Below are 57671 nucleotides of genomic sequence, written 5' to 3' on the forward strand. Positions count from 1 at the left end.
ATGATTTCATTCCCCTTCTTCCCGTGCTGCTTTAGTACCTCATCACGTAGCTGAGGTATAGTAGTCCACCAAGCCTAGTATAATTTTTCTAAAATTCCATCCGATATTTTAAAACTATGCTCCGCCGCGGGAAATTTTTTTTCTGTTACTTCTTTTTTATAGTCGGCTACTGCTTGCGCTATTGCTGCATGCAAAACAGCATATTGTTTTACAAATTTGGGAGTAAACCCAGGATACAAACCAAGCAGATCATTGATAACCAATACCTGACCATCACAGTGCACCCCTGCGCCGATGCCAATGGTTGGTATATTGAGCTGCTGCGTTACTTTTTGTGCCAGTAAGGCTGGTACGCACTCTAGGACAACAGCAAAAGCCCCGTTTTCTTCTAAAATCTTGGCGTCATTAAGCAATTTTTGCGCCCCTATTTCCTCTTTTCCCTGTACTTTAAAGCCGCCCAGACTATGAACTGACTGAGGCGTTAGACCCAAATGCCCCACTACAGGAATTCCAGCAGTGACTATTTTTTTTACTGCCTCAGCAATTTCGCTGCCGCCTTCTAGTTTAACAGCTTGGGCCCCTGTTTCTTTCATAATCCTTCCTGCGTTAGCTACTGCCTGCTCTGCGGACACCTGATAAGACATAAAGGGCATATCTACAACTACCATTGCTTTTTTTGCCCCCCGGCATACTGCTTTCCCATGATGAATCATATCCTCCATCGTGACAGGCAAAGTCGAATCATATCCTAATATCACATTTCCTAAAGAATCACCTACTAATAGCATGTCGATCTGGGCATCATCAAGAAACTTTGCCGTAGAAAAATCATAAGCTGTTAGCATGGTAATGGCTTTTCCCTCTATTTTTCGCTGCTGAATCACTGTCGTTGTAATCTTTTCATTGGTACTCATGATGATTTCCCCCTGTTATCAATTCTTAATATTTCTTCTATGCTTGCAGCTTGTTCCTGGTTAACTGTACCTTTCTCTAAGGCAATCCCCAGAGTATACATCCCAAGTTCACTATATAAGCTCTTATCTACTTCGTTTTCAAATGCCTCCAAGTGTGTCTTTACCGTAATATCATCTCCACGACTAATTGGACCCGTCAGACCCTGAACCACTCCCATTTCCTTTATATTCTGCAGGGTTCCTTCCAGCAGCGGCACTAAAGCAGTTAACGCTTCATCCGAAGATAAGCCAAATTTTCCATACAGCCGACTTGCCCAGTGCATCAAGGAAACCGTGTAGTTCGATACAATGCAGGCAGCCCCATGGTAAAGGGACTTATCTGTATCTAAAATCTGAAAACTGGTTCCTCCTAAATCATTCACAATTTTTTCGGCTTGCTGTATTACCTCTGCCTGTCCGCTTAAGGCAAAATATATGCCCGCTAACCTTTCACTAGTATGTTCTTTATTGGCAAAGGATTGCAGCGGATGCATACAGCCAATCCATGCTCCTTGCTTTTTTGCCGGCAAGAGTACTTCCGCGGTAAGACATCCTGAAGTGTGAAGCACCATTTGCCCTCTTTTGAAACCATTCTCTCTGGCTACTTGTGCTGTCACTTCTCCAATGCAACGATCAGGTGTTGTAATGAATAGGATCTCAGCATCTTGTATAAAATCGGCCGCTCTTACTCTCGTACCTACTCCCAATTCCCTAGCCAGCTGACTTGCTGATTCTAGACTATTACTAGCAATTCCAGATAAATGATACCCTCTATCAGATAATCCTCGTGCCAGCACACTCCCCACTTTCCCGGCTCCAACAATACCTATTTTCGGCTTTTGTTTTTTCATATTTCCTCCTTTACCTAATAGCCGTGAAGAGGCAAAGGATGAGCATCCTTTGAGATCCTAAAAGAAACTTTCCAAGACTGCTTGGCAGCCAAAGGAAAAGAAAATATAAAAAAGCCTTCCGGAGCTTGTCCGAAAGGCATACTTTTCCTATGCAACCTCCCGTCTCAGTCCATTAAAAGATCTAAGCGGCTATAATTCGATATGAAACTGTGGAATACTATAGCAACAAGTTCTTTTTACAGTATGGTTCATAACTGATACCACCCAAAGAACGCTTCGCCATTTTTACTACAAAACGATAATATCATAAACCATAATAAAAACACAAGGATTTTATGTATCTATGATTATGCTTTATTGACAAGTATACATAACTGAAAATCTTGGAATAAGATATACAAAAGATCAAAGCTACTATAAAATAGATTCAAGGAGGTGTTCTTATGAATGAGATAACAGGAGAACAAAAACTCTTAGCTATTTTAGCCCATATATCCTATTTCCTAGGGGGATTGGGCTTTATTATTGCACCATTAGTCATCTTCTTATTAAAAAAAGACGACGCTTTCGTCTATCATCATGCAAAACAGGCTCTCGTTGCCCATTTGAGTATACTGACTGCGTCCTTCATTGTCAGTTCTTTATGTATATTAATAATTGGTGTTTTTCTGCTTCCTATCGTAGGTATTTTGTGGCTGATTCTGCTCGCAACATCGATTATTGCAGCAAGTAAAGCCTTTTATGGTGAAACCTATCAATACCCTTTTATCCAAAAACTGATTCATAAACTTTAGTAACGAACATTATGCCTTTTATATTACACTAGGAGGAACTATATGCGTTATAAAATCTATCAATATCTTTCTGTTGGCATTGGCTGCCTGGTAAGTGCTGTCGCGATCAATAGTTTTCTCGTACCTCACCACTTGTTAAGCGGCGGTGTAAGCGGGTTAGCCATTATCTTTTATTATCTTGCTGGCTGGCCTATTGGTCTTCAAATCTTTGTAATGAATCTCCCTCTCTTCTATGCTGCATATCGGCTTATTGGAAAAGAATATTTTTTAAAGACCATTTATGGAGCAGTACTTTTTTCCTTTTTCGTAGATGCAACGGGCTACTTGTCAAATTTTATGGTCGTGGATGATCCGATTCTCTCTGCCATTACTGGCGGAATTGTAACAGGTATTGGCTCAGGTCTTATCTTTAAGGCCAATGGCAGCGGCGGCGGGCTTGATGTCGTTTCAAGCATCCTCAAAAAGTACTATTCTATTAATGTAGGTATTGCTTCTTTTTCGGTTAACTGTGTGATTATGGTGATTGCTGCCATTCTTTTCGGCATTAAACTTGCCATACTAACTCTTATCTCCATGTTCATTGCAGCTAATATTACGGATAATGTGGTGGAAGGATTTAACCGTAAGAAAACCTTGTACATCATCTCTTATAAAACCGATGAGATTATTAAAGCCATTTTAAAAGAGGTAGGGCGAGGTGCAACAATCCTTCATGGAGAAGGCGCCTTTACCCGCCAAGAAAAACAAATAATTTTTGTAGTCGTAAGCCTGACCCAAATTGGTCAGATTAAAATTCTCATCCAAGATGTAGATCCCAACGCCTTTATGATCGTTCAAGATGCTGTAGAAGTTCTAGGGAGAGGCTTCACACTGCCTGGAATGAAACAGCTATAAGAAAAATAATTTGAAATGAACCGCAGAGGCGCAGAGACACAGAGAAAAATAATTAATAGCGTTAGAAAATACCCCTCAGCGCACTCTGCGTCTCTGCGGTTTAATCGTTCTTTCCCTGCTCGTTTCACAAAAACATATAAAACAATCGAACCACAAAGCTATGTCAAAAGGCTACTCTGTACTGACAGAGTAGCCTTTTTGTATTCTTTTATTTGATAATTAAAGCCCTACTTACCTCTCGCATAATACAGGGTAAAGCTTCTTGTAAATCATCAATGTAAGAAGGGACATGGCAATTCCTTTTATCATATTAAAAGGTGCAATCCCCAGGGCAATGAAGGATTTTAAATCAACAATCCGGGGATTTGCGATTGTTCCTAAATTAATAATCTGCTCTAAGGGAAAATGCAGCACAGCTTGATATAATGGCAGCAGAATAAAATAATTCAGCAAAGACGCCGAAAACATCATAGAGAAGGTTCCAATAAAGAGAGAAAGCACAGCTCCTTTAAAACTCTTATAGCGCCGATATAAATAGCTCGCTGGCAGAATAAAAGCCACTCCCACCAAGAAATTAGCAATCTCCCCAATTCCCATTGTCTGGGTATTTGCAGCATGTAATACGTTTTTAATTAATTCAATAATAACCCCTGCCATAGGTCCAAGCACAAAGCCTCCAATAATCGCAGGCAATTCACTGGCATCTAATTTTAAGAAACTAGGCATCATCGGCAATGGCACTTCAAAAAACATCAAGATTACAGCAATTGCTGATAAAATTCCAATTTTAGTAATATATCGCGTATTGGCAGAAATCATGTCCAATCCCCCTATAAAAGTAATCGTTAAATCAAACTTATACAACATACAAAGCAGATCGAACCACAAAGACGCAAAGGACACAAAGGGTTTTATTTATATTTTTGTGCACTCCTTTGTGTGTCGCATCAGCGACATTGTGCCTTTGTGGTTCATTTCTTCCACCTATTAAACTATATTTTCTCTACTTATCAAAAAAAATCCCCGAAATGCCTTCGGGGATTTAATCACTCACTACATGCAAACACATCGTTAATGTCGGCTTACTAAGCCTCATACACGGATGCATCTCCAGAAAGTCAAACTATCTGTTATACATACAATGTGCTGCTTTCTCTTCTTACATCCAGACTATACTGTCGGCTTTGGAATCAAACCAAATCTGCCTTGCGGCTCGTGGGCTTGCAGAATCTGCTTACCACCGGTCGGGAATTTAACCCTGCCCTGAAGATATTTCAATTTATTTAATTTTAGCCCCAGAGATAATCATTATCACCGAGTGATGATGATGGATTCATTGTAGCAAATTTGCTGCCTCTTTGCAAGTTAAAAAGTAATACGAAAAACGTGACTCATCTTTTCTTACTCTTTCTTACACCATTATTTAATAAAATCCCACAACAGCATCATATTTAAGACAGAAACAATAAGACCAATGCCCCATAACACAATTTGCTGTAAGCCTGTATTTGCATATTTCCCCATGACCTTCGTGGATGATGTCAAGTAAATCTGCAAGAATATCGTCCAAGGCAATTGAATGCTAAGAAACATTTGGGAATATACCAGCCCCTGAAAAGGGCTTTCGATAAAAAAGATGGCAGCAACCGCCAGACCGTAGGTAATCGCTACTCCCATCCAGGAATGACGGTCTTTAATATCATAGGGTTCTCTAAATATACCTGCAAAGATACTACCACCAGCCATACCTGCAGTAACGGTGGAAGAAATACCTGCAAATAAAAGAGCGATAGCAAAAACAACAGCTGCAGCATTCCCCAGTAAAGGACGCAGCATAATTTCTGCTTGCTCTAATTCATCAACAGATATTTGATTACTGAAAAACACGGCAGCAGCAACCAATATCATCGCACTATTAATGGCCCAGCCAATACACATAGAAAATAGGGTATCTGCAAACTCATACTTTAACTGCCGCTTAATCACAACATCATCTTCCAAATTCCATTGTCTGCTTTGGATGACTTCAGAATGCAAAAATAAATTGTGGGGCATGACCACTGCCCCAAGCACACTCATTACCACCAACATAGCTCCATCCGGAATAACAGGTGTTACCCATCCAACAGCAGCTTCAGACCACTCAATATTGACTAGACTTAGTTCAAATAAGAACGCTATGCCAATGATTGAAACAAAACCCATAATCCATTTTTCTAGTCTTTTATAGGAATTAGCCCATAACATCCAGCTGCAGCCTATGCCGGTTAATAAGGCTCCAATTTTCAGAGGAATATGAAATAGCATTTGTAAGGCAATAGCAGCACCTAATATTTCAGCCATACCAGTGGCCACTGCCGCCGTTATTGCCGAAAACAATACCGTTCTTGATACTAAAGGTCGCAGATATTCAGTAGCTGCTTCCGATAAGCATCGCCCCGTAACAATTCCTAAATGAGCTACATTATGCTGCAAAACGATTAACATAATGGTAGATAAGGTTACCATCCAAAGCAATTTATAACCATACTCTGCCCCTGCGGCTAAATTGGCGGCCCAATTCCCAGGATCAATAAATCCGACGGTTACCAGTATCCCTGGTCCAATATATCGTAATATCTCCCTGGCTCTTAGATTCAGCCCATGCTCCTCCTGAAAAAAGCCTTTTATCCCTTTGAGCATAAACAGATTCTCCTTTATATCGTAATATAGCTTACATATTATCTCTTTTAGATTATTATTAGTATCTATTCTTTATTCGTCAGTTTATCCCTTTTAAAAACATATTAAATTATTATTATAAAATATAAATTTTTAATTAATATAAAATTCATAGTAAATAAAAATTCGACGTAATCTCCAAAGGAATAATATACGTAGCTGTCGAACATATTTTATATTGACAAGACCTTAAGAAAAAGATAAAATTTGTTCTATAAAGAAGTACCTATATTTCATAAAACGGATACAGAACTGGCGGATCGTGGAATAACCACAAGGGACTGTATCTTGAATTAGCCGACCGCCTGGGCATAACTTACTTAGTTGTGCCCAGGCGGTCTTTTCAATTTTTAAAGTTAATAAATTTTGAAAATTATTAAGTATATGATTTATATCATAGGCAAAACATGTTAATACGGTTATAATTAAGTTAATTGATAACAATTATCAATTCAGGGAGGAATCACAATATGAAACAAGCATGGAAGGATTTTAAACCAGGTATATGGCAAAACTCGATTAATGTACGAGATTTTATTCAACATAACTATACCCCTTATGAAGGCAATAGTGATTTTTTAGCTCCCGTAACGCCTCGCACTAAGAAATTATGGGACAAATGCAGCTCATTATTATCACAAGAACGGGAAAAACAAGGTGTATTAGACGTTGATCCTGATATTGTTTCGACTATCACTTCTCACAAGCCTGGGTATATTGAAAGAGATCTGGAAATCATTGTCGGTTTGCAAACAGATGCACCTCTTAAGCGAAGTGTTATTGCCAACGGCGGCGTTCGAATGGCTGAGCAGGCATGCGAAGCCTATGGTTATAAGCTGAATCCTGCTATCAGTGATATTTATCGTAACCATGTTACCACACATAATACTGCTGTATTTAATATGTATACAGATGAAATGAAAAAAGCCCGTAAATTAGGAATTATTACAGGTTTACCTGATGGTTATGGGCGCGGACGCATTATTGGTGATTATCGCCGCATAGCACTCTATGGAGTTAGCCATCTATTAGAAGCTAAAAAAAATGACTTGCAAGGTCTCACCAATCAGCCAATGGACGAAAAAACACTGCGCTTACGGGAAGAAGTCTCGGCTCAAATTGCAGCTCTTAAGGATATAATACTTATGGGAAAATCTTATGGTTTTGACATTAGCCGCCCGGCTGAAAATGCCCAAGAAGCCGTCCAATGGTTATATCTTGGTTATCTTGCCTCTATTAAGGAGCAAAATGGTGCTGCTATGTCCATTGGCCGCGTATCCACTTTCCTTGATATTTATCTTTCCAGAGATTTATCAAATGGTACGCTGTCAGAAAGCGATGCTCAAGAACTTATTGATCAAATGGTCATTAAGTTACGTTTAGCCCGCCATTTGCGTACAACGGATTATAATGAGTTATTTGCTGGCGATCCATTATGGGTAACCGAAGCGATTGGAGGTACAGGACTGGATGGGCGCACCTTAGTAACTCGTACTTCTTATCGAATCTTACACACTTTATATAATTTGGGTCCTGCTCCTGAACCGAATTTGACTATTTTATGGTCAGTAGATCTGCCAGCCGATTTTAAAAAATTCTGCGCAAAAGTCTCATTAGACACCAGCGCTATCCAATATGAAAATGACGATATCATGAGACCTGTATATGGTGATGATTATGCGATTGCCTGCTGCGTATCAGCAATGCGGGTTGGTGAACAAATGCAGCTTTTTGGTGCTAGAGCCAATTTAGCAAAAGCCTTATTATTAGCAATTAATGGTGGACGGGATGAAAATAGCGGAGAACAGCTGGCACCTGTTATGCCAATTCCTGCGGGAGAGTATTTAGACTATGATATTGTTAGGAGCAACTTATCAAAAGTTCTTAGCTGGCTGACTGGCTTGTATGTAAATACGATGAATCTGATTCACTTTAGTCATGATAAATACGCGTATGAAAGAGCACAAATGGCACTGCACGATACCGATGTAAAACGCATCATGGCCTTTGGAGTAGCTGGATTATCAGTAGCAACTGATTCCTTAAGTGCTATCCTCTATGGGAAAGTGAAGCCACTGCGTGATGAAACAGGCCTTGCTAAAGACTTTATTATTGACGGAGATTTTCCCTTCTACGGTAATGATGATGATCAGGTTGACACTTTGGCAACAGAATTAAGTAAGGAATTCAGTCAAAAATTAAAAGAACACGCTGCTTATCGAGATGCAGAACATACACTATCCATACTTACGATTACCTCTAATGTAATGTATGGCAAAAAAACAGGGGCAACTCCTGACGGACGTAAAGCAGGTCATGCATTTGCTCCGGGTGCCAACCCAATGCATGGTCGAGACAAAAAAGGAGCACTCGCAGCTATGCAGTCCATCTGCAAACTATCTTATGATGATTGTCGTGATGGGATCTCTTACACCTTCTCCATTCTTCCTGCGACCTTAGGAAAAACAGCAGACACCAGAATACAAAATTTGGCCGGTATATTAGACGGTTACGCAGCCAGCCAAGGGCATCACATTAATGTAAACGCATTGGATCGCAGCATATTGGAAGATGCGCGAATTCATCCTGAAAAATATCCTCAGCTTACCATTCGCGTATCAGGCTATGCCGTTAACTTCATCAAACTCACTCCCGCTCAACAGGCAGAAGTAATTGACCGCACATTCTATGAGTCATTGTAATATAAATTCCAATAAATTATTGGAAAGTCTCAAATACGATTAAAAAGGTAATTTGAACCACAAAGACACTAAGGACACAAAGATTTTTCACAAAGGGTCTATAAAAAATAGTCTTTTGTAGTCCCCTTTGTGTGCCGCAGTAGCGGCCTTGTGTCTTTGTGGTTCAATTATTCTTTAACGCTAGGAGATGTTCATTATGCAAGGATATTATCATTCTATAGAACACTTTGGGACTGTCGATGGACAAGGCATTCGTTATGTATTATTTTTATCAGGCTGTAAATTGCGCTGCCGCTTCTGCCACAATCCTGACACTTGGCAGCAAGGCTGTCAATCCATTACCACAGAACAAATTTTAAAAGACCTATTACATTATCGCCACTTTTACGATGCCTCTAAGGGAGGAATTACAGCAAGCGGTGGTGAACCATTGCTTCAGTCTCAATTTGTTGCCGAACTATTTCTCGCCTGTCAAAGCCATAATATTCATACTACCATTGATACTGCTGGATATTATGATCAAAAAAATCTCACTGCTGTTTTGCCCTATACCAATGCAGCATTATTTAGCATAAAAGCTGTAGACCCCCAAAAACACCGCTGGTTAGCAGGGTTTGATAATCAGCAGATTCTTGAAAATTTAAACTATGTGGCCCAGTCAATTCCTGTAACGTTACGCTATGTAATCATCCCCGGGCTCACCAATTCATTAGAAGATTTGCAGGCACTTGCTGGTCTTGTTCATACTCTGCCAGCTTTAGTTCCAGTAGAACTACTGCCCTATCACTCTTTAGGACGGCATAAATGGAAAACACTAAATATGAAATACACCTTAGATGATGTCCCTGATGCTACCACTCAAGATGTAGCAATTGCCACCAATATCCTAAAATCGGAAGGCATTACCATAGTGTAAGAAAACGCTGACGCGTCCTAAAATAGAATCAAACCGCAGAGTTGCAGAGAACACAGAGAAAAGATAGATAGAATTTTTTTTCTGCGCGCTCTGTGCCTCTGCGGTTCGTCATTCTTTTATATTTTCCAACTACGAAACGTACGCCGTTTAAAGATAAACGCTTTCCAGCAACTTAGTATATAAAAATCTTAATCAGCGTCAAAACTGCTATTGTACCTCCAGTCCATATGATCCATTTAGAAACATTCCATTTCCCTGCTGTTGCTTCTACTTCATCATCGATAATCGCCGCCACTTCTTTTATTTTTTCCTCAGCATCTTTTATGAGTTGTTCTACGTCCTTACTACTTCTCTCAAAATCATTTCTCATATATTTCACCTTGGCACCCCCTTTTTAGTAACGATTCTTGAAAACGAATTACTTACCATACTATATGCATTATGTATAGTAGATGTTCTTATGTAAATTTCAAAAAAATACTAACACTTCCTCATAAAAAAATAAAACATTTTGAACCGCGAAGATACGAAGAATCGAAAGACTATGAAGGATATGAAATAACATACTATCTCTTCGTGTCTTTTGTATTTCTTCGCGACCTTCGCGGTTCAAAATGTTTTTCGATATTATCTCTATTTAATTTTGTTTTCTATTTTAGTTTTCCCACTTTACGAATAATCTCAACTACAGTCTCAGCTGACTTTATTAAAGATTCTACTGGCAGAAATTCATATTTACCATGAAAATTATGTCCGCCAGTAAATAAATTTGGGCAAGGTAATCCCATAAAAGATAAGCGGGCTCCGTCTGTACCACCCCGAATTGGCTTTATACTTGGCTTTACGTCGACTGTTTCCATAGCCTCACATGCTAAATCAATAATATATTTAACAGGCTCAACTTTCTCTCTCATATTATAATAAGAATCCTTAATCTCGATCGTCCCAGTCCCTGCACCATATTTAACATTTAAAAATGCTGTCATTGATTCCAGCAGCATTTTACGGTTTTCAAATTTTTGACGGTCATGATCTCTTATTAATATATGTAAGGAAGCCGACTCTACAGCACCGCTAAGTTTATGGGCATGAAAAAAGCCTTCATAACCATCTGTATATTCCGGAATCTGACCTGCTGGCAGCATCTGCTGATATTCAGCGGCTATGGATATTGCATTAACCATTTTTCCTTTAGCAGTCCCAGGATGAACACTTCTTCCTTGAATGAAGACCGTTGCATTGGCTGCGTTGAAATTCTCATACTCAATCGCTCCAAGCTCCCCACCATCAACGGTATAAGCAAATTCTGCCCCAAAAGCTGCTACATCAAATAAATCAGCTCCCCGACCAATCTCTTCATCAGGTGTAAAACCAATGCGAACCTTGCCATGAGGTATTTCCGGATGACACAATAAGTACTCTACAGCGCTGACAATAGCGCACACCCCAGCCTTATCATCAGCTCCTAATAGCGTTAACCCGTCCGTAACCAATAACTCTTGCCCAATATAGTTCGTAAGTTCAGGAAAATCTTTTGGAGAAAGCAGGATCGACTTCTCGGAATGAAGTACAATATCTCCGCCATCATAATTTTGTACCAAACGGGGTTTGACTGGACCGCCAGCCATATCGGGACTGGTATCTACATGGGCAATGAAGCCAACCACTGGAGCCTCTTGACAGCCATTGGCTAATAAAGTAGCCGTTACATAGCCATTTTGATCCACTTGCACATCAACTAACCCTAATTGCCTTAACTCTTCTGCCACATATTGAGCTAACTCCATCTGCCCTCTTGTACTGGGGCACTGGCTTTGCTCCCCATCCGATTGGGTATTAAAACCAGCATACTCGATAAATCGTTGTACTAACTTCTCTTTATTTGACTCCATTTCATACGCCATCCCTTCTGTATTATATTTTTTTTCGATAAATTAAAAAACCGATAAAACGAATTGACGCAAAGGACACAAAGGGTTTTTATTTATTTATTCAGTGACAAACTATTAATCCATAAGTTTTTAATGCATTATATATCCAAAATTTCTTACAAGCAATTTTCTGCCTCGCCAGCTAAAAGCCCGATCTCCATATCTTCTGCTAAACTCTTTATTTGATAGATTCGTCAATTCTTCATAGCTTAGCTGCTGCACAATATTCTCCTGGAATTCTCTTATGTTAGATAAGGCAATTTGAGAATTATGCGGACACACATCCTGACAGCTATCACAGCCAAAGACCAAATTCGTCTTTTTTATAATCTTGATTTCGTCTGCTGTTAATTCCCCTTTTTTTTGTGTCAGATACGATTTGCATCTTCTTGGATCAATGGCAAAGTTACCAAGAATAATCTCTCCCGGACATGCTTTACTGCATTTACCGCATTGCAGACAAGTACGTTGTAATGGTTTATCAACTGTAAAAGGATAATTGGTAAGAATATAGCCGATTGCTACATAAGAGCCATATTTTTCAGTAATAATATGGCTGTTTATCCCATAAAACCCGAGTCCTGCTAAATACGCCAGATAGCGATCAACTAACGGTCCATTATCAACAAAAGTTTTATATTCAAATTCCGGCAGCTGTTTCGTTAAGAAATTTCCTATTGCCTCTAATTTGTCTCTTATAACCGTATGGTAATCCAGCCCACAGGTATATTTTGCGATATTCGCTTCCGGCCGCTCTCCAACATAATAAGGAAATATGCATACAATAATCGATTGTACATTTTCCATTGTTGCCTTAGGATCAATTCTCTTTTTTAGATCTTTTTCCTCAAATTCCGTATACTGCCCTTTATCAATACGTTCTTTTAAAATTCTTTCTAATTCCCAATAAGGTCCAATGCCTGCTATTCCCATACATTCAATATGAATTGAATTACAAAAATTCCTTAACGTCTCTTTCATCTGCATCTCCAATTTGCTGAACACAATCTCGTCTTCTCTATTATAATACCAAAAGAAGGACTTTCCTATTTGCTTTTTATTTAAATTCAATTGCATTAAAAATGGATCTCCAGTAAAAAACTGTAAGATCCGTTTTTATAATAAGAAAAATCTTTCACATCTTTTTCAAAATAAAGCCTTTTGAAACGCGAAGACGCGAAGACTATAAAGAATAGTATCCCTTCGCGTCCTTTATAATTCTTCGTTATCTTCGCGTTTCATTATTTTTTTATATACTAGGAAAATCATTATGCCTGATCAGCGAATCGGTAGGCGTCTTTGCCAGATGCTTTGGCTTGATACATGGCATTATCGGCCTTCTTGACTAAGCTGTCTACATCCTCTCCATCCGCAGGGTAGAAACTGATTCCAATGCTGCTGGAAATGGTCACCGTACAGCCTAATAACTCAAAGATCTGATTTAATTGCTTTTTTATTTTTTCAGCTACAATTTCAACGTCCGCTCTCTTTTCTACTTCGGGCAAAATTAAAGTAAACTCATCACCGCCCATCCGGGCAACAATGTCGCTTTCCCTTACACATTCTTTTAAACGATCAGCAACTGCTTTCAGCAGCAAGTCTCCCTTGTCATGCCCTAAGTTATCATTTACATGTTTAAAACCATCAAGATCAACATACATCACAGCCATCATATGATGATAGCGCTTCGCCGAGGCAAGGCATTGATTGATCTTCTCATAAAATAATATACGATTGGGCAAACCAGTCAGACCATCGTGATAGGCATGAAAGCGAATTTTTTCCTCATATTTCATACGTTCTGATAAATCTCTAAAGATTCCGCAATACATCGTTACATTTCCCAATTCATTCTTAACAGCATCAATTACTACCCATTCGGAATAATGCTCATCATTTTTCCGTTTATTAATAATCTCGCCTCTCCACAGTCCATCTGTATGTAACGAATTCCAGATATCCTGATAGAATTCCTCCTGATGCCTGCCTGATTTTAATATCCCAGGCGTCTTTCCTACGATCTCATCCATGGAGTATCCCGTATGCTTTGCAAAAGCAGGATTCACATATTGAATAATCCCTTTTATATCAGTCACCAAAATACCATCACTGGCATGTTCAAACACTTGTAAAGCCAGCTGCAAACGATTGCGCATTTGCTGCAATTCCGTTACGTCCTTTAACGTAATCATTAAATATTGTTCACTGTCACGTTGGGCAACTTTAAAGGAGCTGCCAACATAGAGCATTTGTCCATCTTTACACCAATATTGACGCAAACCGATTTCTAGCAGCCCGTGATTTACAATTTTATGAATATTAGCATTTACCTCTTCCACCTCAGCGCCAATGATATCATATATAGAGAAATTACCTAAATCTTCAACATCATACTTTAGCAATTTTAAAAAAGCATGAGTAGCATCCACAACGATCTTTGTATCCACATGGATAACATATGTGATTTCAGAACTCTCTTTATCTAACGAACAACAATAATACTTCTTCCCAGGAAAGTGCTGTATATCGCGGCTACTTCTACATAAAAATGCTTTGTGAAAATTAAATGTTTTCAACATATGCCTCCTGTATTCTTTTCTAGGATCAGCACTTTGCATAATCTTGTATATAATTTCGCCCAATTATGAGCAACACCTTCTGCTCTTTTCACTGTATATCAACTTTTTTTGTCAGCTAAGAGCGTAATGGAACTGGCAGAATATAAAAGAATACAGCAATAAAATGAGATATGCTCCCCGCTAAAACAAACAAGTGCCAGATGGCATGATTATAAGGTATCTTTTTCCACAGATAAAAAATACTTCCTAATGTGTAAAATAAACCTCCTACCAGCAGCCAAGTCATTCCTAAGGCAGGAACTGTTGCAATCAAAGGTTTGATCGCAAAGACAATAAACCAACCCATACCAAGGTAGCACAAGGTAGAGACAATATTAAACCGTCCGGCAAAAAATATTTTCAAAACAATTCCAATCATAGCAAGCCCCCATACAACACCAAAAACAGTCCATCCCAATACACCATGAAGAGGTACCAAGGTAAATGGTGTGTAAGTCCCTGCAATAAGCAAGTAAATAGCAGAATGATCCAGAATCTTAAAGATTCTCTTTATTCTTTCATTCGTAAAGCTATGATAAAGGGTCGAAGCCAAATACAACAACACCAATGTCGTTCCATAAATACTGAAACTAACAATATGCCAAATATCTCCGTGTAAATAAGCTAATACCGTTAACAATACTAATCCTGCAACCGATAATAAAGTACCAATACCGTGAGTAACCGCATTCATAACTTCTTCCATTTCAACCTCCTAAAATCTATATTTCAATCTATTACTTAATAATAAATATTATTTAATCCTTACTAATAAATTATATCATATTTAGGAAGATCATACATATAAGAATAGTTCTCAATTTAAAAATAATCTTCTTTTTTTTCGCAGGAGTGCATTGAATCTTGTCGTATTAATACTATAAAATACTATGACAAAGAGGTGTTTTATATGAAGCCGGCTCTTTTAGTAATTGATGTGCAAAAAGCATTCTTCAAAAACCCTGAGACCACTCAATCCCTCAATCAGGCAATTGCCCAAATTAACATGGGAATTGAATTATTTAGGGAAAAGAGATTACCGATTATTTGTATTCAGCACATGGTGAAAGAAATTGATCTGCTGCCAGGTACAGAAAGGTTTGATCTGCCAGAATCCCTTGGGATTCTCCCTGCAGATCCTCACATCCACAAGACCTATGGCAACGCTTTCAATAAAACCTCCTTAGAGGCATTATTGCGTGAACTGCAGGTTGATACTCTCATTCTTACAGGATATTGCGCGGAATATTGTGTCCTATCTACTTATCGAGGCGCCCTTGATCTTGATTTTACCCCAGTCCTGCTGCGTGGTGCTATCGCCAGCCGCAATCCTGTTAATATTCCTTTTGTTGAAAATGTGAATGATATTATTTCATATGGCATTTTAAAAAAGCTTTTATCGTAGCGTAAAATAAGAAAAATACCCCAGAAAACGCTTCAATTAAACTTATAGAAAATAGACTGCCCAATTTTGCGGCAGTCTATTTCACTTTATTACCAAAATCAATTTCATAGCTTCTTTAAAGACGAGGACGAACACGATGGGTTGGCATGGCCTCAAGGGGATCATCCGGCCAATAATGTTTCGGATAACGTCCCATAAGATCTTTCTTCACTTGAAAGTAGGTATTCTCCCAAAAGCTAGCGATGTCTTTTGTTACCTGTACCAAACGATGAGCCGGAGATAAGAGGTGAAGAGTTATCGCTACTTTCCCCTTTCCAATGTTCGGCGTCTCTTTTAAGCCGAACATTTCCTGCAGCCTTACTGCCAGTACGGGTACAGAAACATCACTATAGTCAATGGGTATACGCTGCCCACTAGGAACAAGAATATGAGTTGGTGCCCATTCATTTAATTTTTGCCCTTGCTCCCAGCTAAGCATTCCTCCAAGAATGGCTGCCAAGTTTAGTCGCTGCAGGTGATCACAGTTAGTCATGCCATATAAATAGGGACCTAACCACTCTGCTAATGTCGCCAGCAAGGAATCATCAGACACATTTGGCCAATCATGATCAATTTCATGCATAAACATAAGCCGCTGACGAAATTGACACGCATTTCTTGTCCAGGGCAGAAGATGCAGTCCTTCCTCTTTAATTCCTTGAAGGAGAGCAAAAAGAAGTTCTTCTTTATTGCAATTTGCCAAAGGCATACTTTCTAAAAGCAGTGCATCTAATTGTTCGACTCTTCGTTCCCGTACAGCTTTTGCTTCATGGTCCCAGGCAATGCGATCCTGCACACTGATCTGTTCTTGAAAATGCTCTTTTATCAGATTGAGTTGAACTGGTGCTGCTAAAAAAATACGTTTTTCTCCTTGCTGGTCTCCCCCTAACTCAGCGGCTACCAGGTAAGGTTCCGCCGCCAGCAATTGGGGTTCCTTAAACACTGCACCATGACCATTACGCAGCAAAAAACGTCCATCTCCCCGTCCTTGACCAACCCGCTCCGGATAAGCGAAGGCCAGCAGCAGACCACAGGCTTCCAGGTTATCATTTCCCCCTTGGGAGACGGCAAAAATCTGCTTCCAATAACGAATTTCGGCTTGGATGGAATGATAGCTGCCCTTACGTACCATTTCAATACGTAATCGCAAATCAGCATCAGACAAGCCTTGAAAAAGCTCTCGATGACTCAGCACAGCTGCCATTTCACAAGCGATTTTTCCATATCCTAACCTTATGCCTTGAAAGATCATATGAGCAATACGAGGATGAAGACCAATTTTTATCAGCTGCTGACCATGCGGAGTAATACGTCCGTCACAAGATAAAGCTCCCAGCTGAAAAAGCAATTGTCTAGCTTGGAGGAAGGCAGGCTCAGGCGGCAGATCAAGCCACTGTAATTCACCTGGATCTTGTATCCCCCAAGCAGCTAATTCTAATACCAAGGAGGTCAAATCAGCCTCCATAATTTCCGGAGTGCTTTTGTCCATATGAGCCAATTCTTCCTCGTAGGTCCATAAGCGATAACAAATTCCTTCCTGAGTGCGTCCTGCCCGACCACGACGTTGCTCAGAAACATCCCGTGACACCTTAACCGTCTCTAAATGCATCATACCAGTACGAGGTGAAAAACGGGGCATCCGCATAAGACCGCTATCAATCACAATGCGCATTCCTTCTATGGTAATACTCGTCTGGGCAATGGAAGTTGCTAATACGATTTTTCGCTTTCCAAATGCCTGGGGTAAAATCGCAAGATCCTGCTCTTCTTGCGATAAGCCTCCGTAAAGTTTAGTAATTACGGCATTCTTTTGCATGCCAATTTTTAAAAGCTGGGACTCAACACGATGTATTTCGCCAGCCCCAGGTAAAAACACTAATATATCTCCCTGCTCTGCTATAACAGCCTCCTGGATCTTCCGGACAACAGCCAGCTCAATACGCTCTGCAATTGGACGCTGTATATAATGAGTGGTAACAGGAAAAGATACACCTTCACTGATGATGACAGGTGCATCTCCCAGCAAGGATGCAATCGGTGCTGTGTCTAAGGTCGCAGACATAATTAGGATTTTTAAATCCTCACGCAGTACAGACTGGGACTGCAAACAAAGGGCCAGTCCTAAATCAGCATGAATACTGCGCTCATGAAATTCATCAAAGATTACCAGCCCAACATCTTCCAGTCCAGGATCATTCTGCAGCAGCCTCGTCAAAATTCCTTCGGTAATCACTTCAATACGAGTTTTAGAACTGACGCAGCTATCGAGGTGAATCCGATAGCCTACCGTCTCTCCTACTTTTTCTCCCAAAAGAACTGCCATATGGCGAGCTGCAGCCCTGGCGGCTAAACGTCGCGGTTCCAGTATGAGAATTTTTTTCCCTGTAAGCCAACTTTCCCCTAGGAGGGCCAAGGGAAGACGTGTGGTTTTACCAGCCCCTGGCGGCGCTACTAAAACGGTATTCACAGCATTACCTATTGTCTGTCTTACTGTAGACAGAATCTCATCAATCGGCAGTTTCTTCATTTCGGCAGAAACTTTCGAATTGCTTCTGGTACTTTATTTTTAATGTACTCTTCTATTTTTAATTGATTTCGATTATAAAGAATGCCAATATAAATAATTCCAATACCAGCAAAACTCAAAACAAAAGGAAAAAGTATGGAATGATTAAATACCCGATAAGCCAAATGACCAATATAACCATTTACCCCAATCGCACCGCACACCAAGAATATTTTGCGCTGGAGGAGGACTCCTGCAATTAATAAAATGACATTAATGAGACAGTACAGTATTTTGGACCACTCCTGATTGCTGTCAAGAAGCGTAAGGCCCAGCCAGAAAACACTGGTCCCAAACAAGTATCCCCAAAAAGCATAATCTTCTTTATAGTTATGTTTGCGGCAATAATAGTCCGTAAGAAATGCGAGAATCATCATCACTAAACCAAATAATAACGACATCCAGCGTACATTTGTCCACTCACTGCCTGTCCCAAAGAAAAAAGGTGTTACATCAATGGACAATAAATATAGGGAAAAAAATAAGGGAGCTGTTAAAAAAGGAAATTTAAAAAATCGCAGGGCTAGGGATGCACTTGCAATTGTCCCCAATTCAATCCAAATCCAGCCGCCGCGCATCCACTCATAATGATCCAGATAATGACCCGGATAGGATTGCGGCCACCATCCTAGAGTCCGCTCTAAGCCAAAAATTGCTAAAGGGGTCATACATACTGCCAGTACAATCAGTAATCCTCCTGCAACCTTCAGGCTTTCTTTTTCCCATAAGCGCCTTCCAACGAAAACAAAACAACATGCATATAATACAGCAATACTAAACATTCCCATACCGCCAAGAACTTCCCAAGCTGTATCCATAAACCATCCCATAGCGGAAATAACAATCAGCGCTCCTGCATAATAGGCTAAATGTGAAATCTGAAAACCGTTTCTGCGCTCTTCCTTTCCACTCCATAAATGCCACAAACGTTCCCCTTGCTCCTGGGTAATAATATTTTGGGAAACTGCCTCTTCGATTTCTTTATTCGTAATATTCACTTCAATCCACCTCCTGGAACGTTCTTGTAGTCTCTTTCGAAAACAACTATCTATAGCCACAAACAGGTAAAGGATGAGCATAACTATAAGCGTAGGTTAAGTAACACGGCGAAGCGTTAGCTATGCTCATCCTTTACCGTCCTAATGAGACCTCCATTCCCTTATACAAATTTCTTGGCACCTGCAATAATACTCTTCAAAAATACTGATTTAATCGGTTCAATCGCTAAGAATGCCTTCACAGGTGAAGATTTTTCTATCATAGCAGCAATTCTTCCTAAGGCTCGATGACTCAGACGTGAAGGATCATCAAAAATAAAATTGGATAACTTTCCTCTTTCAATAGCCATCGAAATCATTCGGTCAAAGGTATTTTCAGGTACAAGTACGCGTTTTTCCCGCGGCTTCATGCGAATACTGTCAAATTTACATGCCGCTGCACATACACCGCACCCTAAACACAATTCCTCATCACAAAAAACGCGCCTGCCAGTGCTATTATTTTGGTTTTGTTCCTCTGGTACAATCGCCCCTAATGGACAGGCTTTCCTGCATGCATTACAGCCACGGCATTTTTCCCCATCAATCTGTGCCAGCCAATTAGAGGTTACTACCGCATAACCCATGGTAAAATGTTTCATCGAATGCAGCATACCACAGCAGCAGCCGCAGCAATTGCAGATAAATCCTACATGATTCTGCACATTATCGGCAATTTGCGCCAGCCCGGCTTCCTTACATTGCTCTAGAACAGCCATCGCTTCCTTGCTGCTGATCTCTTCGGCCATGCCTTTTTTGATTAACATCTGGGCACTGCCATGAAAGGTCATACAAGTCTTTTGAGGAGCATTACAACTTTTTCCTAAATGACTTGCTTTATGGCGGCAAGCACATAAAGATAATCCAATGGTTTTTGCCGAATGAATCACAGAACTTGCCTTCTCCCAGTCTAATATTTCCGTATAATCACCAGAAGTCAGCGCCTCTTCCCGCACTAAGGACCGCCCTAATTGAGTTGTCTCAGAAAATATACTATGAGCAAAACGGTCATCCTGAAACATATATTGTTCAAAGAGATGGGCTAATTCTTTCAATGGCATTTCATCTCGGGTGCGCATAAAAACAAATTCAAAAAAACCAATAACAACAGGTGCTAATACTACATAACATTCTTCCTTATGCTCTACATCAAATACTAACCCCTTTTCCGCCATGACCGATATCTTATCGTGCAATTTTTCTACAGGCATATTCAATTTGCGTGCTAAGTTTTTTAATGGTGTGGGGCGCAATGGGATCTGCCTGGCTATATCGGCTTCCTCCACCGAAAATAACAGTTTTAAAATTTCAATAAAAACCGGTGAATAAGGTGCCCCTGTTATATTATAATCTAAGCGCTGCTGAAGTAATCGATATTCCTTTTCACTATTAACAATATGTCCCATTTTACCCCCTGCACAAACTATGATTTTGAAATAACAGAAAATAAAGGTGCGATGATTAAATATAACATATATATGAACATTAGTGAATTTTCCAGTCTATCCTTACTATAGCGAAAAGACAATTGCTTTAAAAGAAGCAAAATAGAAAACGCTACGCTACCTTTTTAAAAATAAAAACCTTTTGAACCACAAAGACGCAAAGGACACAAAGGGGTTTTATTTATTTTTTTGTGCACTCCTTTGTGTGCCGCGTTAGCGGCATTGTGCCTTTGTGGTTCATAATATCTCACCTTTTCCACACTTAAAAACTTATACTTTCTATGCTTATAAGAAGAAACCTATCCATCACTTCATTTTAAAGCGATGGATAGGTCTGCCCACGGGCATGTATTCCAACAACATTTGCAGTTTTCCCATAGGATCATCATCTACAATTAGTACTTTAATTTTCTTCCTTATTTTCACCTTTATTACAATAAGGAATCCATACTTTAAATTCTACGCCACCATCTGGTAAGTTGTAATGAGAAATTAGGCCATTATTCACCTTAACTTTTTCTGACACTAAAGCTAGACCATAACCTCGATGGGCTCCTTTGCCAGAAATGCCCCGCGCGTAAATACGCTCACCCAAACTCTCATCGATCCAAGGTCCCGAATTTTGGACCATAATCCCAACTCCCGCCTCTTCTTCCCGGATACGCAGTATGATGGTTTTACTCTTAGCCGCTGTAACAGCTTCTGTTGCATTTTCAATGAGATTGCCCAAAATAATAACCATATCCCCACTGGTTAATTGGCCGGGCAAGCTTTGCATTGCGGTATCAGATGTAACAATAAACTCAATGCCAAGTTCTCTGGCACGACTCATCTTCCCCACCAGCAAACCGAAGGTAACGGCATCTTTTATCTTGTACCGCAATTTTTCAAACTCGCCTTGATTCGTATCATAACTTTCAATAATTAAATCAACGGCTTGCTCGTAAGATCCTAATTGAATGAGTCCCGCAACGGCATGAAGTTTATTTTTAAATTCATGGGTTTGGGCGCGCAGAAGATCTACAAAACGATGTACACCTGTCATTTCTTCTGCCAAACGGGAAATTTCTGTACGGTCCCGAAAGGCAATGACTGCCCCTACAACATGGTCATCTACAATGGTGGGAACAACATTCGCAAGAATAATGACATCATTCACACGCTGCTCATAATCATACAATGGCTTACCACTGTCAATAACAAGATCCAGGCGCAACTGGGCAATAAAGTTTGCTATCGGCTGACCAAATATTTCTTCTGGTCTTTTTCCAATAATGGCCGCAGCTTCATTATTAACAACACGGACTGTTCCATTTACATCAACGGCCAAGACCCCTTCCCGCAAGGCATCAAGAGTAGCCTCATTTTCTCTAAACATCGTAGCAATTTCATAAGGTTCCAAGCCATAAATGGCTTTCTTTATATTTTTTGCGACCAGTGCTGAGCCAATAATACTCAGTGCCAAAGCGATTAGCAAGGCATATAAAACATTTTTGCCCCCTTCTAAAACCTGGTTATAAATATCATTTATATAAAAGCCGACGGATACAAAACCGATTTGCTGCCCTCCTACTGCAAAGATAGGCACATTCGCCCGTAGAGAAGGTGCTAAGCTGCCCTTGGCAATGTACATATATTCCTGCCCCTTTAATACCGGTTCGCGATATAAACTGGTCAGAGGTGTGCCTACGTTCTGCGAAGTTGGATGGGACAAACGGATTTGATTCATATTTGAAATTACAATAAATGCCGCCCCTGTTGATTTGCGCCATTCCTCTGCAATGGGCTGCAATACATCTGATGGATGATGATTGTGAAGTATGTTTTCTCGAACCTGGGGCATTTCGGCGATGGATCTTCCTATGTCTAATGCTCGACTGCCAATATCGTCTTGAATTTCCTGATAAATATGATGAATGACAAAGGCTCCAGCCAAGGTTAAAGCCAGGCACACAATCCCTACTGTTAATAGCATAATCTTATATTGTAGAGATATTCTCTTTTTTTTCATATACAAAAAAACCACCCCATGACTGCATAACATTCCACATGAATCACCTTGTTCCTGCCTGCATAAGGATGATACCTAATAAAAACACAGATGAAGGTAAGACTCCATCTGCATCTGATTCACTTCATCAGTTTATCTCTTTTTTTCTTCCGGTTTTGCCAGCATTAAATTGACATGACAATATCCATTGGGTGTTTTCTGTAAATAATCCTGGTGATATGCTTCTGCCAAGCAAAAATTCTTTACAGGCTCTACTTCTACCACTATAGGTTCTGAATAAGATAACTGCTGCTCCTTAATAAATTCCAGGATGCATTCTTTTTCCATCTCATCGGAATAATACACTCCACTGCGGTACTGGGTCCCCTGATCCGGTCCTTGACGGTTAAGAGTTACTGGATCAATAATTCTAAAGAAATGCTCTAGTAATTTCCTTAAAGGCAGCACCTCTTCATGATACGTAACCTCACAAACTTCTGTATGTCCTGTTGTTCCCGAGCACACTTGCTGATACGTAGGATTTTCTATCCGTCCTTGTCCGTATCCTACTTTGGTACCCACCACTCCCTTAAGTTGTTGAAAGTAGGCTTCTACACCCCAGAAGCACCCTCCTGCCAGCCAAATTTTTTTCATAGTCAATCTCCTCTCCAGTTTTTATTCGAAGGACTGCCAGCTCTCTTGACTATTTTTCTCTGCTAAGTACTTCTCCATTTTACGATGAGGTCCGGCAAAAGATAGTTTCTCCCAATCTTTACGATTTACCCACTTTAGTTCCCTATCATTCGGCACGATTCGATCCGGTGCAACGATACAATAATAGAAGGAAATATCCCATTGGCGATGACTAAAAATATGTGTGCATTGGAGCAGCAATCTTTCTAATTCTATTACCTGACCTGTCTTTTCTTGAATGCCCTGGCGAAAGCTATCCATAGCTTCCCCATCTTCCCCAATTTCTACCGTTGGAAATTCCCACATTCCCGCCAGTAAACCTTTATTGGACCGCTGATGCAACAGAAAGAATTCGCCTTGACGAATCACTCCTGCCATAAGACGCACTGCTTTAGGCGGTGCTTTTTTCTTTTTTACAGGAAGCTGTCCTTCCTTGCCTTTTCTTTGTGCGCAGCAGCAGTCAACTAGCGGACATAGGGCACACCGGGGTGTTTTCGGAATGCAAATGGATGATCCTAAATCCATTAAAGCCTGATTAAAGTCACCTGGATGTTCTTCGGACATCTCATCCGCAACCAGCTGTTTTATAGTCTTCTTAGCAGCGGGAGAAGAAATATCTTCCTCTACACAAAATAATCGGCTAAAAACCCGCAGAACATTCCCATCAATAGCTGGCTCCTTTTTATTATAGGCAATGCTTAAAATAGCCCCGGCTGTATAATCACCAACACCGGCAAGACCTATCATTTCTTCTTTCGTTTGCGGTACTTGTCCCCCATAGGATTGGCTGACCTCTCGTACCCCCTGCAGCAGGTTTCTGGCCCGGGAATAATACCCCAGCCCTTGCCAGTGACGAACCACTTCCTCTTCCTCGGCCTCTGCTAAACTTTCTAAATCGGGAAATCTTTCCATCCATCTATCAAAGTAGGGTTTAACAGCCTCTACCCGAGTTTGCTGCAGCATAATCTCTGAAACCCATATCTTATAGGGATCTTTATCCCTGCGCCATGGTAAATCCCGTTTAGAATTTTCATACCATGTCAATAATAACTGTGCGATTTTCATTTCTTCTCCTTATTGTTATGTTACTATTTTAAGCTCTTTTCTTTATTTAAAACATTTTAACTCTCGCTGTAAATATTTTTTCCATAAGAAGAAAAAATTATATAGAACAAGGATATTGAAGGTAAGTATCTAATTATAGTATAGAATCATTTTTAAGAAGGAGGCGCATCGCTTGAAGATTTTATTTTGGGATATTGATGGCACCTTATTGAAAACAGCTAAAGCTGGCTTATATGCTTTTGAAGAAGCAGTTTCCGAATCCCTGCACACAAAAATTGATTTTACCACTATCAAAACAGCTGGCATGACTGACTATTACATCTCCCATCAAATACTCCTTCTCGCCACAGGACGGGAACCTTCTGTCCATGAAATCTGCAATCTAGTCAGCCTTTACGAAAAAGTATTACCAAGCCACTTAGCAGCCCGCAAGGGTCACCTTACTCCCTCAGTAAAAGATATCCTGCTCTATCTACAGCAACAATCAGACTACACTTGCCTAATCCTTACAGGCAACACCGAATTTGGTGCCAAAGCAAAACTGCGCCAATATGGGCTGGATGGCTTCTTTGATTTCTCTTCCAGTGCCTTTTGTGACAATTGCTACAATCGCAGAGAGATATCCAAACAAGCACTCACAAAGCTGCAGCAAAACTACCCGCAAGTGCCATTGGATCAAGTGTATGTTATTGGCGATACACCCAACGATATTGACTGTGGTAAGGCCATTGGTGCGCAAACTATTGCAGTAGCTACAGGCCGATACTCATTAGAAGAACTACAGGATCACTCTCCATGGTGGGCTGTATCTACCCTGCCTCCGCCTGTAGAATTTGCAGAGCATTTGGGAAGAGAAGGATCATTTTAATACTTCTTTTCCCAAAACATGTGAATACTATCTGAATGATAGGTTTTATCACGCTGGACTTTAATCACTTCTTCTTCACCAGGTATTTTAATCGTAATGCCTTTACTAGGTTGAAGACTTACGCCAGGACTTAGAATGATTTCCTTCTTTTTATTCTTAATGGAGTAGGTATGCTCTTTCAAATCTACAGAATCCTCTCGTGAGGTTACTGTCGGCATGGAAGATAGGGTTAGTTTATCATCTTTCAACTGGTTAGTGGGAACTACAACAGGCTGCTCCTCTTTCACCTTTATAACAGTACCATCACCCTCCCTATTTAGAGTTACAGTTTCAGCGGGAGGGATCTTTTCCGTACCATTCACTGACCTGCTTTCCTTTTCTATATCATGTCTTTGAAAATAAAAGAATACTCCGATTAAAAGTATTAATGTTAGAAGGAAGCATATTATTTTTGGATTTTTCTTCACAAGGCAATCTCCTTTCTACCCTTATGTAGCATTAAACAATACGGTATTACAACATTATATCCTTACTACTAGTGTAAATCACATGACATTGCAAAGCAACTCACTTCAAATCGTCTTGGCATTTATTTTTTAGGAGGTTTTATCATGAATCATGTAATCGAATTGTTAAAAAAACATGTATCGGTTCGAAAGTTCACCACGCAGTCCGTTGATGATCAATTACTAATAGAAATCATCAAGGCAGGCCAGCAAGCTTCCACCTCCAATCACATCCAAGCCTATACCATTATCAGGGTAAAAGACAAAAATAAGAGAAGATCCATCGCTAAATTAGCAGGCAATCAGTCCTGTGTTGAAGAAAGCCCTATTTTCTTAGTATTTTGTGCTGACCTAAACCGATTAGGCAAGGCCTGTAGAATGAACAATAAAAGATTTGAAAGCGGTTATACGGAAAACTTCATTTTAGCGACTGTAGATACGAGCCTAGCAGCACAAAATGTCATGGTTGCCGCAGAATCAGTGGGGCTTGGCGGTGTATATATCGGTGCATTGCGAAACAATCCTGAGGATGTTTGTGAGTCATTAAACCTCCCCCATAACGTATACCCTGTATTTGGCATGTGTCTGGGCTATCCGGAAATTCGAAATAAAGTAAAACCCCGTCTCCCTTTATCCTTAGTTTTTAAAGAGGATAGTTATCATACTGAGGGAGATGAAGAAGTCTTAAAAGAATATGATCATAGCATTAGAGATTATTACATCGCAAGAACCAATGGGGAAAGAAGCAATACCTGGACAGAAGGTATGTCGACTTTCCTAAAAGACAAGCAGCGCCCTCATATGAAAAACTTCTTGGAAACTAAGGGTTTTGAAATGAAATAATGCTCTATATACTAACAAAGAACCACATAGAGCATAGAAAAGCTGGCACATCTTTAAAAGATCCGATTCCTGATGCTAATTTCATTTACATGGTCAGACCACCAAGCCACCTTGAATCGTGATATAATAAAAGATTACCATATTCATTGTTGCTCATCGTGTTGCATGATATATATCAATAGGCTGCCTCACTACATAAACAATCGTAGTGAGGCAGCCTGCATTATAAGTCTTATTAAAATTTTCCCTTACTTCGGTGATCATTCCAAAATTATGTCTTTTAACTTACGTTTTGGTACATGATGTTCCAAATTTGTATCTCGCCAGTATTTTATATCATCCCCATCTTCAATTTCATCGAGAATAACAGTTTCTTTTGGCTTGCCCAGAGCAATAACCAACAGAATTTCATATTGATCGGAAATCTGCAATGTAGCCTTTAGCTCATCGCGCTTAATACTTTGGATCATGCATCCACCAAGATCCATGGAGCGTGCTCCAAGCAAAATACTTTGTGCTGCAATTCCATGATCAACACCACTCGGTCCTATATTTGTATCTTGAAGAATCACAATATAACCAGAAGGTCGTTCTCCTTTTTCTGGTCCTGCCCATTCCTTTAAATAACCCGCCCAAAGTAAATGGGGGAATATTAATTCATTCTTTGTTTTATCCCCTGATATGATATATTTTAAAGGCTGTTTATTAGCTCCTGAAGGCGATAATCTCCCATAATTAACAAGCTCTCTTAACCGTTCCTCTGAGATACTGTGTTCTTCATAAAAACGTCGATAGGATCGATTGGAAACAATTAAATCATAAAACATATGGCTAATTCCCCCCATTTTATATTTAAAAGTTTCTTTCGACATCCCCCTTGTTTTAACCTTTAATTTCCAATACCAGTTTTTAGTCTTCTTTATAGCCCTAAGTACTTTACTAAATTCTCCATAAAATCCGGCATTAACGTAGACGCTAATAACATGAAGGTCAATACAATTAACACCACGGTAAACGTCCATGAGACCACATTATACCATGCAGAATTTACATAATTACCCATAATGCTTTTATTATTAGCGATCAGCACCATAAAAATGAGAATGGGGGGCAAAAGCGTACCGTTAACCACTTGAGAGGTAAGCATCACTTGATACAACGACAAATCCGGCCATAGTACTAATCCGGCACCAATAACGATTAAGGCTGTATATAGACCAAAAAAAGCAGGAGCTTCTTTATATGTTTTACTAACACCGCTTTCAAAACCTAATGCCTCACAAACAGCATAGGCCGTACTAAGAGGCAATATAAATGCCGCCAACATAGAGGCACCCAACAAACCAAAAGAAAATAGCAAACTGGCATATTCACCAGCCATTGGTTTTAATGCCATCGCTGCATCCTTAACTGTATCAATGGCAATATTATTCGCATATAAAGTGGCTGCCGTTGCCACGATAATGAAAAAAGCAATCAGCCACGTAAAAAACGCGCCAAACATCACATCCCAAAAAGTATACTTGTAATCTTCGGCAGTAATTCCTTTATCAACAATCGATGCCTGAAGATAAAACTGTCCCCAGGGCGTAATCGTAGTGCCAATTACACCAATCGCCATGATTAGAAAGTCCGCATCAGGAGAAAAAGTAGGCGTAATTGATGCAACGAATACTTCTCCCCATGGAGGATCAATAATGATGCCTGAAATCACATAGCTTAAAAAAGTGGCACATAACACTAAGAAAACCTTTTCGATTTTTCCATAATCTGCTTTCAGTACCAACCACCAGATTAAAAATGCCATAATGGGTACTGCAATATATTTACTCACGCCAAAAATTTCAAAGCTAGTTGCAATCCCTGAAAACTCGGATGCCGTAGTACCAATATTAGCAATTAGCAGCACACTCATCGCAAAAAAAGTCCATTTAACACCAAATAATTCACGAATCAAATCAGATAGCCCCCGTCCTGTAACAGCCCCTGTCCTTGCTGATATCTCTTGGGCAATCGCCAGGCAAAAACTACTGATCAGTATAATAAATAGCAGTCCATAGCCATATTTTGCTCCAGCAGCAGCATAGGTGGCAATACCGCCAGCATCATTATCGGCAAATGCTGTGACAATTCCCGGTCCCATTACAGCTAGGAATAATCCTAATCTCTTACGCATATTCTTTATTGCATTCATCTTTATCGCCCCCGCCCTGCCGTTTTTGTTAAGGCAAACCAGGAGTATGTATCCAGCTTGCCACGCTCTGGCATTAATATATCAAGAATATCATCGACTGTAACAATTCCTACCATAACATTCTGTTCATCGACCACTGGTACCGCCAATAAGCTATATTTATTAATGACTTCCGCCACTTTTTGATAATTATCTTCATCCTGTACTACAGCCACTTTCGTATGCATCAATTCTTTTAAGGTAGTTTGGGGCGCAGCAACAATTAATTCTCGCAATGACAGAACGCCTTGAAGGTGTTCTTCATCATCCATAACATATAGATAATAAATGGTTTCCGCTGTGGGTGATAATTCTCGCAGCTGATTGATAGCCTCTTCTGTGGTAATATGAGAAGAAAATGCAATAAACTCATTAGTCATTAAGGCGCCAGCAGTTCCTTGCTCATATTGCATGAGTTCTCTAACTTCCTCAGCATCATCACTTTCCATCAATTGCAGCAATCCTTCGGATTTCTCTACCGGCAGCTCACCCAAAATATCAGCGGCTTCATCTGGGGCCATTTCTTCTAGAATGTCAGATGCCCGCTGCGCATCCATTTGTTCAATAATTTCTACCTGAGTATCCAGATTTAATTCTGCCAACGTATCAATTGCCTGTTGATCATCTAAGTTTTCTATAAAGTTGGCCCGGCGTTTATAATCCATTTCCTCGATCAATTCTGCAATATCTGCAGGATGCAGTTCTGTCAGCTGCTGCTTTAAGCGATTGAGCTGAAGGTGTGAATTCCAGCTTTCCAAGGGCTTAATAAACTCTAAAATCAGCCAATTTTGTTTGAACTTTGTAAAGAGAAATTCCAAACCCAATCGCCGGAACAAACCACGCACACCAATGTCAACAGCGACTAACACCATATGCTGCTTTCCATCCTGCACCACCCAGGATAATATAATATCGTTTACCCTTACCATTTTGGAACCTTTAATATCAATGATTTGCTTATCCAGCAGCCATTTGCTGGCATAAATATCATTTTCATGCAGAGGAACGGTTTGATCTACAGTGAAATTTTCGACAAGCTCTACCCTGTCATTGTCACGAAGCACAATCCATTCGATTGGAATCAGATTATGTATTTTATTTGCATATTTGACACCAATGACCCGAGGATATACGCCTTCCCAGCGTACTGCGATGTCCTTTACCCGCCCAAAACGATTCCCCGCTTTATCATAAATCGACTGACCGATTAATTGACTAAAGTAGAATTCACCTACCATTTTTAATGCGTTCATATTTTATTCCTCCTTCTTTGCCTGGAGTCCGCCCGCCTTAACGTGAACAGACAAGTTGATATATTGATATTTGCTTATATGGTCACTGGGTCCGGAATCCATAAAACCACCTCCTATTCCTTCTTTGCTTTCCTATGGGAATGGATAATAAAAGACCTTCTCTCATTTAGATAAGAAGGTCTTTTCATGCTGCCATGATCCATACTTGCTTTGACCTTCTCCAATCGTTGAGTTTTAGCACTGCATAACGTAGAGGTACACTATTCCTCAGCCACCTTGAGTAAAACCTTAATTCGGTAATACCTGTTCTACCCATTGGCGTCTTTCGACGTTTCCGGGCAGTGGCCTGTGTTTATGCAGGAGCCTCACCTAACGAAGAAGTTCTATATTTATATGTTTGATTTTCTTGCCTTTTACTATAGTATATCCTGCTACAGCCGCATTGTTCATCCAAAACAAGAAAATAGATAAAGCCCCCGTTACCGGAAGGCTTAAAAAGCGAATTTAATATATTCACACCTTCCCCACTCGTACGAGTTTTGGCACTGCATAACGTAGAGTACAAACCAAAAAGCCTCAGCCACCTTAAGTAAAACCTTAATCCGGTAATACCTGTTCTACCCATTGGCGTCTCTCGACATTTCCGGGCAGTGGCCTATGTTTATGCAGGAGCCTCACCTAACGAAGAATTATTTTTCTACTATGAGCGTACTACCTTTATCGAAATGTGTCAATACCTATTTCACATTTCGTCAAATGTTTAATTCCCTTAATAATATGATCTTATAGCAGAAAAACGATCATCAATAACGATTACAGTCTTAAATCTCCCGTTATGTCTATTTTTATCCCTTTACCTCTTTAATATGCGCTCTTTCTTTCTATTCTTCTAAATCCTTAACTGACATACACAAAGGGTTATATTTCTATAATCTTTGCATACTCCTTTGTGTGCCGCAGCAGCGGCATTCTACACATCTTTATGGTACCAGTTTATTAGAATCCGAATCTACTATCGCATCATTTACACGCTCTTTTGATCTTGTCAAATTTTGCAGCTGAGATAAAAGCATCCCAGCGAACATGATGACACACCCTAACGTTTCCTGAAAACCTAACCTTTCATTTAAAATCAACCAGCCGCCAATGGCAGCAAATACGGTTTCCATGCTAAGAATAATGGCAGCATGAGAGGGCTGGGCACTTTTCTGCGCAACAACTTGCAAGGTATAAGCAACGCCTACAGAAAAAATACCGCCATATAAAATGGGCACAGCAGCTTGATAAATAGACTCAATACGAATCGTTTCCAAAAATAATGCCGCAATTAAACTTAAAATAGAACAAGTAACAAACTGAAAAAAAGCTAACTTCAATACAGGAACTCGACAAGAAAAATGATCAATTACTAAAATGTGAATGGCCCAAAAAAAAGCTCCTATAAGTTCCAGTACCTCTCCATAGGAAATATAAAGACCCTCTTTCACACAGAGAAGATATAAACCCACAACGGCAATTACAGAACCAATCCAAGTGCTCATGCTGACGTATTGTTTTAAAAGAATTCCTAAAATGGGTACGATTACAATATATAGACAAGTGATGAATGCAGCTTTCCCCGCCGTTGTATAGATTAAGCCGATTTGCTGCAAGGTTGCGGCAATAAACAATACTACACCAGCAATCATCCCCGCTATAATTACCTGTCTTGCATTATCCTCCACCTGAATGTCCTTGGGAGAACGATTTTGATAATAAAGAATCAAGGGGATTAAAGAAAGACTCCCCAAAGCAAATCGCACACCATTAAAAGTGAAGGGCCCTACATATTCCATCCCTACTCGCTGCGCCACAAAAGCCAATCCCCAAATAGCTGCGGCAAGTAGAAGTAATAAATTCGATCTTAGTATACTCATAATAACCCACTCTCTAATTTGTTATTTTAATTAAGATACAATCTATCACATATAACAATATTAGTCAAAAACTAAGTCTTTATTAACTTCCATAGTATCTATAAAAAAGCACTTTAGAATTTGGCTCAACACCAAAATGTCCACTTCACACGATTGTCATTGCGAGGAGGCGACAGCCGACGTGGCAATCTCTACTGCCACCCAGCTGACAGAACGTCAAGCGTACTTTCTGGTGAAGACCCTAGGAATTTAATATAGACTTAATCTTTTTCTAACAATAAACCTCTCTTTAAAAGATATTATTATACATATAATTTATCTAGGGGGGACAAACATTGAAAAGAATAACTCGGCTATTTGTCTTATTCTGTATCGGAGCATTCACTATTGCAGCTTTAGGATGCGGCAGTTCTCAAAACGCATCCTCAAAAAACTCAGGCAAGGTTATGATTGAATATTGGCATGTAAATGCTGAAAGTTTTGGCGGTCCTTCCGTTAAACAACTGGTGGAACAATTCAATAAAGAAAATCCTGATATTGAAGTCGTAGAAAAATATAACCCTGACATGTATAAAGGGTTAACACAAAACTTGCAGGCGGCTATGGCATCTGGAAAAAATCCCGATGTTGTACAAATGGGGTATAGTTACTTAAATTATGCAGGTGAAAATTTAAAGTATGCGTCTATACCAGATATCATCACAAAACTATCACCAGAAGATAACACCTACTTGCAAGATAATTTCCTGCCAAATGTACTGGCTTTAGCTACAACTGATGATGGTAAACAAATCGGACTTCCTTACTCTGTCAGTGTACCTGTACTCTACTATAATCCAGATATTTTCACACAAGCTGGTTTAGATCCTAACCGGCCGCCACGCACTTGGCAGGAAGTAACACAATATGCCAAAACTATTAAAGAGAAAACTGGCATTACGGGGTTCTTTATGCAGGAATTTGCTGACAACTGGGCGCAACAAGCCTTGATAGAATCGAACGGCGGACAAATTTTAGCAAAGAAAGCTGGCCGCACTGTGGCTGGTTTTGACACTCCCGAAGCATCCGCGGCCTATCAGGTACTAGCTGATATGGTGAAAAGCGGTGACGGTCTGCACGCAACAAACGAAGAAGGCTTCCAAGCTTTCTTAAGCGGAAAATTAGGTATGGTATGCACAACAATTGGCAAACGGGATAATTTTGAAAAAAGTGCTAAATTCACCGTTATGGCTACGCAGTTTCCATCCTTTGAAGGAAAAACAAGAAAACTCCCTGCGGGTGGAAACCTGCTCATGATCTTCTCTCAGGATCCAGACAAACAAAAGGCAGCCTGGCGCTTTGTTAAATACCTGGAATCTCCTGAAGCCCTTGCTCTTTGGAGTAAAGGCACTGGTTACCTGCCGCCAAGAAAAGGCGTAACAGAAGATCCTAAAGGATTAAAAGATTTTGCTGAACAAAATAAAAACATGCAGGTGGCTATGTCTCAAATGCCTGAAGTTGTGAAATGGGCTAGCTTCCCTGGAGCTAATGGTTTACAAGCTGAACAAGCACTTATCGATGTCCGGGATATCATTCTCAGTGGAAAACAATCTGCTGCCGATGCTCTTAAACAAGCAGCTGCAAAAATCAATTCTATGCTTTAATCAATTTTTGCTAAGAATGTCGTGAGAATCCAAAAGGTTTTTACGACATTCTATGCTTACTATTTATGGAAGGACAACAAATCCAATGAATCGTTTTACTTGGCAGTCTGCTTTATTTCTAGCACCAGCCGCCACTACATTATTACTTTTCGCTTATTGGCCACTATTACAAGATATCTGGCTCAGTTTCCACTCCTGGAATATGGTAAGCCCTACGATGAAATTCGTAGGACTTGAAAATTATTTACAGTTACTTTCCAGTGCCGAATTGATCAAAATACTCTTAAATACAGTTCTCTATATTTTGGTTTTAGTCTGTGTAAATTTCATTCTGCCCTATCTTTTATCCTTTATCATTGCTCATCGTCTCAATCGTTTCAGCTTTTTTTATCGTTCCGCCTTATTCATTCCCAGTACAGTTTCTCTGGCTGTAGCCAGTATTCTCTTCCTTTGGATATTGAATCCCTTAGCAGGCCCTCTCAATATTATCCTTTCGGCAATTGGTTTAGAATCCCCTCGTTGGTTCAAAGAGTCCGGATTAGTGATTATCGTTATTGGACTGATTATCGGCTGGAAAGTTTTCGGCTATAACCTCATTCTGCTAGTAGCGGCCATGGTGGATGTTCCTAAAGAGCTGATTGAAGCCGCCCGTCTAGAAAATGTCTCCAATTGGCAGCTTTTTCGACGCATTATTCTCCCTATGACATCATCAACGGCCCTTTATGTCTTTGTAATTACCGTTGTATTTGGCTTACAATACGTCCTTGTTCCCGTGAATATGTTAACGCAAGGTGGTCCGGACCAAGGCAGCACCAATTTGGTCTACATCGTGTATCAATACGGTTTTATCTTTTTTCAAACAGGCAAAGCTTCTGCCTTCGCCATAGTAACGATGCTGCTATATGCCCTCTTTTTGCTTGTAAAGACGAAGGTATTAGACAAGAAGGTGCACTATGAAAATTAACAACTATCGGGACTGGTACTGGCATATTTTACTCTTATCAGCAGTACTGATTCAACTTTGGCCTCTCCTCTTTATGTTTTCCACTTCCTTTAAGACTATGGATCAAATTTTCCTATCCACGTTAAATCCCTTTCCCGCCAAACCTGTAATAGATAATTACTTATATGTGCTGAAAAATCTCCCGCTAGTCCAGTATATTTTAAATACCTTATTGATTGCTGGCAGCATCACCCTTGCTAAAATTATCACAAGTATTTTAGCTGGTTTCGCTTTTGTTTATTATGAGTTCTCCCATAAAGAAAAGCTTTTCAACACATTGTTATTGACCTTTTTTATTCCCATTACCGTTGTCATGATGCCAAATTATTTGCTTATATCCAAACTCGGTTTATTGAATACGCCTTGGGGAGTCATACTGCCTCAACTAGCTGACGGCATGGGAATCTTCTTAATGCGCCAAAGCATGCGCAATATCCCTAAGCCATTGTTAGAAGCAGGAAGATTAGAAAACGCCAGCCCGTGGGTCATATTAACACGAATCATATTGCCACTTATCAAACCTTCAGTCATTGCTATGGGAATTGTCTTTTTTATTAACTCTTGGAATGATTATTTTTGGCCACTGCTCATCCTTCATGATAAACCCACGTATACATTGCCTCTGGCGCTGCAAATGTTTATCAGTGCAGAAGGCGGCAGTGAATGGGGCATTGCCATGGCAGTCGCCATGCTTACTGCCTTACCGCCCCTCTTATTATACTTAACCTGCCAACGTTTTATTATGAATACCTTTATGCAATCTGGGGTGAAAGGATAGATGAACTCATGAATGGAATTATTTTTGAAAATGTTTGCAAATCCTATGGTGAAACTACTGTGGTCAAAGATTTAAACATGACCATCCAAGAAGGTGAGCGACTCGTTCTGCTAGGTCCATCCGGTTGTGGAAAAACGACAACACTGCGAATGGTTGCTGGCCTGGAGAACATCACAGCAGGTACCCTCAAGATGGGAGGGCAAGTTGTAAACACAGTAGAACCTGGTGCGAGAAATATCGCCATGGTGTTTCAAAACTACGCATTATATCCCCACATGACTATATGGGAGAATATCACTTTTGGTCTTTTTATTCAAAAAATACCAATAGGAGAAATCAAAGCACGAACGGAGCAAGCACTAGAAATCCTCAATCTATCAGGCTACGAACAACGAAAGCCAAACGAATTGTCTGGAGGCCAAAAACAGCGGGTAGCTCTTTGTCGTTCGCTAGTGAAACAAGCTCCCTATTTTCTCCTGGACGAACCTCTTTCCAATCTGGATGCACAACTTCGCCTGCAAGCCCGTACTGAATTGGTCAAAATTCACAATCTCTATCGCCCAACTTTCATCTATGTTACCCATGACCAGGTAGAGGCTATGACTGTGGGACAACGAATCGCAATCATGAACCAAGGCGCTCTGCAGCAGCTAGACACACCAGATGTCATCTATCAGCGTCCTGCCAACACTTTTGTTGCCTCTTTCATCGGATCTCCTCCGATGAATTTGCTGCAGGGAGCTTTCCGCGATGGTACCTTATGGATTGCAGGCAGCCGTGTAAATCCCCCCGCTAAATGGCACACACTTTTAGCGGAGCATCAGGAACTATGGATTGGGATTCGTCCAGAACAATGCTGTTTAAGCGACACCCCCATGCTCCATGGACAAATAGAATTTGTCGAACATCTAGGCAGCCAGCGCTGTATCCATGTTCGCCTGCATCAAGACGGACAACTCTTGCTATGCATGCTTCCTGCGGATCAACCAATTCCTGCAGGAACAGTGGGGGTTTCTTTCTCTTGGCAGCATGTAAATGGATTTGACAGGCATGTTGGAAAGAATATTGGACTTCCAAACAGAATATCTCATAACTATGCATGCTAACTTCTATTCTTTAGACGTAAAATACTCTATTGCATCACGATTTTAAAGGAGGTCAAAACCTTTGCTTATCTCCCTCAGCAACTTATCTTTTATCGGATTTAACTATACTGCATTAAAACAACTCCCTGACAGCTTAGGACTAGAAATTTTTTATGAATTTGGCAATCATTCTCATTGGGATAAAGTGTTAAAAGAAATTTATCCTCATCAATCACCGCAAAATTTAAGCATTCACGGACCATGCATTGGAGTTAATTTAGCTGATGAAAATGACAGCCACTATCTGGCTCATTACAAAGACGTATTTGAATTTGCCGCCAAGTGGAATGCCAAATTTATTGTAGTGCATACCAATGAAGAATTTACGGGAGACAAAACGGTTGTCCGCCAGCGAGTACAGCATCGACTTCAAGAGCTTTTGCTATTGTCTAAGAATTATGAGATCCAAATACTCATTGAAAATGTTGGATTACAGCCAAAGGACACTCTATTATTTGATTGGAAAGAATACCTGGAACTACTTTTGATGTTACCAGAAGCAGGTGCATTGCTCGATGTAGGACACGCATACATTAATCAATGGGACTTACCGGATATCATTGCGCAATTAGGAAAGAGGCTAATCGCCTGCCATCTGCACGATAATCATGGAGTATCTGATGATCACCTGCCGATTGGTCAGGGGACGATTAACTGGAACGTATTATTTGCCGCCATTTGCTCGTCTGCTCCTAAAACTACTCTCGTCTTTGAATACGCCAATGTAGATATACAGACGGCCTTAGCTAGTATTCAAGTTACTGAGAACAGTTATCTTGTACAGGCAGCGGAGATCACGCAGGATTAATGTTCAGCTGGAGTGAATACTCCAGCTGTTTTTTTATATCATTACATTTTTTATCGCTTGTGATAATCGTTGTATCCCTTCAATGATTTTTTCTTCTGACATATTAGAGTAGTTTAAGCGAAATGTATTTTCAACGCCGCCATTAGGAAAAAAAGAATCCCCCGGTACAAAAGCTACATTATTTTTCAGACAGTCATGAAGTAAGTCAATGGACTTAATATGCTCAGGAAGCTCAACCCATAGAAATAAACCTCCCTGAGGATGAGTAAAACGTACTCCCTGGGGCATTGTTTTCCTCAGCTCTTCCACCATTACATCTCGGCGTTTTCGATATACAGCAACCAGCTTCTCTATATGTGCTTCAAAGTCAAACACATCCATGTAGGCTGAGATCTCCATCTGGCTTCTTATGGATGTACATAAATCAGTCCCCTGTTTTACTAATACATACTTTTCAATAAATTCAGCATCAGCAGCAACCCATCCTATACGTAAACCTGGACAGAAGGTTTTCGAAAAAGTGCTTGTAAAGATGACATTTCCTGACCTATCCATTGATTTTAATGAAGGAAGAATCTCATTTTCAAAACGTAATTCTCCATATGGATTATCTTCAATAACTGGAATATCACATTGTTGTATCAGCTTCATAAAATCACGTCTACGCTCCAGTGACCAAGTTTTTCCCGTAGGATTTTGAAAATCAGGGATTACATAAATCAGTTTTATACTTTTTTGTGCTGCAATTATTTTTTCAAGTTCTTCTATAATCATTCCCTGGTCATCCGTGGGAACTTCTATAAAACGCGGCCCATAAGCTTTAAGAGCGCTAATGGCCGCCAAATAGGTTGGACTTTCGCACAGTACAAGATCTCCTTCATCCAGGAAGAGCTTTCCAGAAAGGTCTAACGCCTGCTGTGAACCACAAGTGATTACTATGTTATCAGCAGTAACACTTGTTTTAAATTTCCGGTTCATTCGCTCTGCTATTTTCTCTCTCAAGGGTTTATATCCTTCAGTAGTGGAATATTGTAAGGCTTCTCTACCCATTTGTTCTAATATTCTTATGGATATCTCCTTTAATTCTTCCACCGGAAACAATTCCGGAGCCGGTAATCCCCCTGCAAAAGATAATACCTCTTCCCTCTGAGTAATCTTTAGTATTTCCCTGATTTCTGACGCCCGCAATGTTTTCATACGTTTTGCAAAAGTAACCGCCATCACAAAGTCCCTCCTATATGTATTATTATGAAAATGTTTACTGTGAATAGAACTCCCATTTGCGTCAAACAGCAAACTCACATCATGCGCAATACCAATATCATGGTCATACCTGCCCCCATAGTCACAATAGGAGGTTGACGATTATAAGCTACCAAGGCTGTTACTATACCTGCCAGCAGATAATGATTCGAAAAAGTTATTGCGATATAACCTTTTGGTGCAAAAAGGGCTGGCGCAATCAAAGCAGTAAGTATCGCAGTAGGTACATGCTTCAAGAAACGTCCAAGTCCGGCAGGTACATTTCCCAAAAGCCCTATACTGGCAAAACGAGTCGCAAACGTCACTACCGCCATAGCAAGGATATTCATGAGAATTTCAAATCGCATCTTGTTTCCCTCCCATAAGACCACCTGCCATAGCTGCAGCCAGGCAAGCAATAATGATATACCATTTACCAGGAATTAAAATAACAGCCCCGACGCTAACCACAGTTGCAACAAGGCATACGACTACACTAGCTTTGTCACGTAAGCGAGGAATCAGCAAGGCTAAGAAGGTAGCTGGCATAGCAAAATCCAACCCCCAGGAAAGTGGATCACTTATGTAATCTCCTAAAATAACACCACCGATCGTGGACATCACCCATAAGAGGTAGCATATTGCATTGCTTCCCAACTGATAGGCTCCTGTATAACAGCCAGCTTGTGCACGCTGTATTGTCACAGCATAAGTCTCATCCGTCATTCCGCAGGAAAGAAGAGCCTTAAATGGCGTGGATAGCCCACTCATATAAGGAGCAAGGGAGGCACCCATCAATAGATGACGAAGATTGATTAGTAAAGTCGTAAAGCTGACCATTGCCAAGCCAGCCCCCTCCATAAGCATCGGCAGACAGATAAACTGGGCCGATCCAGCAAAAACCAGTATGGACATTGCAATGGTCTCTCCTGAAGTTAAACCAATGGACTTTCCCAAAATACCATATGCTAAACCAAAAGGAATCATCCCAACTATTAAAGGTACTGTGTCACTTACACCCTTGCGAAAGTCCTTTTCCTGCATTGCTGCTCCTCCAATACTTTACAGTTTTTTTACTTATAATAGCTTGCAGGAATTTAATTGTAAATATCCAATATAATATAATTAAAATACCAATTCTATCTTTTAAGGAGAATTACATAAATGGATATTACCAAAATGCTAAGTGGTATTCGAATTGACCAATCCAGTTCAGCCCCCATGTATTTGCAGCTTGCAAATGGTTTAGCTGCAAAAATTCAAAATTCAACCCTTTCTGCTGGCACCAAGCTGCCTCCAGAGCGAGAGCTCGTCAAATTACTGGAAGTTAGCCGTACTACAATCATTAACGCTTACAGACTTTTGGAGGAACGGGGTTTAATAATAACACGAGTGGGAAGCGGCACTTACGTTGCTGAGCCATCATTTACAGATCAGTCATCGGCCACTATTCTTTGGGATCAATTGTTTACACCTCAATATAAATCACCACTGTCATCACTATTGCGCACTTTAATTGCTACTCCCACGGCAGATGAGACAATTTCCCTTGCCGCCGGTATGCCAGATCCGGCCTTTTATCCTCTCTCCATCATTGAAAAAGCTCTTGTATCCAGTAAATATGACCTTGAAGTTTCCGATTTCGGCCACATAACTACCGAAGGCTATCTTCCTCTACGGCATTCTTTAGCCGCATGGCAAAGCCGTATGGGAATACAAGCCGCTCCTGATCAGTTTCTAGTGGCATCCGGCTCGCAGCAAGGTCTGTATCTCATTGTAAAAGTCTTCGTAGAACCTCGTGACTATGTGATTGTAGAATCACCTACCTATTTGGGAGCAATTCAGTCATTAGAAGCTTCTGGCGCTCGCATCCTAACTCTGCCGCCATCTGATAATATAAATTTTGAATTGCTTGAAGACTATCTCATACGCTATCGCCCTAAATTAATGTATACCATTCCTACTTTTCAAAACCCCACTGGCAGGGTTATGTCGCTGCACGATCGGCAGGAATTAATTCGATTAGCCTCGCGCTACCGCTTAGTTATCATAGAAGATGATCCCTATAGTCAGCTCTACTACGGTCAGCAGCCTCCTCCTTCTCTCAAGAGTCTCGACACCTATGGCGGTGTAATTTATATGGGCACTTTCTCAAAAATACTTTTTCCGGGTTTACGGACAGGCTGGGTCATCGCCGCTCCACAAGTTATCAATCGATTAGCACAAGAAAAACAGCACATCGACCTGCACAGCAATAGTCTTTCTCAGATTATTCTTCATACTTGTCTGGAAGAAGATTACCTGGCGAATCATTTAGCTACTGTCCGCATGGAATACAAAAAACGCCGGGATGCTATGGTTGGCGCTATCCGGCGTTTTTGCAGCGGTTATATGAATTTTAATATACCTGAAGGAGGCTTTTATCTCTGGTGCAGCATAACTCCTCCCGCCTCTGGTGCAGAACTTATTCGCCGTGCAGCCACAGTAGGTGTTTCTTTTGTACCTGGTGAGGCTTTTTATACAAATGGAACCAAAAGCAATGAAATACGTCTTTGCTTTGCCACTCATAATGAAGAGCTGCTCAAAGAAGGCATACGAAGATTAGGGCGCATCTTTGCATCAGGTGCTGCCAATGCAGCACAGCCGTCAGACACAGCTGGCAAACCCATTATTTAATAAGAGCTTTCTTATATGATCTGCTGCTTCCCTATTGATCACAATAAAACGATTCATGATGCTTCCACTCTGCCTGCCTCTAAAAGTCGCAATACAGCTGTTATATCCTCAATCATTGTTCTTTGTAACATTTCCAATTCAGAAGGATTCAGTGTATCATTTACTACAAACAATTGATCTATAATGCTTTTGCCAACCGACATACTTAAACCATCTATACCGTCATGCTGATAAGCAGGTAACAGTAATTCATTGAACAATTGCATATCTGAGGGTCCATATTCAAATATGGAGCACCACATACGCAATAATTCCTGCTCTTCTAATCCGGTTTTTAGTAATAAAATTTCTTTTTGAGAGCTAATTAAAGTTAATATCGCTGACATATAAATACGTACAGTTATAACAATTTGCTGCTTTGCTATTTTAGTTTTTAAAGTCCGCTTTTTGAAAGGTTCAATATGTCTTTTATTGTCTACTCCAAGTAAGGCTGCAACAAATTCATCTGCGCAAATTGCAGTAACAAAAAATATTTTCTTTTGCATTTCATTCGTAGAACATTTGGCCGCCTTACTACAAAATCGTTGTGTATGTCTGCCTATTTTATGGTGATACGGCCCTTTTGCCATGGAAAAAACATCTTGCAAAAAAGTAATAACAGGCACGCCAATACCTCCCTCGACAAATAGATCGGGCTCATGACATATTACATAAGACCTTTTTCTTGTGCTTCTTTCGTTAGGCGACTGCGAAAATCCGGATGACTTATTGCTATCAGAGATTTTGCCCGTTCACCAAGGCATTTCCCTCGTAAATCTGCCATGCCGTATTCTGTAACAACATAATGGACGTCATTACGGGAAGTCGTTACTGCAGCCCCCCGATCCAGTTCACAAGCTATCCGTGATATCGTACCGCCCGATGCAGTAGACGGCAAAGCAATAATCGATTTACCCTGGAGTGATCTGCTTGCCCCTCTAATAAAATCTACCTGCCCACCTACAGCACTAAATTGTTTTGGACCAATCATTTCCGCATTAACCTCTCCCATCAGATTCACCTGCAAAGCAGAATTAATAGAAATCATGTTTTCATGCTGACCAATAATATAAGGATCGTTAATGTAATCTACGGATTGCAGCTCTACATCGGGGTTATTATTCACAAAATCATACAACCTCTTTGTCCCCATCAGAAATGTGGCCATAAATTTCCCAGTATGAATCGTCTTCTTCCGGTTAGTAATAACACCAGCTTCAGCCAGTACCACTACGCCATCAGAGAACATTTCCGAATGAATCCCCAGATCTTTTTTATCTGTCAAAAATAATAGGACCGCATCGGGGATCGCACCAATACCTAATTGAAGCGTTGCCCCATCTGGAATGAGTGCGGCAACATGTTCACCGATAGCTTTTTCTATATCACCTATTTTCGGAGGTTTAAGTTCAATCAATGGCTCCTCTTGCTCCACAATAAAGTGAACTGCATCTAAATGAATGCTGGCCCCACCTGTCCGGGGGAGACAATGATTTACTTGCGCAATCACTATTTTGGCGCATTCGGCTGCAGTTTTAGTGTAATCTGCCGAAACACCATAACTGCAGAAGCCCTGTTCATCGGGTGGTGTAATCTGAATTAAGGCAACATCTACCGGCAATATATTATTCTTAAACAATCTTGGAATTTCCGAAAAAAAGCAGGGAGTAAAATCAGCTCGTTTTTCCTCTACTGCCTTTCGTGTCGTTCCTCCGACAAATAATGCATTATGGCGAAAACTTTTTTCTTGTCCGGGTTGAGCATATTTGGCAGGCCCCATTGCAACCATATGCACAATCTCTACATCCTTAATTTCAGGTGACCTGGCTACTAATGCTTCGATAAGTGCTTGCGGTTCACCGCAGGCATGACCCGTCACTACACGATCTTGGGATTTTATATGTTGTACTGCTTGTTCGGCAGAAACAATTTTATTTTGATACACTCTTCTCCAATTGTTCAAAATAATTCCTCACCTTCGTCACAATGTCAGTAACTAATTCTGCTGGCTCTACCGCAACGGCATCAAGCGTCGCTGCGGCAACCACAGCAGAAGGGCAATCGTTATGGTTATACTTTAGGGCACAATTGGCCGTACAGCCACTCATATATATAACAAAATCAACATCCAAGGAGTTATAGCAAACTTCATAGCCCATCCCAAGCAAAATATCTTGTACTTTGGCAGCAATCCGCCCCCGGTCAATCCATGGATTGCATCCCCCACAAAAAACAATGCTGATTTTCCGCTTATTCATAATGTAAGCTCTATCTCTTTCGCAGAATCTTTAATGCCTGATTAATTAGTTCATCGCTCACTTGATGTACCAGTATGACTCCCTTACTTTCTGGATATGCTTCTTTTACTGCTGCCTCCATCACTTCAGACATGGTCTGTTGGGCACTGGGACATGTTGCACATGCCCCAGTGATCCTGACCTTAACAAACCCATCAGATGTTACTTCCATTAATTCAATATCTCCATTGTGAGCACTAAGCACCGAATGAGCCTTTCCTTTAATTACTTTTTGCATTTTTTCCATTTAACTATCCTCATATTTATGACTTTATTCCAAATTAAAAGATTAGGAATTTACTTTGGAGGGATACCTGCGATTATCTTAGCCAACTCTTTTTTCTGCTCCATATTTCCCTGACGGGCAATCATGATGCGCTGTGCCTGGGGCGAGCCGGCTCCATGCATCGATTCTGTCCGATAACCAACAGCGGCAGTACCTAAGGTAATATTTTCAATCAAGCGCAAAATACGCAAACGATATTCAGTCGGTACTGAATTTACACCGCGGAAATATTTTTCAACCACTTTGCCAATTTCCGAACTGCGCAGATCTTTTTCCGATGGCATCGTTACCATTAAACCACCAGCAACATCTTCAGCCAAACGGGCAATTTCATAAGGGAACCGGGTAACGTTTTGTTTACAGACATTGGCAAGCAAAAGATCAATAATATAATTACCTGATGCTGTCTTATGCCCTTCAGCTGAGCAGGCAATACCACAAGCATATAGAGTTTCGTTAAGATGCATCATCTCAATGAGTTTATCCTTTACATGAGAAGCTTTCGCTGCACCATTGTAATCGGCAGCTAGTGCAGTTGCACCGATTAATACATCCCCTACACCAACTTTACAGCCTCCGTAGCTTTGACGATGATATCCAGCAAAACGTTCTACCAATAGACCGCTGAATTCATATTCGCCGCACATGAAGACACTTTCCCAAGGAATAAATACATTGTCGAATACCATAAGTGCCTCATGCCCACCGAACTGCTTATTTCCAACATCAATATCGCCGCCTTCCAACTTACGGGTATCACAGGATTGACGTCCGTAAATATAGAACACGCCGTCTGCGTCCGCTGGAGCAGCAAAGGAAACAGCATAATCAGCATCTTCTTTAACCATGGCAATTGTTGGCATTACCAAAATCATATGAGAGTTAATGGCACCTGTTTGATGGGCTTTGGCACCACAAACTACAATACCGTCTTCTCTCTTTTCCACAATATGCACAAATAAGTCAGGATCAACTTGTTTGCTTGGCGATAAACTGCGATCACCTTTGGGATCTGTCATCGCACCATCTACCGTCCAATCCTCTGCTTGCATTTGCAATAGAAATTCAGTAAACCGCTTATGATAATCAGTACCAAGTTTTTTATCCATTTCAAAAGTAACACTGTCAACAGCGTTGATCGCATCCATACCTACACAGCGCTGGAAACAGGCAGCCGTCTTTTGACCTAGCAGGCGTTGCATTTTTACTTTTTTTACAAGATCATCTGTACTTTGATGCAGATGGCAAAAACGATTTACTGTCTGATTGGTTAAATGTGAAGTAGCAGTCATTAGATCCTTATATTCAGGATTTTGTGCTAACTCATAAGTCATTTTCACAGAATTCATCGATGGTCTGATAATTGGATGATCCACAGGATTTTTTACCAGCTCACCTTGCAGATAAACCTTCAAGTTAAGTTTGCGCAAGCTTTCTTCATACTGTTCAGCTGTTTTTAAAGTCATTTCAATCTCCTCCTTAAATTAGCAAAGCATTTATTTTTTATACAATTTTTACTGATTAACTGTCTAAACTTCGTTGATTCTTGTCAATCGAAATGCTATCTGATTGACTACCGCTGCCTGATTCCGAATCAATTCGGCTATTAAATATTGGATCTTTACTGGTATCATAAGTTGACCAGTTGCGGATAAAATCTTTTCCATATATTAAAAGGCAAAGTACAACACCTACAGAAAAGGCAAATCCAGCTCCCCGAGATATCAATACAGAAGCTACAATCCCAGCCACACCTAGATCATTAAACGTACGGGCCTTTAAAACGCCTACCCGAACAGCTACATAGCCTTGTACCAACATCGTAAGAGAAAGCGAAATTGGCAGGATAGGTTTTACTAAGGTAACAATTGGCATTAAAAAGTAACTTGTAAATGTACCTAATCGAAAAGAGGCTACGCCACCAAATAAACTATCCATTGCCTCCCGGCCGTGTTTATAGCGTTCACAAGTTACAACCTGCATTGCTGCCCATAGGGGACCGCACATTGACAAATCCGGACCTAACATGGACATGCTAACATTGCGGATACCGCAAATGATATTATTACGGTTCGCATCATAATGAACGTTTTCATCACCGTGACGAAACTCACGAGCTTCATCAATAAGTGCTTCTGCCTGAATCAATTCACCAAATAACACTACATAGGTTGCTGCCACTAAAGGAAATGCATCCAAATACAAACTAAGCGGCGGCCAGCCAACTCTTGCAGAAAAAGGAGTCCACTCGGTAAACAAGGTATAAAACTGCGGCACAGTAATACTCCAGGTAATGGTCGGCCATGGCAATTCTCCAAGTAACGGTGCAATTATGATTGCCAAAACCAAAGATGGCATAAGACCCAAGTCTGATAAATACTTGAAAATAACATGTTTATTTCTCAGGGTTTTAAAGTGGTTAGAAAACAAAATATAGAAGGCAAATCCAATGGCAATTGTAATGGTCCATGGATAAGAATCAAAACGTCCTCCTTTTTCAAATACCAACCTTACAGCAGCTATACCAGCACCAATTAATATCCCAGACTTTAGCGCATCAGGTACAATATCAACAAATCTTTTAGCCAAACCAGTTGCCCCCAGAAGCAATGCAAAAATACCTAATTCCATTTCAAAAGCAATCAGTGCATGCAATCTGTCCACACCTTCCGGGAAGGTCTTTAGCCATAGGAGCAACAAGGGTATAGCAGGCGTGATCCACCCTGGAATAACAGGATCCCCCAGATGAGCATGCCATAAATAGAAAAAACCATTTAATATTACGATAGTAATGGCAATTTCAAAAGGCATTCCTAGATATTCCTGCAATATAGGAATAATACCCAGGCACACGGCACACATTAGCAATCCTTGAATAAAATCAGGCACCTCAAAACGATAATGAATAAATGGCAACCTTAATTGAAATGGTCCCAATGGAATATGCGGCTGAACTTCACCAAATTTACGTTTGTAAGTAGGGCCTAACCAACTCATAACAACACCCTTCCTTTTTCATTAATGAAGCATCTTTCCTAATGATACTGTTATAAAATCCCTCCTAACTATTAATTTCTCCTATGCATTAGCAAGATAAATAACTACTTGCATCATATCATTGCAATATTTATGCCAGCAAAAAAAGAAGAGCAATTCCTTACTCTCCTCCTTGTTTTGGACTATTCTGATATTTCTAACAATTGTTGCAAGAATGCACTAATTAGAATAGGATTCCCCTTCTGCTCTTTGTCAAAAAAGTCATTGTGAAAGATTGCAACAGTAGCAGCATTGCAACATTATCGTTTTTCCAACCCATATCTAACAACTTTACGAAAGACTGTCGTTCGATCAATGCCCAAGATTTCAGCTACTTTCTTCCAAGATCCATACTCTTTAAAATTTTCACTTAACAGATATTTTTCGGTCTCCTCTACTGCATCCTTCAATTTTGTTAAACGCTTTGGGGAAAAACTTTTATCCATAATGGTCTCAGGTACCAGATTCACAGTAATTTCTTCACTTGGTGCCGTTACCATCATACGTTCTATAATATTTTCCAACTCACGCACATTGCCTGGCCACGAGTACTCGACTAACTTATCAATCACTTGTGGCATGATTTTTTTGTTAAAACCAAAACGACTATTAAATTTATCAATAAAATGCATGATTAGAAGGGGTACGTCTTCTTTCCGCTCCCTTAAAGGAGCCAGGTAAATAGGCACGACCATAAGCCGATAGTACAGATCTTCACGAAAAACGCCTTCCTTTACCATCTTCGCAATATTTCTATGAGTGGCAGCAATAATTCTTGCATTAAAAGTAATTGTCTTGGTACCTCCCACCCTAATAAATTCTTTTTCTTGTATGGCCCTCAGCAATTTCACCTGTAAAAGTAACGGTAAATCTCCGATTTCATCCAGAAATAGAGTACCGTTATGGGCTAATTCAAATAAACCTGGCTTGCCTTCCTTTCTAGCTCCCGTAAATGCTCCCCCCTCATAGCCAAAGAGCTCTGACTCCAGCAATTGTTCCGGAATGGCAGCACAATTAATCTTAATAAACGGCTTAGAGGTTCCTTTTCCCTGTTTATGAATTAACTTGGCAATTAATTCTTTACCTGTACCTGATTCACCATTAATTAATACGATAGAATCGACATCCGCAATCTTGGTGGCAAGTTCAATTACCTGCGCCATCTTAGGGCTTCGGGAAATAATTTCTTTATTTCCAATGTGCAGTGCTCGTAGATGAGATAATTCCGTCTTATACTTCAAAGTTTGTTCTTTTGTTTTTAATAATTGACTTTGTAAACTCACAAGTTCTGTAATGTCACGTACATTGGTTACGACTCGAAATAAATCACCTTTCTCATCAAATATCGGATTTCCTGTAACTAAAATCTTGTTATTATTTTTTACGGTTTGATTAATAGTAACGATTTCACGCTTTTCGATCACCAGCAAGGTAACCGATTGGTCATAATAACCAGCCGCTACCAGATCTTTTAACTTCTTCCCCAATATCTCACTAGCCCTAATACCTGTAATACGCTCATAAGCAATATTTACACGTAAAACAACGCCTTTTTCATCTGCAATAAACATTCCATCATAAGATGAACTAATAATCGCCTCTAATTCTTTAAATAATTCTTTAACAGAACTTAATTCAGTAGACACTTTTTCCATATTTTCAATATCGCCAAGCATTTATTCCCTCTCCTCACTTACAATTGACCAAATTCTTTTTCTTTCTACTTTCGATATTTTCCGTATTTCACCTGTAAAAAAATGGATATACTATTGTTCTACTGGAAAATTTTATTATTTTTACAAAAAAGCCTGTTACAGAATTCTAAAGGGATCTGCAAAACCATCTGTCCATGGTCTGCAGATCAAAATATCTCTTTACCGCGCTATATCATCTACATCAAGAGATTCATTGGATACTAAGTGAATCACAATACGATAGGGCAAATTCACAACTTGTTGGGGCGGTTTGCTAATCCATCCCGTTTGTACACCAATCTGGCGGGGAGAATCATCTTGCCGTATGCGAATCTTACCATCCTGGACTTCAATAATGGCATATTCCGTCTCGCCGCCAATACGAATTTCCTCATAGTAGCCTTGCCTTAAGGTAATGGATTTAAACAGCTTATTGTCCACCCGAATTTCAGCAACTGTATTGGCTTGAGCAGGAAAGAGAATCACACTAAGAATAATTCCTGTAAACGATACTACGCAAAGCATCCCAATCAGCCATTTATCACCTAATGTAAGTCCTATCTTTTTCATCAACATCCTCCAAATGGCTTTAACAATGTAGTGATATTACTACAACTCCCAGTTTATTTAAGTATATAATTATCAATTCTTATCGTCTTATATAGATTGTATCTAAATTATCCAAGATGTGCAAATTGGATCTCTTCGCCTCCACAATAATGCACATCATAAATGAATCCAAAATGAATTTCTACTTATTGTTATATACCATAAAATAGAGCCTTTGACACTAAAACGTGTCAAAGGCTCTTACTTGATTCATCTCTTTATTTTACATTCTGATTATATTGCATATATACCACATGAGTTTGGAGATATTCTTCTAAGCCATGTTTTCCATCAGCACCGCCAATACCAGATTTGCGCCAGCCAGCATGAAAACCTTGCATAGCTTCAAAGTTTTCCCGATTTACATAGGTTTCACCAAATTTAATCTCTTTACACGCTCTCATGGCAACATCAATATTTTGCGTATAGATGGAGGAAGTCAGTCCAAAGTCAGAATCATTAGCCAGTTCAATCGCTTCATCTAAATCTTTGAATGTAGCGATGGGTAATACAGGGCCAAAGGTTTCTTTCTGCATAATATCCGTATTTTGCCTGCAATTGATAAGTACAGTCGGTTCAAAATAAAAGCCTACTCCTCGGTCTGCCCGCTTACCTCCTACAACTAAGGTAGCACCATCTTTAACAGCCTTCGCAACAGAAGCCTCCACCTGCTCTAACTGCTGTTTACTGACTAAGGGGCCCATATCAATCGTTTCATCCTCTAGTGGGCTGCCATACTTAACATTTTTCATCGCAACTGTCATTTTAGCAATAAACTGCTCTGCAACGGATTCATGAACATAGACCCGCTCTGCGCAGTTGCAAACTTGACCAGTATTAATAATGCGGGAAGCACATATGGCTTTCACTGCCAGATCAAGATCTGCATCCGCCATTACAATGGCGGGAGCTTTCCCCCCTAATTCCAAAGAGACCTTCGTCACATTCTCTGCCGCAGCTCTCATGATAGCAATGCCACCCTCTACGCTTCCCGTAAAGCTTACCATACCAATTTTAGGATGTCCAGCCAGGGCATTCCCCACCACAGAACCAGCACCGGATACCAAGTTGAAGACACCTTTCGGCAAGGATGTCTTTGCCACAATCTTGGCAAATTCAAAGGCATTATTAGGTGTTTCGCTGCTTGGCTTAATGACAATCGTATTTCCTGTGACTAAAGCAGGTGCCAATTTACGAGCAATTAAAAAGAAGGGGAAATTCCAAGGCAGGATTCCACCAATAACACCGATTGGTAATTTAAATAGAAAAATATTTTCATTAGGGCGATCACTTTCGATGATCTCACCTTCATAACGCCTGGCAAATTCGGCCATGTAATCCATATAATCAGCTGTAAAGTTAGCTTCCACTCTGGCAAGGGGCAATATTTTACCTTGTTCTTCGGCTATAATACGGGCGAGTTCTTCCGAATTTTCTCGTATGCCTTGAGCGATTTCCTTTAGATAGCCAGCACGTACAATAGCTGGAAGCTTCGCCCAAGATTTTTGTGCTTGTTCAGCCGCTTTTACAGCAGTCTCAACATCTTCCCGCGTTCCTGCAGGGATTTCAGAAACAATGGCTTCAGTGGCTGGATTTATGACCGATATCATTTTTCTTGACTCATTAGCAATAAATTCACCATTAATGAACATCTGATAACTTTTCATTTTCCTTCCGCCTCCTACTTTTTACTGTAATCTAAACCAAGCATCTTAGCCTGCAAAGATATTGTCCTGCCCCTTTACCCTTTTCACCCCACTCTGACAAGCAGGCATCTTTATTTCATATTTTCTCTGTCAAAACCCAATCTCCTTTCCCAATTTCAGGGTTGGCAAAAATTCACCATAAATTGGATGAATTCTTACTACTATCATAGAAAAAATGCTGCGCGTCTAAAAATAAAAATTTGAACCGCGAAGATGCGAAGAATATAAAGAACACGAAGATAAAACGAATTGAACCACAAAGGCGCAATGCCGCGGGCAGCGGCATTGCGCCTTTGTGGTTCATTGTTTTTTTGTGTAACTAACGCTACATTAATTTTCTCTACTCTTTAAATCACCCAATCCAAAACAAACTCTTCTTTTACATCCTCTGGTGAATGACCTTTAAATAGTAATTCAGGGTTCTTCACACTGACTTTCGTACCATTTGGAACGGATTTCGTAATAAAAGCATTACTGCCTATAACAACACCTTTACCAATAACCGTATCACCGCCTAAGATGGAAGCACCAGAATATACAGTAACTTCATCTTCAAGGGTAGGATGACGTTTAGCACCGCGCAGGTTCTGCCCTCCTCTTGTAGATAGAGCTCCTAATGTAACGCCTTGATATATTTTGACATTGTTGCCGATCGTACTTGTTTCACCGATTACCACACCTGTTCCATGATCAATAAAAAAATACTTACCAATAGTAGCACCGGGATGAATATCAATCCCCGTTATAATATGGGCATATTCTGCCATAATCCTCGGTATAAGCGGAACAGACAACAAATATAATTCATGAGCTAAGCGATGAATACTTACTGCGAGAATACCAGGATAGGAAAATATGATTTCATCCTTATCCCCCGCAGCCGGATCACCATCAAATGCAGCTTGTACATCCATGATTAGGGTATCACGAATTTCCGGTATTTTGCGTAAAAATGCATAAATAATTTCATCAGCTCTCTTGTCTGCATCCAGTGTGACTTCGCCGTTTTTAATTGCCTCATGTTTTAAAGCGTAGCCGATCTGCTCATGAAGTTTCTCATGAATTTTAATTAGTAAATCACCAACATGATAGCCAATTGTATCAATAATAAGATTCTGCTTTCCGAAATACCCTGGGAATAACAATTCCCTGAGCATATGAATACTCTCAATGATACTGTCCCGGTTCGGAAGAGACGCAGAAGCCACAGGAAAGGCATTCTCTTTATAACTGGCAACAATTGTGGATACGATGTCACTAATTTGTTCTTGAAATCTCTGGCTCATCATTTCACCTCATTCATATTTTTAAAAATGTTGCAGGCAAGGAAAACCATATGATAGTAGTCCCTGCCTGCAACGAATTTTCTTCTAGCTAATCTTAATTTGTATATACATTAACATTAATTTTATTTTTTATCAATGCTTTACTCTAACCAAAAAACAACTTTTTTATTTATCGTGAATTTTTTTTGATATTTTTTCCTGCTATGATTAATGAAATTGTATTTTTCTTGTCAGTAAAAAAAGCTGTCTCTCCTATTTTGCATTTGAGAGACAGTCTTCTTTTTAATGAAATCCCTGTTCCGTTCGTTCTATAATTTCATCTTGCAGTTCTTTGCTTAAATTATGGAAATGATCACTATAGCCTGCTACACGTACAATTAGATCCTTATAGTCTTCAGGGTGCTTTTGAGCATCCAATAATGTTTTCGAATCAATTACATTAAATTGAATATGATGTCCATCCAAATTAAAGTAGGTACGAACTAAGGATACCATATTTTCTAACCCTTGGTCACCAGTGACAACAGAAGGAGTAAATTTTTGATTGAGCAAAGTTCCTCCCGTCTTGATGTGATCCATTTTGGAAGCGGATTTAATAACAGCTGTAGGTCCCTTTCTGTCCGCACCTTTTTCAGGAGATATTCCTTCGGACAAAGGTTTATAGGCTTTTCGGCCATTAGGACTTGCACCCATCACCGAGCCGAAATATACATGACAGGTAGTGGGCAGCATATCAATGCCGTAAACCCCGCCTTTTCGGGTCTTTCGTCCCACAACTTCATTATGAAACGCATTAAATCCTTCTACCATAATATCATCAGCATAATCATCATCATTGCCGTATTTAGGAGTCCGATTTGCAACTAGGTTATGAATGGTATCATGGCCTACAAAATCATCTTCCAAAGCCTTTAGCAGTTCTTTAATCGTAAAACGTTTCTGGTCAAAAACATTGTACTTAATTGCTGACAGACAATCTGTCAGCGTGCCGATGCCCACTCCTTGTATATAATTGGTATTATAAAGAGCTCCGCCTGCGTTATAATCCCTGCCGCTGGCAATGCACCCGCTGGTAATAATCGATAAGAAAGGCACAGGCATATGCTTTGCATACAAATGCTCAATAATGTGATTGCCTGTAACTTTCACATCGATAAAATAATGAAGCTGTTTTTTAAAGGCATCGAAGACCTCTTCATAGGTCTTATAATCCTCAGCAAATCCAGTCTTTAGACCCAGCTGCTTTTTGCCTATCGGATCAAAGCCATTATTGAGAGTTAATTCCAATACTTTAGGCAGATTAAAATATCCTGTAAGGATGTAGGCCTCTTTGCCAAAAGCACCTGTTTCCACGCAGCCGCTGGACCCGCCCTGCCGCGCATCTACAATATTTTTTCCTGCTCTTAATAATTCTTCCACAATCGCTTCTGTGTTATAAAAAGCCGGCTGTCCCCAACCCTTGCGGGATATTTCGCAGGCTTTCTTAATGAAATTATGAGGCGACTTCTTGCTAATCTGAACATTGGAACTAGGCTGCAATAATCGCATCTCATCCATGGTTTCCAAGATTAGATAAGATACTTCATTGACACCATCTGACCCATCATCCTTCACACCGCCAGTATTAAGATTTGCAAAATCCGTATAGGTGCTGCTTTCTTTTAAGGTAATGCCGACTTTTGGAGGTGCGGGCTGATTGTTAAACTTTACCCATAAACATTGCAGCAGCTCTTTTGCTTTTTCTCTCGTGAGAGTTCCATCCTCGATACCTTTTTTATAAAAAGGATATAAATGCTGATCCAGCCGTCCAGGGCTTAACGCATCCCAAGGATTGATTTCAGTCGTAACGCCAATATGCACAAACCAATACATTTGAATCGCCTGGGCAAAGGTTTCTGGTTTATGAGCAGGTACAACCCGGCAATTTGCTGCAATTTCCAGCAAGTCCGCCTTCTTGTTTTCATCTGCCAAATTTTGAGCCATATCTTTAGCATATTGAGCGTAGCGCTTCCCATATGTCACAATGGCATCACAACATAGCGCCATAGCCTCTAACTGGCTTTTCTTCTCATAAGCCTGGGGATCTTCCAAGAAATCAAGAGCTTTTATTTGCTCTTGTATCTCAGCTTTAGAATCCAAAAAGCCTTTTGTATACATTTTCCCATCTGCTACTGTGTGCCCAGGCCCCCTTTGTTCCATAAATTCTGTGAAAATACCACTTTCATAACACGCTAACCATTCCGCAGACATTTGGGCTAAGATATTCTTGCGCATGGATCGATTTTCCCAAAAAGGTATAATCTTTTCCTTCTGCATTTTTTTTGCTGCGTCGTCAACCTTAAAGAATATTTTATCTCTTTGATCCATAACCTCAAGGTCTTCTTCTGTATGACAACAAAGTTCTGGAAAGCTAGGTGCATATTGAGGCTGTTCGCCTTTCTCGCCAACAATAAGTTCTCCTTCATTAATGCACAGGGTTTTATTCTCCATAATGTGCTGAAAGGTAAGAGCTCGCAATATGGGTGTTTCCACCTTTCCTAAATGTTTTTCATATGCCTCGGTAACCAGACGTGCTCTTTCAATGGACAAATGGGGTTCTACCGTTAAACTCTGATTCCTAAGTTTTCGAATTCTTTCATTCATACCTCTTTGTTCCACAATTTACCCTCCAATCTGCACTTTATAATTTGCTTGTTGAAACATGGACTGGATCTCTTCCAACCTCAAATCTGACGGTCTTTCTAATACTGGTAAAGGGCAATTAAGCTTTTTGTACTTCCCCTGCCCCATATGGTGATAGGGTAATAAGTTGATGGAATGGATCTTAAGAGTGGCAATAAAGTCAATGATGTCCTGAATTTGTTCATTCTTGGTGTTAATTCCCTCAATAAGCGGCAGCCGTAATTGAATGACTGCATCATGATCAGACAACAATCTTAAATTCTCTAATATTAAAGCGTTGTCCCGTCCGGTGTAATGTTTATGGTCACCAGAATCCATAAGCTTAATATCATATAAGAATACATCAACATATTTCATAATCCGCAGAAAACTTTCACTAGGCGCATAACCGCAAGTATCGATGACAACTGTTATGCCTTGCTCTTTGCATGTTTTCACCAGTTCCTCAACAAAGTCAATTTGGGTCATCACTTCGCCGCCGGATAAGGTCACCCCCCCGCCTGATTGTTCATAAAAGGCTTTATCCTTATGAATTTCTTGCATTATATCTTGTACGCTGTATTCTTTTCCGGCTATTTCTCTGGCATTCTTACAGCAATAATCAATACATATTTCACAAGCGTTGCATTTTTCAGCATCATAAAACAGCTGATGATTATTCTGCCAGGCAGCTTGCTGACTGCAATGCTTTTCACATTCCCCGCACCGAGTACAACGATCTTTATCAATTAAGATTTCCGCCTGGTAACTTTGACTTTCTGGATTATGACACCATTGACAGGTAAGGGGGCATCCTTTGAAAAAGACAGTAGTGCGAATACCAGGACCATCATGTACAGAAAATTTTTGAATGTTAAATAGTAATGCTTTTCTCATGTAATCACCTCAAACCTATAGAAATAGGTTTTACATTTTAAAAGGATTAGGAGAACTAACGACTAGCATCCTTACCATTTTATTCGTATAATTCGCCCAATTATGAACCGTAGAGGAATTGTAATGAGCTGAATCTCCGGGAAATACTTCGATTTGTTCATTGTTGATAAAAAGAGTTAAGATTCCCTCTAAGACATAAATAAACTCTTCTCCCTCATGAGCGTACTGGCTTATGTCCTCTGCGCTATTGATTGGCAATAATTCTACTAATCGAGGCAGCAAGGTTTTATCAGGCGCACCATTCGTCAAATGATAATGGATAAATCGAGAATTCACGACTTGGAATACTTCCTTTTCATAGCTTCGCAAAACATAGCTTTCTTTTTTCGTGGGACTCGTAAAAAAATAGGTTAGATCAACCCCCAGAACCTGGGCAATTTTTTGCAGTGAATCCGTTGCAATATTGGTCAGCCCTCGCTCTAGCTGAGATAAAAGACCCGTAGAAAGAGTAGTTCTCTCACTAAGATCCTTTAACGTCATCTTTTTTTGAGTTCGTAATTCTTTTACTTTTTTCCCAATATCTTTATTCATATTTGTGCCTGCTCTTTCTTATTTTTGAGTTTATAAAAAAATAAGTATTCTTCTAAGAATACTATATAACAAGAGATTCTATTTTTCAATCATTTTTTCATTAAAATGAATTTAATTTTATTTAGATGAAAAAATGATTGATTTTCAGTTTTTTAAAGACATTATACACAAATATAATTCATTTTAGTGAATTACATTTGATAGTAACTGTAAAAATAACACTAATGCATCCTTTTGTCATTATCAAGAAAAGTCATAAAAAGAACATAGAAAATGCGTGAAAAAAAAGATAAAAGAACCGCAGAGATGCAGAGAACACAGAGAAAGATAGATAGGGTTAAAAATCCCCTCTGCGTCTCTGCGGTTAAATCGTTCTATTTGCTCTGTTTGTCACGAGCATAGCGAAGCAATCCCCTCCTTGTTAAGAGATTGCTTCGCTATGCTCGCAATGACAGTTTCATGTTACATTTTCTTCGCATTCTTTGCCCTTCTTAGCGCCTTCGCAGTTCATCAGTTTTTTCACAACGTTTTATATTTATTTATCAATAAAAAAAGATTTGAACTTTGACGGTTCAAATCTTTTTATTAATTTTATTTTTTATAAGGAAATTTTAGAGAAAACGTACTGCCTGCCGTATTTGTTTGAATATCAATAAGTGCATTATGCCTGGCTGCTATCTGATAACATACTGAAAGACCTAAACCTGTTCCCTTCTCTTTTGTCGTAAAGAAAGGAGTGCCTAGCTTTTCCAAAACGTCCTTTGAAATTCCCTTACCTTCGTCTGTAACCTGCAATACAATGTAATGTTCTTCCTTAAAGGTGCTGACAACAACTTTCCCCTTATCATCCATGGCTTCAAATCCATTTTTCACCAGATTGATGATCACTTTATGAATATCAATTTTATCTACTAACAGGTCCGGTATGGGCTGCAGCACAAATTCGATAGAATGCCCGATTTCACTGCCCATGGCTTCTATTAGAGGTCCTATATCTTCAATAATTTTATTTAGATTCTGCATAGCAGAATCATT

Annotated in this window: 51 protein-coding genes and 4 riboswitches (2 of these 55 cut by a window edge); of the genes, 13 read left to right on the forward strand and 38 right to left on the reverse strand. The window is 40.0% G+C overall.

The window, feature by feature from the left end; genetic code table 11:
• The 3 genes from panC to FR7_RS20720 all read right to left on the reverse strand — a co-directional run.
• On the reverse strand, positions 1 to 2 hold a 2-nt sliver of the coding sequence (panC, locus tag FR7_RS20710; RefSeq protein ID WP_007932686.1) for a pantoate--beta-alanine ligase. 844 nt of this gene lie to the left of the window's left edge; a 2-nt sliver of its 846-nt coding sequence is all that appears in the window; the start codon is cut by the window's left edge — 2 of its three bases fall inside, at positions 1 to 2; its stop codon lies off the left edge, out of view.
• Positions 3 to 74: 72 nt separating this feature from the next.
• Complete coding sequence (gene panB / locus FR7_RS20715; protein WP_007932687.1) at positions 75 to 914, reverse strand: 3-methyl-2-oxobutanoate hydroxymethyltransferase; 840 nt, start codon at positions 912 to 914, stop codon at positions 75 to 77.
• Positions 911 to 1804, reverse strand: coding sequence for a Rossmann-like and DUF2520 domain-containing protein (locus FR7_RS20720; protein WP_007932689.1), 894 nt, complete (start codon positions 1802 to 1804; stop codon positions 911 to 913). Before FR7_RS20720 ends, panB begins: the two co-directional genes overlap by 4 nt.
• A gap of 443 nt (positions 1805 to 2247) precedes the next feature.
• On the opposite strand from FR7_RS20720, the gene FR7_RS20725 reads away from it, so the two are divergent.
• Positions 2248 to 2598 (forward strand): DUF4870 domain-containing protein, encoded by a 351-nt coding sequence (locus FR7_RS20725; RefSeq protein WP_007932690.1) that lies wholly within the window; start codon positions 2248 to 2250, stop codon positions 2596 to 2598.
• A 42-nt stretch (positions 2599 to 2640) separates the two neighbouring features.
• Complete coding sequence (locus FR7_RS20730; RefSeq protein WP_007932691.1) at positions 2641 to 3492, forward strand: YitT family protein; 852 nt, start codon at positions 2641 to 2643, stop codon at positions 3490 to 3492.
• A 231-nt stretch (positions 3493 to 3723) separates the two neighbouring features.
• On the opposite strand, the gene FR7_RS20735 is transcribed toward FR7_RS20730, so the two are convergent.
• Both FR7_RS20735 and FR7_RS20740 read right to left on the reverse strand, forming a co-directional pair.
• A complete protein-coding gene (locus FR7_RS20735) occupies positions 3724 to 4311 on the reverse strand; it encodes an ECF transporter S component (protein ID WP_007932692.1) in 588 nt (195 codons plus the stop codon).
• 330 nt (positions 4312 to 4641) lie between these two features.
• A riboswitch (FMN riboswitch) is annotated at positions 4642 to 4767 on the reverse strand.
• Positions 4768 to 4911: 144 nt separating this feature from the next.
• On the reverse strand, positions 4912 to 6174 hold the full coding sequence (locus FR7_RS20740; RefSeq protein WP_007950618.1) for an Nramp family divalent metal transporter: 1263 nt from the start codon (positions 6172 to 6174) through the stop codon (positions 4912 to 4914).
• Between the two features lie 277 nt (positions 6175 to 6451).
• Positions 6452 to 6531: riboswitch (ZMP/ZTP riboswitch) on the forward strand.
• A 152-nt stretch (positions 6532 to 6683) separates the two neighbouring features.
• Here FR7_RS20740 and pflB point away from each other — a divergent pair.
• Positions 6684 to 8915: a formate C-acetyltransferase gene (gene pflB / locus FR7_RS20745; protein WP_007950620.1), complete on the forward strand. Its 2232-nt coding sequence runs from the start codon at positions 6684 to 6686 to the stop codon at positions 8913 to 8915.
• Between the two features lie 196 nt (positions 8916 to 9111).
• Positions 9112 to 9831 carry a pyruvate formate-lyase-activating protein gene (gene pflA / locus FR7_RS20750; protein WP_007950622.1) on the forward strand — a complete coding sequence of 240 codons (720 nt, stop codon included), beginning with the start codon at positions 9112 to 9114 and terminating at the stop codon, positions 9829 to 9831.
• Between the two features lie 172 nt (positions 9832 to 10003).
• On the opposite strand, the gene FR7_RS20755 is transcribed toward pflA, so the two are convergent.
• The 5 genes from FR7_RS20755 to trhA form a co-directional block, all read right to left on the reverse strand.
• A complete protein-coding gene (locus FR7_RS20755; protein ID WP_237714826.1) occupies positions 10004 to 10201 on the reverse strand; it encodes a hypothetical protein in 198 nt (65 codons plus the stop codon).
• Positions 10202 to 10481: 280 nt separating this feature from the next.
• Positions 10482 to 11723 carry a peptidase T gene (gene pepT, locus FR7_RS20760; RefSeq protein WP_007950625.1) on the reverse strand — a complete coding sequence of 414 codons (1242 nt, stop codon included), beginning with the start codon at positions 11721 to 11723 and terminating at the stop codon, positions 10482 to 10484.
• 129 nt (positions 11724 to 11852) lie between these two features.
• Positions 11853 to 12743, reverse strand: a complete 891-nt coding sequence (gene queG / locus FR7_RS20765) for a tRNA epoxyqueuosine(34) reductase QueG (protein WP_040543342.1) — start codon at positions 12741 to 12743, stop codon at positions 11853 to 11855.
• A gap of 287 nt (positions 12744 to 13030) precedes the next feature.
• Positions 13031 to 14341: a GGDEF domain-containing protein gene (locus tag FR7_RS20770; protein ID WP_237769562.1), complete on the reverse strand. Its 1311-nt coding sequence runs from the start codon at positions 14339 to 14341 to the stop codon at positions 13031 to 13033.
• Positions 14342 to 14456: 115 nt separating this feature from the next.
• The gene (gene trhA / locus FR7_RS20775; RefSeq protein ID WP_007932707.1) at positions 14457 to 15086 is read right to left on the reverse strand and encodes a PAQR family membrane homeostasis protein TrhA; all 630 of its coding nucleotides are present in this window, start codon (positions 15084 to 15086) and stop codon (positions 14457 to 14459) included.
• 204 nt (positions 15087 to 15290) lie between these two features.
• Here trhA and FR7_RS20780 point away from each other — a divergent pair, with 204 nt between their 5' ends.
• Entirely contained in the window at positions 15291 to 15785 is a 495-nt protein-coding gene (locus FR7_RS20780; protein ID WP_007932708.1) for a cysteine hydrolase family protein, read from the forward strand.
• A gap of 115 nt (positions 15786 to 15900) precedes the next feature.
• Here the strand turns inward: FR7_RS20780 and hrpB are convergent, their stop codons facing one another.
• The 6 genes from hrpB to mutY form a co-directional block, all read right to left on the reverse strand.
• Positions 15901 to 18351, reverse strand: coding sequence for an ATP-dependent helicase HrpB (hrpB, locus tag FR7_RS20785; protein WP_007950630.1), 2451 nt, complete (start codon positions 18349 to 18351; stop codon positions 15901 to 15903).
• Complete coding sequence (locus FR7_RS20790; RefSeq protein ID WP_007932710.1) at positions 18348 to 19388, reverse strand: DUF2157 domain-containing protein; 1041 nt, start codon at positions 19386 to 19388, stop codon at positions 18348 to 18350. The genes hrpB and FR7_RS20790 overlap by 4 nt, the downstream gene beginning before the upstream one ends.
• Positions 19389 to 19549: 161 nt before the next feature.
• The gene (locus FR7_RS20795) at positions 19550 to 20833 is read right to left on the reverse strand and encodes a 4Fe-4S dicluster domain-containing protein (RefSeq protein WP_007932716.1); all 1284 of its coding nucleotides are present in this window, start codon (positions 20831 to 20833) and stop codon (positions 19550 to 19552) included.
• A 442-nt stretch (positions 20834 to 21275) separates the two neighbouring features.
• Positions 21276 to 22883 carry an ATP-binding protein gene (locus FR7_RS20800; protein WP_007932723.1) on the reverse strand — a complete coding sequence of 536 codons (1608 nt, stop codon included), beginning with the start codon at positions 22881 to 22883 and terminating at the stop codon, positions 21276 to 21278.
• Positions 22884 to 23015: 132 nt separating this feature from the next.
• Complete coding sequence (gene msrA / locus FR7_RS20805; protein ID WP_007932725.1) at positions 23016 to 23516, reverse strand: peptide-methionine (S)-S-oxide reductase MsrA; 501 nt, start codon at positions 23514 to 23516, stop codon at positions 23016 to 23018.
• A 21-nt stretch (positions 23517 to 23537) separates the two neighbouring features.
• Positions 23538 to 24620 carry an A/G-specific adenine glycosylase gene (gene mutY / locus FR7_RS20810; RefSeq protein WP_007932727.1) on the reverse strand — a complete coding sequence of 361 codons (1083 nt, stop codon included), beginning with the start codon at positions 24618 to 24620 and terminating at the stop codon, positions 23538 to 23540.
• A gap of 172 nt (positions 24621 to 24792) precedes the next feature.
• Between mutY and FR7_RS20815 the strand changes: the two genes are divergently transcribed.
• The gene (locus FR7_RS20815) at positions 24793 to 25488 is read left to right on the forward strand and encodes an HAD family hydrolase (RefSeq protein WP_007932729.1); all 696 of its coding nucleotides are present in this window, start codon (positions 24793 to 24795) and stop codon (positions 25486 to 25488) included.
• Here the strand turns inward: FR7_RS20815 and FR7_RS20820 are convergent.
• On the reverse strand, positions 25485 to 25955 hold the full coding sequence (locus tag FR7_RS20820; protein ID WP_007932731.1) for a hypothetical protein: 471 nt from the start codon (positions 25953 to 25955) through the stop codon (positions 25485 to 25487). The genes FR7_RS20815 and FR7_RS20820 overlap by 4 nt on opposite strands.
• 144 nt (positions 25956 to 26099) lie before the next feature.
• On the opposite strand from FR7_RS20820, the gene nfsA reads away from it, so the two are divergent.
• Positions 26100 to 26837, forward strand: coding sequence for an oxygen-insensitive NADPH nitroreductase (nfsA, locus tag FR7_RS20825; protein ID WP_007932732.1), 738 nt, complete (start codon positions 26100 to 26102; stop codon positions 26835 to 26837).
• Between the two features lie 260 nt (positions 26838 to 27097).
• On the opposite strand, the gene FR7_RS20830 is transcribed toward nfsA, so the two are convergent.
• From FR7_RS20830 to FR7_RS20845, 4 genes are all read right to left on the reverse strand, one after another.
• Positions 27098 to 27664 (reverse strand): nitroreductase family protein, encoded by a 567-nt coding sequence (locus FR7_RS20830; protein WP_007932734.1) that lies wholly within the window; start codon positions 27662 to 27664, stop codon positions 27098 to 27100.
• Between the two features lie 92 nt (positions 27665 to 27756).
• Positions 27757 to 29013, reverse strand: a complete 1257-nt coding sequence (locus tag FR7_RS20835; RefSeq protein WP_237769563.1) for an Nramp family divalent metal transporter — start codon at positions 29011 to 29013, stop codon at positions 27757 to 27759.
• A gap of 20 nt (positions 29014 to 29033) precedes the next feature.
• Positions 29034 to 30323, reverse strand: coding sequence for a magnesium transporter (locus tag FR7_RS20840; RefSeq protein ID WP_007932736.1), 1290 nt, complete (start codon positions 30321 to 30323; stop codon positions 29034 to 29036).
• Between the two features lie 212 nt (positions 30324 to 30535).
• Positions 30536 to 30707: riboswitch (M-box (ykoK) riboswitch) on the reverse strand.
• 132 nt (positions 30708 to 30839) lie between these two features.
• A riboswitch (M-box (ykoK) riboswitch) is annotated at positions 30840 to 31016 on the reverse strand.
• Positions 31017 to 31303: 287 nt separating this feature from the next.
• Complete coding sequence (locus tag FR7_RS20845; protein ID WP_007932740.1) at positions 31304 to 32239, reverse strand: DMT family transporter; 936 nt, start codon at positions 32237 to 32239, stop codon at positions 31304 to 31306.
• A 335-nt stretch (positions 32240 to 32574) separates the two neighbouring features.
• Here FR7_RS20845 and FR7_RS20850 point away from each other — a divergent pair, with 335 nt between their 5' ends.
• The 5 genes from FR7_RS20850 to FR7_RS20870 all read left to right on the forward strand — a co-directional run bounded on the left by FR7_RS20850 (position 32575) and on the right by FR7_RS20870 (position 37616).
• Positions 32575 to 33882, forward strand: coding sequence for an ABC transporter substrate-binding protein (locus FR7_RS20850; RefSeq protein ID WP_007932742.1), 1308 nt, complete (start codon positions 32575 to 32577; stop codon positions 33880 to 33882).
• Positions 33883 to 33934: 52 nt separating this feature from the next.
• A complete protein-coding gene (locus FR7_RS20855) occupies positions 33935 to 34846 on the forward strand; it encodes a carbohydrate ABC transporter permease (protein ID WP_237769564.1) in 912 nt (303 codons plus the stop codon).
• Positions 34836 to 35663 carry a carbohydrate ABC transporter permease gene (locus FR7_RS20860; protein WP_007932746.1) on the forward strand — a complete coding sequence of 276 codons (828 nt, stop codon included), beginning with the start codon at positions 34836 to 34838 and terminating at the stop codon, positions 35661 to 35663. The genes FR7_RS20855 and FR7_RS20860 overlap by 11 nt, the downstream gene beginning before the upstream one ends.
• Before the next feature lie 8 nt (positions 35664 to 35671).
• A complete protein-coding gene (locus FR7_RS20865) occupies positions 35672 to 36769 on the forward strand; it encodes an ABC transporter ATP-binding protein (RefSeq protein ID WP_007932748.1) in 1098 nt (365 codons plus the stop codon).
• A gap of 61 nt (positions 36770 to 36830) precedes the next feature.
• On the forward strand, positions 36831 to 37616 hold the full coding sequence (locus tag FR7_RS20870; protein WP_007950632.1) for a sugar phosphate isomerase/epimerase family protein: 786 nt from the start codon (positions 36831 to 36833) through the stop codon (positions 37614 to 37616).
• Between the two features lie 33 nt (positions 37617 to 37649).
• Here FR7_RS20870 and FR7_RS20875 read toward each other — a convergent pair whose 3' ends face one another.
• The 3 genes from FR7_RS20875 to FR7_RS20885 form a co-directional block, all read right to left on the reverse strand.
• Complete coding sequence (locus FR7_RS20875) at positions 37650 to 38837, reverse strand: aminotransferase-like domain-containing protein (RefSeq protein WP_007932751.1); 1188 nt, start codon at positions 38835 to 38837, stop codon at positions 37650 to 37652.
• A 77-nt stretch (positions 38838 to 38914) separates the two neighbouring features.
• Positions 38915 to 39226 carry an AzlD domain-containing protein gene (locus FR7_RS20880; protein ID WP_007932752.1) on the reverse strand — a complete coding sequence of 104 codons (312 nt, stop codon included), beginning with the start codon at positions 39224 to 39226 and terminating at the stop codon, positions 38915 to 38917.
• The gene (locus FR7_RS20885; protein ID WP_007932753.1) at positions 39216 to 39902 is read right to left on the reverse strand and encodes an AzlC family ABC transporter permease; all 687 of its coding nucleotides are present in this window, start codon (positions 39900 to 39902) and stop codon (positions 39216 to 39218) included. The genes FR7_RS20880 and FR7_RS20885 overlap by 11 nt, the downstream gene beginning before the upstream one ends.
• 120 nt (positions 39903 to 40022) lie before the next feature.
• On the opposite strand from FR7_RS20885, the gene pdxR reads away from it, so the two are divergent.
• On the forward strand, positions 40023 to 41534 hold the full coding sequence (gene pdxR, locus FR7_RS20890) for a MocR-like pyridoxine biosynthesis transcription factor PdxR (protein WP_007950633.1): 1512 nt from the start codon (positions 40023 to 40025) through the stop codon (positions 41532 to 41534).
• A 53-nt stretch (positions 41535 to 41587) separates the two neighbouring features.
• Here pdxR and FR7_RS20895 read toward each other — a convergent pair whose 3' ends face one another.
• From FR7_RS20895 to FR7_RS20960, 14 genes are all read right to left on the reverse strand, one after another.
• Positions 41588 to 42199, reverse strand: coding sequence for a hypothetical protein (locus FR7_RS20895; RefSeq protein ID WP_007932755.1), 612 nt, complete (start codon positions 42197 to 42199; stop codon positions 41588 to 41590).
• Between the two features lie 41 nt (positions 42200 to 42240).
• A complete protein-coding gene (locus tag FR7_RS20900) occupies positions 42241 to 43536 on the reverse strand; it encodes an acetyl-CoA hydrolase/transferase family protein (protein WP_007950634.1) in 1296 nt (431 codons plus the stop codon).
• Positions 43505 to 43831 carry a hypothetical protein gene (locus FR7_RS20905; protein ID WP_007950635.1) on the reverse strand — a complete coding sequence of 109 codons (327 nt, stop codon included), beginning with the start codon at positions 43829 to 43831 and terminating at the stop codon, positions 43505 to 43507. Before FR7_RS20905 ends, FR7_RS20900 begins: the two co-directional genes overlap by 32 nt.
• Before the next feature lie 10 nt (positions 43832 to 43841).
• Positions 43842 to 44117, reverse strand: coding sequence for a NifU family protein (locus tag FR7_RS20910; RefSeq protein WP_007950636.1), 276 nt, complete (start codon positions 44115 to 44117; stop codon positions 43842 to 43844).
• A gap of 50 nt (positions 44118 to 44167) precedes the next feature.
• A complete protein-coding gene (locus tag FR7_RS20915) occupies positions 44168 to 45622 on the reverse strand; it encodes a 4-hydroxyphenylacetate 3-hydroxylase family protein (protein WP_007950637.1) in 1455 nt (484 codons plus the stop codon).
• 55 nt (positions 45623 to 45677) lie between these two features.
• Positions 45678 to 47153, reverse strand: a complete 1476-nt coding sequence (locus FR7_RS20920) for a hypothetical protein (RefSeq protein WP_007950638.1) — start codon at positions 47151 to 47153, stop codon at positions 45678 to 45680.
• A gap of 299 nt (positions 47154 to 47452) precedes the next feature.
• Positions 47453 to 48868: a sigma-54 interaction domain-containing protein gene (locus tag FR7_RS20925; protein ID WP_007950639.1), complete on the reverse strand. Its 1416-nt coding sequence runs from the start codon at positions 48866 to 48868 to the stop codon at positions 47453 to 47455.
• 198 nt (positions 48869 to 49066) lie between these two features.
• On the reverse strand, positions 49067 to 49456 hold the full coding sequence (locus FR7_RS20930) for a NusG domain II-containing protein (RefSeq protein WP_007950640.1): 390 nt from the start codon (positions 49454 to 49456) through the stop codon (positions 49067 to 49069).
• Positions 49457 to 49713: 257 nt separating this feature from the next.
• Positions 49714 to 51162, reverse strand: a complete 1449-nt coding sequence (gene aldA / locus FR7_RS20935) for an aldehyde dehydrogenase (RefSeq protein WP_007950641.1) — start codon at positions 51160 to 51162, stop codon at positions 49714 to 49716.
• 386 nt (positions 51163 to 51548) lie between these two features.
• Positions 51549 to 52487, reverse strand: a complete 939-nt coding sequence (gene epsC / locus FR7_RS20940; RefSeq protein WP_007950642.1) for a serine O-acetyltransferase EpsC — start codon at positions 52485 to 52487, stop codon at positions 51549 to 51551.
• A 282-nt stretch (positions 52488 to 52769) separates the two neighbouring features.
• Complete coding sequence (hypD, locus tag FR7_RS20945; protein WP_007950644.1) at positions 52770 to 55145, reverse strand: trans-4-hydroxy-L-proline dehydratase; 2376 nt, start codon at positions 55143 to 55145, stop codon at positions 52770 to 52772.
• A 3-nt stretch (positions 55146 to 55148) separates the two neighbouring features.
• On the reverse strand, positions 55149 to 56045 hold the full coding sequence (locus FR7_RS20950) for a trans-4-hydroxy-L-proline dehydratase activase (protein ID WP_007950646.1): 897 nt from the start codon (positions 56043 to 56045) through the stop codon (positions 55149 to 55151).
• A 30-nt stretch (positions 56046 to 56075) separates the two neighbouring features.
• Entirely contained in the window at positions 56076 to 56636 is a 561-nt protein-coding gene (locus FR7_RS20955; RefSeq protein WP_007950648.1) for a helix-turn-helix domain-containing protein, read from the reverse strand.
• Between the two features lie 591 nt (positions 56637 to 57227).
• A protein-coding gene (locus FR7_RS20960; protein WP_007950650.1) for a two-component system sensor histidine kinase NtrB crosses the window boundary here: on the reverse strand, positions 57228 to 57671 show its 3' end. It continues 909 nt past the right edge of the window; 444 of the gene's 1353 nt are visible here — the last part of the coding sequence; its start codon lies beyond the right edge, outside the window — the gene reads right to left on this strand; the stop codon is at positions 57228 to 57230.

Source organism: Pelosinus fermentans DSM 17108 (assembly GCF_000271485.2).
GTDB lineage: Bacteria > Bacillota > Negativicutes > DSM-13327 > DSM-13327 > Pelosinus > Pelosinus fermentans.

Bases quoted from the DNA above. Each gene is read 5' to 3' on its own strand.
- panB (WP_007932687.1), bottom strand. From the start codon at position 914: ATGAGTACCAATGAAAAGATTACAACGACAGTGATTCAGCAGCGAAAA.
- FR7_RS20720 (WP_007932689.1), bottom strand. From the start codon at position 1,804: ATGAAAAAACAAAAGCCGAAAATAGGTATTGTTGGAGCCGGGAAAGTG.
- FR7_RS20725 (WP_007932690.1), top strand. From the start codon at position 2,248: ATGAATGAGATAACAGGAGAACAAAAACTCTTAGCTATTTTAGCCCAT.
- FR7_RS20730 (WP_007932691.1), top strand. From the start codon at position 2,641: ATGCGTTATAAAATCTATCAATATCTTTCTGTTGGCATTGGCTGCCTG.
- FR7_RS20735 (WP_007932692.1), bottom strand. From the start codon at position 4,311: ATGATTTCTGCCAATACGCGATATATTACTAAAATTGGAATTTTATCA.
- FR7_RS20740 (WP_007950618.1), bottom strand. From the start codon at position 6,174: ATGCTCAAAGGGATAAAAGGCTTTTTTCAGGAGGAGCATGGGCTGAAT.
- pflB (WP_007950620.1), top strand. From the start codon at position 6,684: ATGAAACAAGCATGGAAGGATTTTAAACCAGGTATATGGCAAAACTCG.
- pflA (WP_007950622.1), top strand. From the start codon at position 9,112: ATGCAAGGATATTATCATTCTATAGAACACTTTGGGACTGTCGATGGA.
- FR7_RS20755 (WP_237714826.1), bottom strand. From the start codon at position 10,201: ATGAGAAATGATTTTGAGAGAAGTAGTAAGGACGTAGAACAACTCATA.
- pepT (WP_007950625.1), bottom strand. From the start codon at position 11,723: ATGGAGTCAAATAAAGAGAAGTTAGTACAACGATTTATCGAGTATGCT.
- queG (WP_040543342.1), bottom strand. From the start codon at position 12,743: ATGAAAGAGACGTTAAGGAATTTTTGTAATTCAATTCATATTGAATGT.
- FR7_RS20770 (WP_237769562.1), bottom strand. From the start codon at position 14,341: ATGTTGAAAACATTTAATTTTCACAAAGCATTTTTATGTAGAAGTAGC.
- trhA (WP_007932707.1), bottom strand. From the start codon at position 15,086: ATGGAAGAAGTTATGAATGCGGTTACTCACGGTATTGGTACTTTATTA.
- FR7_RS20780 (WP_007932708.1), top strand. From the start codon at position 15,291: ATGAAGCCGGCTCTTTTAGTAATTGATGTGCAAAAAGCATTCTTCAAA.
- hrpB (WP_007950630.1), bottom strand. From the start codon at position 18,351: ATGAAGAAACTGCCGATTGATGAGATTCTGTCTACAGTAAGACAGACA.
- FR7_RS20795 (WP_007932716.1), bottom strand. From the start codon at position 20,833: ATGGGACATATTGTTAATAGTGAAAAGGAATATCGATTACTTCAGCAG.
- FR7_RS20800 (WP_007932723.1), bottom strand. From the start codon at position 22,883: ATGAAAAAAAAGAGAATATCTCTACAATATAAGATTATGCTATTAACA.
- msrA (WP_007932725.1), bottom strand. From the start codon at position 23,516: ATGAAAAAAATTTGGCTGGCAGGAGGGTGCTTCTGGGGTGTAGAAGCC.
- mutY (WP_007932727.1), bottom strand. From the start codon at position 24,620: ATGAAAATCGCACAGTTATTATTGACATGGTATGAAAATTCTAAACGG.
- nfsA (WP_007932732.1), top strand. From the start codon at position 26,100: ATGAATCATGTAATCGAATTGTTAAAAAAACATGTATCGGTTCGAAAG.
- FR7_RS20830 (WP_007932734.1), bottom strand. From the start codon at position 27,664: ATGTTTTATGATTTAATTGTTTCCAATCGATCCTATCGACGTTTTTAT.
- FR7_RS20835 (WP_237769563.1), bottom strand. From the start codon at position 29,013: ATGCGTAAGAGATTAGGATTATTCCTAGCTGTAATGGGACCGGGAATT.
- FR7_RS20840 (WP_007932736.1), bottom strand. From the start codon at position 30,323: ATGAACGCATTAAAAATGGTAGGTGAATTCTACTTTAGTCAATTAATC.
- FR7_RS20845 (WP_007932740.1), bottom strand. From the start codon at position 32,239: ATGAGTATACTAAGATCGAATTTATTACTTCTACTTGCCGCAGCTATT.
- FR7_RS20855 (WP_237769564.1), top strand. From the start codon at position 33,935: ATGCTTACTATTTATGGAAGGACAACAAATCCAATGAATCGTTTTACT.
- FR7_RS20860 (WP_007932746.1), top strand. From the start codon at position 34,836: ATGAAAATTAACAACTATCGGGACTGGTACTGGCATATTTTACTCTTA.
- FR7_RS20865 (WP_007932748.1), top strand. From the start codon at position 35,672: ATGAATGGAATTATTTTTGAAAATGTTTGCAAATCCTATGGTGAAACT.
- FR7_RS20875 (WP_007932751.1), bottom strand. From the start codon at position 38,837: ATGGCGGTTACTTTTGCAAAACGTATGAAAACATTGCGGGCGTCAGAA.
- FR7_RS20880 (WP_007932752.1), bottom strand. From the start codon at position 39,226: ATGCGATTTGAAATTCTCATGAATATCCTTGCTATGGCGGTAGTGACG.
- FR7_RS20885 (WP_007932753.1), bottom strand. From the start codon at position 39,902: ATGCAGGAAAAGGACTTTCGCAAGGGTGTAAGTGACACAGTACCTTTA.
- pdxR (WP_007950633.1), top strand. From the start codon at position 40,023: ATGGATATTACCAAAATGCTAAGTGGTATTCGAATTGACCAATCCAGT.
- FR7_RS20905 (WP_007950635.1), bottom strand. From the start codon at position 43,831: ATGAATAAGCGGAAAATCAGCATTGTTTTTTGTGGGGGATGCAATCCA.
- FR7_RS20910 (WP_007950636.1), bottom strand. From the start codon at position 44,117: ATGGAAAAAATGCAAAAAGTAATTAAAGGAAAGGCTCATTCGGTGCTT.
- FR7_RS20915 (WP_007950637.1), bottom strand. From the start codon at position 45,622: ATGACTTTAAAAACAGCTGAACAGTATGAAGAAAGCTTGCGCAAACTT.
- FR7_RS20920 (WP_007950638.1), bottom strand. From the start codon at position 47,153: ATGAGTTGGTTAGGCCCTACTTACAAACGTAAATTTGGTGAAGTTCAG.
- FR7_RS20925 (WP_007950639.1), bottom strand. From the start codon at position 48,868: ATGCTTGGCGATATTGAAAATATGGAAAAAGTGTCTACTGAATTAAGT.
- FR7_RS20930 (WP_007950640.1), bottom strand. From the start codon at position 49,456: ATGAAAAAGATAGGACTTACATTAGGTGATAAATGGCTGATTGGGATG.
- aldA (WP_007950641.1), bottom strand. From the start codon at position 51,162: ATGAAAAGTTATCAGATGTTCATTAATGGTGAATTTATTGCTAATGAG.
- epsC (WP_007950642.1), bottom strand. From the start codon at position 52,487: ATGAGCCAGAGATTTCAAGAACAAATTAGTGACATCGTATCCACAATT.
- FR7_RS20950 (WP_007950646.1), bottom strand. From the start codon at position 56,045: ATGAGAAAAGCATTACTATTTAACATTCAAAAATTTTCTGTACATGAT.
- FR7_RS20955 (WP_007950648.1), bottom strand. From the start codon at position 56,636: ATGAATAAAGATATTGGGAAAAAAGTAAAAGAATTACGAACTCAAAAA.